The organism is Streptomyces sp. NPDC051104 (assembly GCF_040682835.1).
Classification (GTDB): Bacteria; Actinomycetota; Actinomycetes; order Streptomycetales; family Streptomycetaceae; genus Streptomyces; species Streptomyces cynarae.
The window spans coordinates 1-56,396 of the sequence record NZ_JBFBBS010000001.1 but is presented as its reverse complement, the minus strand read 5'-3'; the positions used below and the strand labels follow the sequence as shown (position 1 = coordinate 56,396).

Genomic DNA, 56,396 nt, shown 5'->3' with positions numbered 1-56,396 from the left:
AGTGGGAGAGCACGTCCAGCCAGCCGGGGGCCAGGGACATCGGCAGCATCAGGCCCGAAAGGAGCATGGACGGCATGGTCGTCGCGTTGATGAGGGGCCCGAACTCCTGCGGCGTGCGGACGTTCATCGCCAGCGCGTACGACAGCGAGGCGCGGTGTGGATCGGGGCATTGTCAATTTCGCCACCACGTCGGACGGCACCAACTACCAGGGCCACCGTCTGTGCCGTTACCGGCGTTGGCAGGCTCGCAAACGCGCCGAACTACAGAAGAAGAACACCCGCTCGGCCACGCGCCGTCTCGCACGCCGCGCGCAGAAGGAGAAACGCCATGCCACCCAGGTGAACCACCGCATCAGCAAGGAGATCGTGTCCGTCGCGCAACGCACCGGTCGGGGCATCGCCGTCGAGCAACTCGGCGGGATCCGCGAGCGGGTACGGCTTCGCCGCGACCAGCGGGGCACCCTCTCCTCCTGGCCTTTCCACCAGCTTGGACAGCACCTGGCTTACAAGGCACGCAAGGCCGGGGTGCCCTTCCTCGAGGTGGACGCGGCCTACACCTCGCGGCGCTGCCCGCGCTGCGGCCATACCGAGCGGGCCAACCGGCCCACGCGGGACCATTTCTGTTGTCGTCGGTGCGGTCTCGCTGGTCCGGCCGACGTCGTCGCCGGGGTCAACGTGCGCCAGCGCGCACGCTCGGCGTGGGTGTTCGTCACCGCACCCGCACCCACCCCCTGAAACAGAAGGGAGCTGGGTGGATCGACCCGTGACCGTCCTGTCGTAGGGGGCAGTCGGGAGCGCGACGAGGTGTGCACGACCGAGTGCACAAGCTCGGCCGTTCACGGCCGAGAAGGTGACGCGAGGTGCTCCTGCTTCTCGACGAGATGGAGGAGCTGTTGAGCGAGAAGGTGCTCAAGTACGCCGTCCGTGCCCCGGAATGACCCGTGCCCGTGTGATGTCCGTCATGTGAGACGTGACGCGCGTTACTAACCGGTCACACCGGCCCTCACGAGCGCTAGTGTCCGCCCGAGAGGCATACACGGACAGCGCGTCAGGGGAGTCGCACAGTGGCACGGAAGCTTGCCGTCATCGGGGCCGGACTCATGGGTTCCGGTATTGCCCAGGTATCGGCCCAGGCCGGCTGGGACGTCGTCCTCAGGGACGTCACGGACGAGGCGCTGAACCGTGGCACGGACGCCATCAAGGCGTCGTACGACAAGTTCGTGAGCAAGGGCAAGCTGGAGGCGCACGACGCCGACGCGGCGCTCGCCCGCATCACGGCGACCACCGACCTCGACGCCGCCGCCGACGCGGACGTCGTCATCGAGGCCGTCTTCGAGAAGCTCGAGGTCAAGCACGAGATCTTCCGGACGCTCGACAAGCTCGTACGCGAGGACACCGTGCTCGCGTCCAACACCTCCGCCATCCCGATCACCAAGATCGCGGCGGCCACCGAGCACCCGGAGCGCGTCGTCGGCGTGCACTTCTTCTCGCCGGTTCCGATGATGCAGCTCGTCGAACTCGTCCGCGGCTACAAGACGAGCGACCAAGCCCTGGCCACCGCCCGCGAGTTCGCGGAGTCCGTCGGCAAGACCTGTATCGTCGTCAACCGTGACGTCGCCGGTTTCGTGACGACCCGTCTCATCTCGGCACTCGTCGTCGAGGCCACCAAGCTGTACGAATCGGGCGTGGCCACCGCCGAGGACATCGACCTCGCCTGCAAGCTGGGCTTCGGCCACGCCATGGGACCCCTGGCCACCGCCGACCTCACCGGCGTCGACATCCTGCTGCACGCCACCAGCAACATCTACACCGAGACCCAGGACGAGAAGTTCGCTCCGCCCGAGCTGATGCGCCGGATGGTTGACGCGGGTGACATCGGCCGCAAGAGCGGGCAGGGCTTCTACACGTACTGACACCACGGGCCCCCTCGGGGACCACCCTCCCGGGTGAATTCGGTATCGGTTCGCCAACGATCGGCAACCTGGCCGCTCTCCAGGCAGTCAGACGTTGCACAACCACAACGCGGAGTACACAGCGACGCACTCTCGGGGAGCGCATATGCACATCAGGGGCGACCACGCCGGGCTGGTCGTCGGGGGCCGCCTCGACGTCCACAGCGCGGCGGACGCCCGTACGGTCCTGCACTCGGCCGTCGACGACGGCGTCGGCGACCTGGTGCTCGACCTGTCCGAACTGGACTCCTGGGACGCCACCGGACTCGGGGTGATCATGGGGGCCCACCGGCGGGCCGGGCGGTGCGGCCGGCGGCTGGTGCTGCGCGGTGTACCGCCACAGATGCAGCGCCTGCTGGTGGCCACCCGGCTGCACCGGATCCTGGCCATCGAGGGCGGCATCGGGGTGGAGTCACTGCCCCGGGTCTGACCGGGCGGTGACGGACGGCACGGGTTTCGCCGGCGCTACGCGGGTGACCCGGAAATCAGCCCCCAGGGGTGAACGCCGACGAAACGTGCGTCGCGCGCAATCCTCACGAGACTGTGATGTCTCGGACGGCGCGGTACCCCGCCCTGTCGGAGATACTGACCGAAGGTTTAGGGTTCGGCTGCCCGCCGCCCTCAGGCCCTCGAGCGGGCACCGGACCAGAAGCGACAGCGCAGTGTGCGGCAAGGCCGGGAGGGGCTCAGGCACACGACGCTTTTGGGGGGCTTGGACCTATGGACCCGAACAACGCGGGACCCGAGCAGTACGGCCGGGACGGCGCTGGCGACGCGCCGGGCCGACGACCGCCGCGGGACCCCATCACACCCGACTTCGGACAGCCGGCACCGGCACTCGCCCGTACCGTCCAGCTCGTGACGGGCGACTTCCTGCTCACCGTCAACCCGGTCGACGGCAGCGAGATCGAGGTCTGCCCGCCCGGGGAGCGCCCCGCGCGCCCGGCCAAGTACACCGCCGACGAGCGCAGCGGCCGCGAGCGCGCCGCCAGGCCGCCCGTACCGCCCGGGCCCTCGCAGGCACGGCTGCCGCTGCTCGAGCGCCAGGAGGAACGCGAACGGCTGGTGCGGCTGCTCGCCCGCGGCCGCTCGGTCCGGCTCACCGGACCCTCCGGCTCCGGCCGCACCACGCTCCTCGACGTCGTCGCCGAGGACTGCGCGGATCTCGCGCCCGACGGCGTGGTACGCCTGACCGGCTACCGGCGCACCACCGGCGACCTGCTGTACGACCTCTTCGCCGCCGTCCACAAGGCGCCCCGGCACCGGCCCGACCGGGAGGAGCTGCTCGAGTACGTCCGCGGGATCGGCGCCGTCGTCGTCCTGGACGACCTGGAGTTCGGCGGCAGTGCGCTCGACGAGCTGCTGGACGCCACACCCGAGTGCGCTTTCCTGCTCTCCGCCACGCCCGACGTGCCCGCGCCCTCCGCCGACTCGCACGTGGAGGAGGTCTTCCTGGGCGGACTCGCCCGCGCGGGAGGCCTGGAACTCCTCGAACGCGCCGTCGGCCGCGACCTCACCGAGGAGGAGGCGAACTGGGCGGGCGACCTGTGGTTCGAGTCCGAGGGACTGCCGCTGCGCTTCGTGCAGGCCGGGGCGCTGCTCAGGCAGCGCGACCGGCAGCGGGCCGACGAGGGCGCCGTCGACGAGTTCGGCGTCTTCCAGGACGTCGACGTCCCCATCGACGCGCCCTTCGACGCCGGGGACGGCCGTGACGTGCCGCTGCCGTCGCTCGCCGAAGCGGCCGCGCCCGCCCCGCTGCTCGCCTCCCGGCTCAGCGCCTCGGCGCGCGAGACGCTGAAGTTCGCGGTCGCGCTCGGCGGAGAGGTGCCGCACCAGACGCACCTGCCGGCCCTCGTCGACGACACCCACGCGGACGCGGCGCTCGCCGAACTCGTCGGCTGCGCCCTGGTCTCCCCGGTCGGCTCCCGCTACCGGCTCGCGGCCGGAGTGCTGACCCAGTTGGAGGCCGCCGGATACGCGACCGGCGCGGAGGAGTACGCGCTCAAGGCCGCCCAGCACTACTCCTGGTGGGCCGGGCACCCTTCGGTCACGCCCGAGAGGGTCTCCGCGGAGGCCGACGCCATACTGGCCGCGCTGACCGCCCTGGTGCCGGTCACCTCCCCCAAGCTCTCGCCTTCGCTCGAGCAGGAGGGACCCCCATCGCCCGCCGAGGGCGAGGACAGCGCGGCGGTACGACTGGCCCGGCAGGCGGCGCCCGCGCTGGCCGCGGGGCTGCACTGGGGCGCCTGGGAGCGGGCACTGCGCTCCGGCGCGGAGGCGTCCCGGCTGGCCGGTGAGGTCGGGGAGCAGGCCTACTTCCACCACGAGCTGGGCATCCTCGCGCTCTGCGGCGGACAGCTCGACCGGGCCCGGGCCGAGTTGGAGGCGTCCATCGGGCTGCGCGGCGCCCTCGCCGACAAGCGCGGCACGGTCGCGGGGCGGCGTGCCCTCGCGCTCGTCGCCGACCGGTCCGGTGAGACGCCGCCCGGTGTGGAGCCGCCCGCCGAACCGACGCCGCCGACCGGCTTCCTGGTGCCCACGCCCTCCGGTGACATGGGGGCCCTGCTCACCCAGCAGGCGCCGGTCCGCTCGTCCGGCGGCCTGCGAGGCGTGGCCAAGGGCACCCGGCGCAACCTGGTGGCCGCGGGCGCGGGCGCGGCGCTGGTCGCGGTGCTCGGCACGGTGGTCACGCTCGGCATGACGTCCAACAACGACGGCAAGTCCCCGGCGGACCAGGTCCGCGTGGGCCCTTCGGCAAGCCAGGGCACGGAAGGCGGGAGCTTGGGCGCGGACAAGGCGGGCGACGACTCGGGCGGCAAGGCCGGTTCGGGCTCGGTGGGCGCGGCGACGGCGAAGGCTCCCGGCGAGGCCGGCACGCCCGGTACTACGGGCAGTCCGACGCCGGGCACCTCGGATCAGCCGTCGAGCGATCCGACGGGTACGCAGGGGGCGACTCCGCCGAAGTCGACCTCGAAGCCGCCGTCGAAGCCGACTCCGCCGAAGTCGTCCATGCCGACGCCCTCCAAGTCGTCGTCGAGTCCCCCGTCGCAGGGTCCGACGCAGGCACCCACGCCCACCTCACCGACACCGACGACCTCGGCCCCGCCTAGCACGTCCACGTCCGCGAGCGGCCCCGCCTCCAGCGCCCCTGCCACGTCAAGCAGTTCCGCAAGCGCCCCCACCACCGGCTCCGGCACCCCGAGCAGCACCGGCACGGTGATATAGCGCCCCGGCGACGTAAGAGGGCCGAGTCCGCCTCCCGGACCCGGCCCTCCGTCGCCGTACCGTCCCTCGGGACGAACCCCCTCAGAACAACCGGAGCTTGTCGTCCTCGATGCCCCTCAGGGCGTCGTAGTCCAGCACCGCACAGCTGATCCCGCGGTCCGTGGCCAGCACGCGGGCCTGCGGCTTGATCTCCTGGGCCGCGAAGATGCCGCGCACCGGCGCGAGGTGCGGGTCGCGGTTCAGGAGCTCCAGGTAGCGCGTGAGCTGTTCCACGCCGTCGATCTCGCCGCGCCGTTTGATCTCCACCGCCACGGTCTGCCCCTCGGCGTCCCGGCACAGGATGTCCACCGGCCCGATCGCCGTCATGTACTCGCGGCGGATCAGCGTGTAGCCCTCACCGAGGGTCTCGATGCGGTCGGCGAGCAGTTCCTGAAGGTGTGCTTCCACGCCGTCCTTGATCAGCCCCGGGTCGACGCCGAGTTCGTGCGAGGAGTCGTGGAGGATCTCCTCCATCGTGATGATCAGTTTCTCGCCCGACTTGTTGATCACGGTCCACACGCCCTCCTCGTCGCTCGAACCCTCCTTCAGCGTGCAGGGCGGCGACATCCAGTTGAGGGGCTTGTAGGCACGGTCGTCCGCGTGGATCGAGACGCTTCCGTCCGCCTTCACCAGGATCAGGCGGGGAGCGGAGGGGAGGTGGGCGGTGAGACGGCCCGCGTAGTCGACGGAGCACCGGGCAATGACGAGACGCATGGTCGGCAACGCTACTCGACGCCCCCGTCCGCACGCGATTCGACCATGTGCGGGCCGGCCCCCGGGGCTCCTCCCTTTTTCCCGAGTTGCCCCCGTTCGGCAATGGCTTGTTGTGTGCCCAGTGGGATTTCGCTGTGTTCGCATTTTCCTGGTGCCGTCATCGGCGGTTGCCTACCGTAGTAAACGGGAGGTCGCGAAGTGTGTACACAACGTGTTCGATATCGCGAACTCCCTTACCTGTCCATCAACCCCTGTTGTCTCGGGGTGCGAGAGGAGAACCCATGTCGCTCGACGTCTCACCGGCCCTGCTCGAACAGGCCGAGCGAGGCGAGGTCGACGAAGCCGATTTCGTCGACTGCGTCCGGACCTCCCTGCCCTACGCGTGGGAGATGATCAGCTCCCTGGTGGCCCAGCTGAAGGTGGACGGCGGTGACTTCGCCGACAACCAGACGCCCCCGCCGGACGAGCAGGCACGTGGACAGCTGCTGCGCGCGCTCGCGAGCGACGCGATACGCGGTGCGTTGCAGCGGCACTTCGGAGTGCGCCTGGCGTTCCAGAACTGCCACCGAGTGGCGGCGTTCCCGCTGGACTCCTCGGTGGACGACACGCTGGCCCGCTTCACCTCGGTCCGCAGTCAGCTCCTCAACCAGTCACCGGAGCTGCGCGACTGCTGAGACCCGCAGAGTCGTACGGCTTGCCGCTCCGTACGCGGGAAGTGCATCGGTTTCGGAGCGGCAAGCTCCCGCGTAGGTAGCAAGGCGGCAAGCTCCCGCATCCGTGACCCGCCCGGTGGGTTCAGCGGAGGTGGGGGAGTACCTCGGCGCCCAGCCTGCGGACGTTCTCCACCGTCGCCGCAAGGTCGCCGGAGCCCTCGACGAGCAGCGCGAAGCGTGTGATGCCGGTCCGCTCGGAGGTCGCCGCGAGCCGGTCGGCGCACAGCCGCGGGGTGCCCACCGGGTGCAGCCCGCAGAGCAGTTCGGTGTACGCGAGCGGGTCCCGCATCGCGCGGGCCCGCCCGTCCACCGTCACATGCGCGTCGAGCCCCTGTTTCAGCCAGCCTGGCATCGCCTTCGTCAGCGCCTCGACGGCGTCGGTGCGCCGGTCGGCGATCTGGCAGACACCGGCCGAGACATGGGCGGCGCCGGCGATCGTGTCGCCGGCGACTCCTGCCGCCTGCGCGTGACTCCGCCACAGCGCGACCATGTCCGCCTTCTCCTCGTCCCCGACATGCATGCCGAGCAGCATCGGCAGCCCCCGCTCGGCAGCCAGCCGTACGCTCGCCGGTGAGGTGCAGGCGACGACGACCTCCGGGCCCTCGGCGTCCGTGAGCGACTCCGATGGGCGCGGGACGACCGGGACTTCACGGAAGGTGAATCGTTCCCCCGCGGCGGCGACGGACGGTTCGCGCAGCCAGCGCACCAGCAGATCGAGTGATTCCGGGAAGCCCGTCTCGTACGCCTTCAGCCCCGCGCCGAACACCTCCAGGTCCACCCACGGTCCGCCGCGCCCCACCCCGAGCGAGAACCGCCCACCGGAGGTGATGTGCAGCAGGGCGGCCTGCTCGCCGAGCGCCACCGGGTGCGCGGTGGACAGGACGCTCACCGCCGTGCCGACCCGGAGGCGGCGGGTGCGGCCCAGCAGGAGGGCCGCCAGCGTGATCGCCGACGGGCAGGTCCCGTACGGCACGAAGTGGTGCTCGGCCAGCCACACCGTGTCCAGGCCCGCCTCCTCGGCGGCTTCGGCCGACCGCACCGCGCGGTGCAGCGCCTCCCCCTGGCCCTGTCCCGGAAACTGGGCCGCCAGTACAAAACTTCCAACGCGCATCGCACTTCCTGCTTTCCTGGCCCCGACGCGGAGCTCCCCCATGCGGCATAACTGCCTGACATGTGCCCAAGTCACGGGTCGGCGGGGAGATTTGCGGATTGTCTGCCGAATGGGCCGATGGAAGGGGGGATCCGTGGAGTTGGTGACGTACGCCTACCCCTGTCGGCGCCGCGTAGGCTGGATAGGGCCGCTGCTCCCTGTATAGCCCTGTGAGGTGTCCCGTGTCCCCGCGTCGCAACCGACCCAAGGGCCCAGGCTCGTCCGGCCGGAGCGCGGACGACGACAGGGAGCGGTACGGCGGCTGGCAGTCCACCGAGAGCTGGCAGGGCGAGGAGTGGAGCGTGCGCCATGTGGCGGGCGCGAGCGCCGAGGGCAAGACCTACCGGTGCCCCGGCTGCGACCAGGTGATCTCCTCGGGGCTCCCGCACGTGGTGGCCTGGCCCGAGTTCGCGGGGGTGGACGAACGCCGGCACTGGCACAAGTCCTGCTGGAACGCGAAGGACCGCCGCACCACGCGGGTGCAGCGGTCCCGTAACGCGCCGAAGTACTGAGGCCCGGGGCCCGGGGCCTACACGTCCCGCCGCTCCAGCAGCAGCCAGGCGCCGGCGAAGGCGACGGCCGCGAGGCCGAGGACGATCCACACCGGCTCCCAGCCCGTGGGGCCCGAGCCGCCCAGGGAGTCCCCGTACAGGGCGCTGAGCTGGCTCGGGATCGAGTACTCCAGCAGGAACCTCTGCAGGCCCCGCATCGACTCCGAGAACAGGAACATCGCGATGACCAGCGGGGCGAGCACCAGGCCGATCATGATGGTGATGGCACCCGCCGAGTGCCGGATGACGGAGCCCACGAACAGCGAGAGCAGGCCGAGCAGCGCCACGTACAAGCCGATGCCGACCGTCCCCTTCAGCCATTCCGTGCCGGAGGGCTGGGCCAGGCCGTGGCTCCTCAGCATGGCGGTCTGGAGGATGCCGACGAGCAGGGCGGACACCGTCGTGATCACGAACGCCACGGCGGAGAAGACGATCGCCTTCGCCAGCAGCACCCTGGTCCGGCTCGGGCACGCGGTCATGGTCGTCCGGATCATCCCGGTGCCGTACTCGGAGGCGGTGGTCAGCACGCCGAGCGTGATGATGCAGATGCTGCCGGTGAGGACTCCGCCGATGCCGAGGCCCAGCGGTGAGCTGCCCTCCAGGTGCGCGTCCGAGGCGGCGGCGATGGCGGCGAACAGCGTCCCGATGCCGATCATCAGGACGAGGAACACACCCAGCGTCCACATCGTGGAGCGCACCGACCTGATCTTCGTCCACTCCGAGGCGAGCGCGTGTCCGAGGTGGGTGCGCACGACCGGGATCGGCGAGGTGTAGGTGGGGTACGCGGAACCGGGCGCCGCCTGCCAGGTGGGCGCGGCCTGCGACATGGGGGGCTGGGGCGTGCTCATCGGGCGTCCTCGGACTTGGTCGGGTCGGCAGCGGCGGTGGCGTCGGCGGCGGGCGCCTGCGCGGGCGGGGCGGCGGGGGCCGGTGCCTGGTTCTGGGGCGCCGGCTGGGCGTAGGGGTTCGGCTGCTGCCCGGCGGACGGTGCGGCCGGGGCGGCGTACGGCCCCGTGGGCGGCTGCCCGGGCTGCCCAGGCATGGAGAACGGCTGTCCGCCCTGCTGCGGCGGCGGTGGCGCGTACCAGCCGGGCTGGCCCTGGCCCGGCACCGGCACCGGGACCGGCGGCTGGACGCCGGGCGGCACCGGCTGCATCAGGCCCGCCTTCTGGTCGATGCTCGAGCGGTAGTCGACGGCTCCCTGCGTCATCCGCATGTACGCCTCCTCGAGCGAGGCCTGGTGCGGCGACAGTTCCCACAGGCGTACGTCGGTGTCGTGCGCGATGTCGCTGATGCGGGGCAGCGGCAGCCCGGTGACCCGCAGCGCGCCGTCCTGCTCGGGCAGCACGTGCCCGCCCGCCTCGGTGAGCGCGGCCGTCAGCTTCTCCCGCTGCTGAGGCTCGGTGTCGGGGGTGCGGACACGGGCGAAGTCGGCGGAGTTGGCGGAGATGAAGTCCTTGACGCTCATGTCGGCGAGCAGCTGCCCGCGCCCGATCACGATCAGGTGGTCGGCGGTGAGCGCCATCTCGCTCATCAGGTGCGAGGAGACGAAGACCGTACGGCCCTCCGCCGCGAGCGACTTCATCAGGTTGCGGACCCACAGGATGCCCTCGGGGTCGAGGCCGTTGACCGGTTCGTCGAACAGCAGCACCTGAGGGTCGCCGAGGAGCGCGGCGGCGATGCCGAGCCGCTGCCCCATGCCGAGCGAGAAGCCCTTGGACCGCTTCCCGGCCACCTCCTGCAGGCCCACGACGGCCAGCACCTCGTCCACGCGGCGGGCCGGGATGCCGGAGAGCTGGGCGAGGGACAGCAGATGGTTGCGGGCGGCCCGGCCGCCGTGCACGGCCTTGGCGTCGAGCAGGGCGCCGACCTGGCGGGGCGCGTTGGGCAGCTTGCGGTACGGGTAGCCGCCGATCGTCACCGTCCCCGAGGTCGGGTTGTCCAGGCCGAGGATCATCCGCATGGTCGTCGACTTGCCCGAGCCGTTCGGCCCGAGGAAGCCGGTGACGGCTCCCGGCCGCACCTGGAAGGAGAGGTTGTACACAGCGGTCTTGTCGCCGTAGCGCTTGGTCAGGCCGACTGCCTCGATCATGCTCCGCACCCATCGCAAGGTTCAGCACAGCGGGGCGCACGCCCCCCGTAAGGGTTAGGAGGATATCGGGGCGCTGACGGTTCCGCCCAAGGGCAGGTAAAAACCACCCGCGGTCAGGCGTCGCGTCGTTTCAGCAGGACACAGCCGCCGGCGAGCGCCGCGATCACCCACAGCGCCATGATCCCGAGGCCGCCCCAGGGCCCGTACGGGGTGTCGTCTCCGGCCGTGGGGACGACCTGCAGGATCCTGCTGCCCGCCTGGTCCGGCAGGAAGCGGCCGATCTTCTTCGTCGCGGAGACATGGCCCAGGATGTTCGAGATCAGGAAGAAGAACGGCATCAGGATGCCGAGCGACAGCATGGGCGAGCGCAGCATCGTGGCGACCCCCATCGAGAACACCGCGATGAGCGTCATGTACAGCCCGGCGCCGATGACCGCTCGCAGCACCCCGGGGTCGGCGATCGACGCCCGGTGCGGGCCGAGCATCGCCTGGCCGAGGAAGAAGGCGACGAAACCGGTGACCAGGCCGACGACGAGGGCGAGCGCGGTCGCCACCGCGATCTTGCCGGACAGGAAGGTGCCGCGCTGGGGGACCGCGGCCAGCGAGGTGCGGATCATGCCGGTGCTGTACTCGTTCGACACGACCAGCACTCCGAACACGATCATCGCGAGCTGACCGAGGCTCATCCCGGCGAAGCTGATGAACGTCGGGTCGAAGGTGAGCCGCTCCCGCGGGCTCATGCTGTCGAACTCGTTCCGGGTCAGCGCCGAGATCAGCATCCCGAGGGCGACGGTGACGACCAGCGCGACGGAAAGCGTCCACACCGTGGACGCCACCGACCGGATCTTGGTCCACTCGGACCTGAGGACCTGCACGCGGACCTGGACCTGGGTGGCCGCCATGGTCAGGCTCCCCTCTTCCAGTCGGCGCCCCACTCCCCGGCGGGCGCGTCCGCGCGGGCGTGGTACTCCACCGACGCGGCCGTCAGTTGCATGAACGCCTCCTCCAGCGACGCCTGCCGGGTGCTCAACTCGTGCAGCACGATGTGGTGCCGGGCCGCCAGTTCGCCGATCAACTCGGCCTTGCCGCCGTCCACCTCCAGCGCCCCGCTGCCCGTCTCGACGACCGTGATGCCCGCCTCGCGCAGGACGTCGAGCAGCCGCTCGCGCTGCGGGGAACGAATGCGCACATACGCGCGCGAGTTGCGCCGGATGAAGTCGGCCATGGAGGTGTCGGCGAGCAGCCGGCCCTGTCCGATGACCACCAGATGGTCGGTGGTCAGCGCCATCTCGCTCATCAGGTGGCTGGAGACGAACACCGTCCGCCCCTGTGCCGCCAGCGATTTCATCAGGGTCCGGATCCAGTGGATGCCCTCGGGGTCGAGGCCGTTGACCGGCTCGTCGAACATCAGGATCCGGGGATCGCCGAGCAGCGCCGCCGCGATGCCGAGCCGCTGGGCCATGCCGAGCGAGAAGCCCTTGGCCTTCTTGCGGGCCACGGAGGTCAGCCCCACCGTGTCCAGGACCTCGTGCACCCGGGAGGTGGGGATGCCGTTGCTCTGCGCCAGGCACAGCAGATGGTTCCAGGCGCTGCGCCCGCCGTGCACGGCCTTCGCGTCGAGCAGGGCGCCGATGGACCGCAGCGGGTTCTTGAGCTGGTCGTAGTGCCTGCCGTCGATACGGACGTCGCCGGCGGTGGGGTGGTCGAGCCCGAGCACCATCCGCATGGTGGTGGACTTCCCGGCGCCGTTCGGACCGAGGAAGCCCGTGACGACGCCCGGTCTGACGGTGAACGTGAGGCCGTCGACCGCCACTTTGTCGCCGTACCGCTTGGTCAGCCCCTCGAGCTCGATCATGCGGCCCACGCTAAAACGGCGCAAAGCCCCCCGCCACTTGAGTGGCGGAGGGCTTCGCGGATGTTCAGACGCCGTACGGCCCGATGTTACCGGGACTGCTGCGCCGGGACCCCGCGGGAGATCGGCTCGTCCTCGGCCGGCGTGCCGGTCGCGGCGACCGCGGCGCCCGTGAGCGTCGCCAGCATCTCGCGGACGTTGGTGAGCTGGGCGTTGATGGAGTCGCGACGGTTCGTCAGCGCCGCCAGCTCGCGCTCGGATTCCGAACGGATGCGGTCGGCCTTGGCGTTCGCGTCCGCGACGATGTCCTCGGCCTGGCGCTGGGCCGTCTCCACCGTCTGGCGGGCGCGGCGCTCGGCGTCCGTGCGCAGCTTCTCCGCCTCCAGGCGCAGCTGCTCGGCGCGGTGCTCGATCTCCGCGAGGCGCTTCTCCGCCTTGGCCTGACGGGACGCCAGGTCCCGCTCGGACTGCTCACGCCGCTTGGCGAGGTTCGTCTCGAAGTCCGCGGCGGCCTGCGCGGCCTTGGCGCGGGTCTCCTCGAAGAGGGCGTCCGCCTCCTCGCGCTTGGACTGCGCGTCCTTCTGCGCCTCGGCACGCAGCTGAGAGGCCTCGCTCTTGGCCTTCTCGACGATCCGGACGCCCTCGTCCTCGGCCTTGGCCTTGCGGTCCGTGGCGAACGACTCCGCGTCGTTGCGCACCTGCTGGGCGGCCGACTCCGCGAGTTCGCGGTGCTGCTCGGCGGCGCGGCGGGCCTCCTCGCGCAGGTCCTTGGCCTCTTCCTCGGCGAGGCGGAGGATCTTCTCGACGCGCGCGCCGAGACCCGCGTAGGACGGCTCCGCGTCGCTGACGGCGGCCTGGGCGTTCTGCGTCTCGAGGTGGAGCTCCTCGATGCGCTTCTCCAGGGCGGTGATGCGGGCGAGAGCACTGTCACGGTCGGAGACGAGCTTGGAGATCCGTTCGTCCACCTGAGCGCGGTCGTACCCACGCCGCACAAGCTCGAAGCCGTAGGGGGAAGTGTCGCTCATGGGGTTCCTGTCGAATGAGACCGGTGAGGTGATAGGGGAATCCTAGGGCGCAAAGCGGCGTGTCATCGAGCGGATGCGTGTTTGATCTGGAGAATGACACTCCTTTTGAGTGGCTGAGATGTCGGGGGGCTTGCCAGGAGCTGTACGAAGCCCCCCGTCAAGCATAGAACGGCGCTTCTGGCTAGCCTTCTGACGTCTTGCCACCCGAACGGGGTGCACCCACGGTGGCGCCCGCCTTGACCCCCGAGTCCTTGCCGGCGGACGGCGCCTCGAAGGACTCGAGGGCCTCCAGGACGTCCTGGACACGGGAGATCTCCGCGTTGATGTCCTCCCGCCGGCGCACCAGGATCTCCAGCTCCCGCTTGCCCTCCTCGACGGCCTTGCGGGCCTCGCGGATCGCCTCGGCCTTGATCTGCTCGGCCTCGGCGACCAGCGTGGCCTTCTTCTGCTCGGCCTCCTTCAGCAGCCCCTCGGCCTTCTTCACGGCCGCGATACGGACCTTGCCCGCCTCGGAGTCGGCCTCCGACAGCAGCTCCTTCGCCTGCGCCTTGGCCTTCTCCAGCTGCTCCTCGGCGGCCTTGACCAGTGCGTCGCACCGCTCGCCCGCCGACTTCATCGCCTCGGCCGACTCGCGCCGCGCCCGCTCGTGCAGCTCCTCGATCTCGGTGGTGATGCGCTCGCGCAGCTCCTCCGCGCGCTCCCGGATCTGGGTGGCGTCCCGGCGCGCGCCGACGAGCAGTTCGTCCGCGTCCGCCCGCGCCCGCTCCACCAGGGTGTTGCCCTCGACCGTCGCCTCGGCGACCAGACGGTCGGCCTCCGTGCGGGCGGCACCCACCATCGTGTCGGCCTGCGCCTCGGCGTCCGCGGTCGTCTTGCGAGCCGTCTGCTGGGCCTCCGTGAGGAGCTTTTCGGCCTCGGCGGCGGTCTCCGTGATGAGCTTGTCCACCTGCTCGGCCGCCTCGGAACGCCGCTTGTTGGCGTCCTTGCGGGCCTCGTCCAGGGTGCGCTCGGCCTCCTCGCGGGCCGCCGTCGTGATCCGCTCGGCCTCCGCCTCCGCGTCGGCCTTGACCCGCTCCGACTCGGTGCGGATCCGCTCGGCGTGCGCCTGCGCGGAGCCGACCGTCTCGGCGGCCTCGGCGCGCAGCCGCTCCGCCTCGTCGGTGGCGTCCGACAGCAGCTTCTCCGCCTTGGCCACGGACTCCGAGCGCACCCGCTCGGCCTCGGCGGCGGTGTGAGTGGTGAGCCGCTCGGCCTCCGCGCGCGCCTCGGTGATGAGGGTGTCCGCCTGCGTGGCCGCGTCCGACCGGATCCGGTTGGCGTCCTCGCGCGCCTCCGCACGGGCGCGAGCCGCCGCCTGGTCGGCCTCGGCGAGAGTGTCCGATGCCTCGGTCCGCACGCGCTGCGCGTGCTCGGCGGCGTCCGTACGGAGCCGCTCCGCCTCGGCGATCGCCTCCGTAACCGTCCGCTCCGCCAGCGCCTTGGCGGCCTCCGACTCCTCGGTGGCCTGCCGCCGGATGCGGTTCGCGTCCTCGGTGGCCCGCTCGCGCTCCGCGTAGGCGTCGGAGCGGACCCGGTCGGCCTCCTCCTGCGCCTCGGTGCGCGTACGCTCCGCCGCGTGCTCGGCGGCCGAGCGCAGGCCGCTGATCTCCTCCTGCGCCTGCTCGTGCAGCCCGGCCACGGAGTCCCGCACCTGCTGGGCGTGCTGTTCGGCCGCCGACACCATCTCCGTGGCGCGCCGGTCGGCCTCCTCCACCAGCCGTACGGCCTCGGCCTGGGCCTCCTCGACCCGGGCGCGCGCCACCGCGAGCAGCTCCTCGCTCTGCTCCCGGGCGCGCTCGCGCTCCTGGTCGGCCTCCTGGCGGGCGGCGCCGAGGAGTTCCTCGGCCTCCCGGCGGCGCCGGGCGGCCTCCTCCTGGGCGGCAGCCAGCGTCTCCGAGGCCTCCGTGCTCAGCCGCTCGGCCGCGGCCTGCGCCTCAGCGCGGACCCGGTCGGCGGTGTCCTGCGCCTCCGTCTTCAGCCGCTCGGCCTCGGCCGCCGCCTCCGAGCGCAGGCGGACGGAGATGGCCTCGCCCTCCGCGCGCGAGGCCGACGCGTCCGAGGCGGCCTCCGTGCGCAGCCGCTCGGCCTCGGCCTCGGCCTGCGCCTGCAGCGTACGAATGCGCTCGGAGGCCTCCGTGCGCAGCCGGTCGGTCTCCTCGGCGGCCTCCCGGCGGATCCGCTCCGCCTCCGCACGGGCGTCGGAGAGGGCCTGCTCGGCCGAGGCGAGCCGCTGCTCGGCCTCCGACTGCAGGCGGCCCAGCTCCTCCGCGGCCTCCGTGCGGCGGGCCTCCACGGCCCGCTCGGTCTCCTCGCGCAGGGCGCGCGCGACCTTCTCGGCCTCCTCCTTGATCGCGTCCGCCAGCTCGACGGCCTCGGCGCGCTGGGTCTCGACCTCCCTCCGGGTGCGCTCCAGGGCCTCCTCGGCCTGGCGGCGCAGCATCGAGGCGCGCTCGATGGCCTCGGTGCGGACCTTCTCGCTGTCGGCGGTGGCGGTGGTGCGCAGCTCGTCCGCGTCGGCCTTCGCCTTGGCGAGCAGCTCCTCGGCGGTCTTGGCCGCCTCCTCGATCTGCTGGACGGCCTCGCGGCGCGCCTCGGCGCGGATCTTCTCGCCCTCGGCGACCGCCTCGGCGCGCAGATGCTCGGCCTCACCGCGCAGTCGGCGGGCCTCCTCCTGCAGCTCGACGGTCTTGGCGCGGTACTCCTTGGTGTCGTCCTTGGCGGCGCCCTTGAGCTGCTCCGCGATGTCGTGCGCCTCGGCGCGCAGCCGGTCCGCCTCGGCCTCGGCCTCCTTGCGGATCCGGTCGGCCTCCTCGGCGGCGGCCTTGGTGGTCGCCGCAGCGTCCTGAGACGCCTTGTTGAGGACCTCCTCGGCCGTACGGGCCGCCTTGCCGAGCTGGGAGGCGGTCTCCTCGGCCGTGATCGTGCGGGCCTTCTCGGCGGCCTCCGCGACGATCTTCTCGGCCTCGGCGCGCGCGTCCGCGACGACCTGCTCGGCCTCGGCCTTCGTGGCCTCGGCCTCCTTGGTGGCCTCGCTGACGAGCCGGGCGACCTGCTCCTTGGCGGTACGGGTGCGCTGCTCGCCCTCCGTCTCGGCGCTCGAGAGCGCCTTGGCGGCGGCCTCCTTGGCCTCCGTGACGACCTTGTCGGCCTGGGCGCGGGCCTCGCGCAGCGCGGCCTCCGCCTCGGCCATCCGCTGCTCGGCGGCCCGGCTCAGCTCTGACGCCTGACGGCGGGCGGCCTCGGACTCGCTGGCGGAGCTGGAGCGCAGCTGCTCGGCGTGGTCGGTGGCCTCCTGCGCCTGGGTGGAGGCGGCGTTCAGCAGCCGCTCGGCGTCCGCGCGGGCGCGGCGCAGGATCTGGTCGGCCTCCGCGCGGGCGGACTCGGCGTCGCTCTGCAGCCGCTGCCGGGCCTCGGTGACCAGCCGCTCGGCCTCGGCGCGGGCGGCGGCGAGGGCCTGCTCGGCCTCGGCGCGGGACTCCTCGACCAGGCGGCGGGCCTGGGCCTCGGAGCGGGCGCGCAGCTGCTCCGCCCAGGCCACGTTCTCGTTGACGTGCGACTCGACGGTCGCCCGGCGCTCGGCCAGCTCCTGGTCGAGCTGCTGGCGGCGGGCGACCGCCTCCGCGTGCAGCTCCGCCTGGAGACGGGCGGCCTGCTCGGCGTGCTCCTGGAGGATGCGCTGGGTCTGCGCACGGGCCTGGCTCAGCTCGCGCTCGGCGTCCGCCCGCAGCTGGTCCGCCTGCATCTGGGCGGTGCGCAGCATCTGCTCGGCCTGGTAGCCGATGTCGGCCCCGTCGTACGCGGGACGGGACATGAGGGTGCGGCGCGCCTCGTGCAGCTTGGCGCGCAGCACCTCGACCTGGTAGCCGAGGTCCTCGGCGTGCTGGATCGCCTTTTCCCGCTCGGTCTTCAGCCGCTCCATCTCGGCCTCGAACCGAGAGAGGTGGTCGACGTCAGCCGCCGGCTCTCGCTCCTGGCGTTCGTAGCCCCGCACTGCGCGGTCCCATCCGTCCCCTGGTCGCAAGTCTCTCCAAACGAGCTCCGTCCATCCGCCGAACGGGGCCCCCGGGGAATGGTGTCAGATCAACGGCGGAGCATGGGCTGCTGCCCCGGCGCTCGTCCCCCGAAACCCGGACCCCGGCACGTCCCGCCGGTGTCACGGCGGGACCCGGTCGCCCTGGTGGAGCGGCGACCGCCCCCAACCCTACCGGCCCCTATGTACGGGAGTCAGTGCTCAGGTGTCTCAACGGCCGCCGATGTGACCAGTTCTGTGAGAACGCCGTGGCAGTCCTTGGGATGCAGGAAGGTGATCCGCGAGCCCATGGAACCGCGTCGCGGCTCCTCGTACAGCACCCGCACGCCCTTGTCCCTGATCTCGGCGGAGTCGCCGTCCACGTCCGCCGTGCCGAAGGCGATGTGGTGCACGCCCTCGCCGTTCTTCGCGAGCCACTTGGCGACGGTGGAGTCCTCGCGGATGGGTTCGAGCAGCTGCAGGTAGGAGGCGCCTCCGTCGTCCGTGTCGTTGATCTTCAGCATGGCTTCGCGGACACCCTGCTCCTCGTTGACCTCGGTGTGGAACACGGAGAAGCCGTACGTCGAGGTGTAGAACTCGACGGTCTTCTCGAGGTCGAAACAGGCGATTCCGATGTGGTCGATACGCGTCAGCATGGATTCAGTGCAGCGCTCCTCGGGTGGTTACGCAACGTGCGCGCGATCACACTGACAGCCCGGTGACGGTTTGCCCTACCGCTCAGTACATTCGAAGTAAACCCTCGTTCACTCCTCGGCTGTGCAGGCCGGTAAGGGGATCGCAGCTCATGTCTGGAACGAACAGCACGACCAGCGTCATCGTCGCGGGTGCGCGCACCCCGATGGGGCGGCTGCTCGGCTCGCTGAAGTCCTTCTCCGGAGCCGACCTCGGCGGCTTCGCGATCAAGGCCGCCCTCGACCGTGCGGGGATCGGTGGCGACCAGGTGCAGTACGTCATCATGGGCCAGGTGCTGCAGGCCGGGGCTGGGCAGATCCCGGCACGTCAGGCCGCGGTCAAGGCGGGCATCCCGATGAGCGTCCCGGCCCTGACGATCAACAAGGTGTGTCTGTCGGGCCTCGACGCGATCGCCCTTGCGGACCAGTTGATCCGTGCGGGTGAGTTCGACGTGGTGGTCGCGGGCGGCCAGGAGTCCATGACCAACGCCCCCCACCTGCTGCCGAAGTCCCGCGAGGGCTTCAAGTACGGTGCGGTCCAGATGCTGGACGCGATGGCGTACGACGGGTTGACCGACTCCTTCGAGGGCGTCGCCATGGGCGAGTCGACCGAGAAGCACAACACCCGTCTCGGCATCGCCCGCCAGGAGCAGGACGAGATCGCGGCCCTCTCCCACCAGCGGGCCGCCGCCGCCCAGAAGAACGGCGTCTTCGAGGCGGAGATCACCCCGATCGAGATCCCGCAGCGAAAGGGCGAGCCGGTCGTCTTCGCCAAGGACGAGGGGATCCGCGGCGACACGACGGTGGAGTCGCTGGGCAAGCTGCGGCCGGCGTTCAGCAAGGACGGCACGATCACGGCCGGCTCCTCCTCACAGATCTCGGACGGTGCGGCGGCCGTGGTCGTGATGAGCAAGGCCAAGGCGCAGGAGCTGGGCCTGGACTGGATCGCGGAGATCGGCGCCCACGGCAACGTGGCGGGGCCGGACAACTCCCTGCAGTCGCAGCCGTCGAACGCGGTCCTGCACGCCCTGAAGAAGGAGGGCCTGGAGGTCGCCGACCTCGACCTGATCGAGATCAACGAGGCCTTCGCGGCGGTGGCCGTGCAGTCAATGAAGGACCTTGGGGTTTCCACCGAAAAGGTGAATGTCAATGGCGGTGCCATTGCCCTGGGTCACCCGATCGGGATGTCCGGCGCCCGGCTCGTCCTGCACCTCGCCCTGGAGCTGAAGCGGCGCGGTGGCGGCGTGGGCGCGGCGGCGCTGTGCGGGGGCGGCGGCCAGGGTGACGCGCTGATCGTGCGGGTACCCAAGGCCTGAGCACCCTCGAACCGACCTCTTTGCGTGAACGCGTGAACGGAGCTGTGATGCAGGACGTCTCCTCGCTGGTGGCCCAGGCCAGGGAAGGCCGGCCGCGGGCCGTGGCCCGGCTGATCTCCCTGGTGGAGGGGGCGTCCCCGCAGCTCAGGGAGGTCATGGCGGCGCTGGCCCCGCTGACGGGCAACGCATACGTGGTGGGCCTCACGGGGTCGCCGGGCGTCGGCAAGTCCACGTCCACGTCGGCGCTCGTGACCGCGTACCGCAAGCAGGGCAAGCGGGTCGGCGTGCTCGCCGTCGACCCGTCCTCGCCCTTCTCGGGCGGCGCGCTGCTCGGCGACCGGGTCCGGATGTCGGAGCACGCCTCCGACCCCGGCGTGTACATCCGCTCGATGGCCACGCGCGGCCACCTGGGCGGCCTGGCGTGGGCCGCTCCGCAGGCGATCCGGGTCCTGGACGCGGCGGGCTGCGACGTGATTTTGGTGGAGACGGTCGGTGTCGGCCAGTCGGAGGTCGAGATCGCCTCCCAGGCGGACACCTCGGTCGTCCTGCTGGCCCCCGGGATGGGGGACGGCATCCAGGCCGCGAAGGCGGGCATCCTCGAGATCGGTGACGTGTACGTCGTCAACAAGGCCGACCGGGACGGCGCGGACGCCACCGCGCGCGAGCTGAACCACATGCTGGGCCTGGGCGAGTCGCGGGCCCCCGGCGACTGGCGCCCGCCGATCGTGAAGACGGTCGCGGCCCGCGCCGAGGGCGTCGACGAGGTCGTGGAGGCACTGGAGAAGCACCGGGCGTGGATGGAGGAGCGGGGCGTCCTGGCGGAGCGCCGGCTGTCCCGCGCGGCCCACGAGGTCGAGACGATCGCCGTGACGGCCCTGAGGGAACGCATCGGCGACCTCCACGGCGACCGCCGCCTGAGCGCCCTGGCGGAACGGATCGTGGCGGGGCAGCTGGACCCGTACCGGGCGGCGGACGAACTGGTGGCGGGGCTTACGCAGGGCTGACGGAAAAGTGTGTGGTCCGCACTCGGGTGCGTTGATACCTTGATCCGCATGTTCCGCCTCTTGGCCTAGGACCCGCCCAGGACCGCGATCGACGAGCAGCAGTCGCTCTGGTCGTCGCGGCATTCCGGCGTTGCTTCATCGCCTCGAGCCGAGGAACTTCCGCGTGTCTGCGCCTCCTTCCGCTGCTTCCGTGCGGCCCTCCTACGCCGCCGTTCTCCGTGCCCCGCACGTCCGCCGCACCCTCGCCCTGGTGGCACGGCTGTCGTACGGGACGGCTCCCCTCTCCGTGATGCTCGCCGTGACCCGGGCGAGCGGGTCGTACGGCGTGGCCGGGACGGTCCTGGCGCTGTTCGGGGCCACGACGGTCCTGCGTCACCGCTGAGGGCGGCGTTCGTCGACCGCTACGGGCCCCGGCGGGCGCTCCTGTCGATGGCCCTGCTGTACGCCTGCGTCCTGAGCCTGCTCGCGGCGGCCGGCGGCCCGGTGCCCCGGCGCTGCTGCTGGGCGCCCTGGGCACCGCCGCCGGGGTCTTTCCGCCTCCGCTCGGGCCCACCGTGCGGGCCGTGTGGAGCGCCCTCTTCGACGACAGCCGGCTGGTGCAGCGGGCGTACGGACTGGATGCCGTGGTCGAGGAGCTGACGTTCGTCGCGGGCCCGCTGCTGGTCGGCACGGCGGTCCGGTATGCGCCACTGGCGGCCGGAGTGGCGCTGAGCGCGCTGTTGGTGACGGCCGGGACGATCGCCTTCGTCACCTCCCCGGGGATGGCGCGTGCGCGGCCGCCCGCGGGGACACCGGCGCGCCCGATGCACGGGCAGCTGCGGGGTGTGCGGGGACTGGCGCAGCCGGTGCTCGTGGCCGCTGGCGCCGGACTGGCCGTCGGTGCGCTGGACCTCCTGGTCATGGCGTTCGCCGAGCAGCGTGGGTATGGCGACGACGTGGTGGCCTGGGTGCTCGCGGCACTGTCCGCGGGCAGCGCGGTCGGCGGGCTGCTGAACGGGGCGGTCGAGTGGCGGGGGAGCGCTCGGGTGCGCCTGCCGCTGCTGGGCGCGGGTCTGGGCCTGGCGGTGGCGGCGGCGGGGCTCGCACCGTGCCTCGGCGCCCTCACGGTGACGGTGATCTGCGCGGGCCTGTTCATCGCCCCGGCCCTGACGACGTCGTACCTGCTCGCGGACGAGTCGTCCCCTCCGGGGTTCCGCACCCAGGCGGGTGCCCGGGTGAACATGGCCGTGAACGGCGGCATCTCGGCCGGCTCCGCAGCGGTGGGGGCGTTGTTGGGGCATCTGCCGCTCGGGTGGTGCTTCGCGGTGCCGGGGGCGGTCACAGTGGCTGCTGCGGGCTTGGCCGGCGGTGGCTGTCCCCGCGCCCGAAGGGGCGCGGGGAACTGCGCGACCAGCCAGAACGGGCCCGCAGACGAGCACTGACGCGCGCCCCCTACGGCTCCACCCAGCGCAGCGCTACGGCTTGCCCCGCTGCCCCCGCAGATGTTCCGCGACGGGTCGCAGGGACTTGTGGAGGTGTTCCAGGTCGTCCGGGGGCAGCAGGTCGATGAAGTGGCGCCGCACGGACGCCACGTGGTGTGGCGCGACCTTCTTCATCGTCTCCATGCCGTGGTCCGTCAGGACCGCGTACAGACCCCGGCGGTCGGACTCGCAGTTCTCCCGGCGTACCAGGTCTGCGTTCTCCATACGGGTGATCTGGTGCGAGAGGCGGCTCTTGGACTGGAGGGTGGCGGCCGCGAGGTCGCTCATCCGCATTCGCAGGCCCTCCGACTCCGAGAGGTTCACCAGGATCTCGTAGTCGTTCATCGTCAGGCCGAACGGCTGCAGATCCCTTTCCAGCTGGTAGGTCAGCAGCTTGTTGACCTCCAGGTGGGTGCGCCAGGCGCACTGTTCCGCATCCGTCAGCCAGCGCGTGGCCGTCTCGGTCTCCATGAATGAAGTCTACCTAAAAAGTTGAAAGGCGAACTAGTGAGGGTGGTGTGACTGTGCGCACGCGTTCGACGTCACACTCCGCAGACTACCGCTCACAGCCCGAAGCGACGCTGGAGGTCCCCCAGCTGTCCGGGAAGACGCGGTGTCCCCGGCTGCCCCTGGTGGCCGGGTACCCCACCGCCGCCCGGCACGCCGGGCTCCTGCGGGACCACCCCCGTGTCCTGCTCGGCCATCAGCGTCTCCGAGGACTGCAGCAGCACCGTGCCCGCCCCGACGAACTCGAACTGGTGCTCCTCGCCGGAGGCCCCGCCGAGCCCCGTCATCGCACGTAGACCGCCCCATACGCCCCTGAGATACCCATGGTCGTAGTGGTGGCACGGCGACGGGCAGTCGGCCCAGCCGACCAGAGCCTGCGGGTCCACCCGGATCGGGGGTTCCATGAACACCACCGGACCGTTGGACGCGGCCACGAACTTCCCGGTTCCGATGAGCGTGAGGAACCCCGGAATGATCGACTGCTTCAGCGACAGACTTGGCTGAAAAGCGAGCAGGTTGCCCGAGCGAATGGTCAGATTGCCATCCTCGAGGTCGAACGAATTCACGTCGAAGGCCCGGTCCGCGAGCAGCATCTTGCCCGAGCCCTCCGCCACCACCCAGTCGCTGGCGTGCAGTGGCGAATGGAACGACGTACGGACGAGACGGTCCAGACGGCCGTGCCCGATGCCGTTGAACTCCATCGAGCCGTAGTAGGCGATCATCTTGCCCTTCTGCAGGAACCACTGGCTCCCCTTGAGCTCCACGCAGAAGGTGTACTTGTTGACGTTGTCGTCGGCCGGCAGCGTCATCGGGTCGTACACGACGGGCCCCGCGCCCGGGTAGGTGGTCACAGCTTCTCCTCCGACGCCTGCACGTACACCACACCACTGCCGCTCAGCTCCAGTTGGAACGCCTCGCCGGAGCCGCGGCCCACCATGTCGCGCCAGCCGAGCGCGGTGGACAGCTTGTTCCGCACGTCACCGTGGTGCGCGACATACGCCTGGGGGTCGACGTGGACCGGGCGCTGCGGGGTGACCGGCACCTCGAAGACGCCGCCGTGCGCCATGACGGCGACCGCGCCGTGCCCCGTCAGGGTGGTCGTGAACAGGCCCTGGCCGGTGACCTGGCCCCGCACCAGCCCCATGACACCGCCCTGGGAGCCCATGAACATCGTGCCCTGCTGGAGGGTGCCCTCGAAGGCGAGCAGCCGGTCCGCCTCGACGTACAGCGTGTCGCCGGTCAGGTTGATCACCTGGATGTGGTGGCCGCCGTGCCCGAACAGCACCGTGCCGCTGCCCTCGACCGTCATCAGCGGCGTCGCCTCGTTGGCGATGCGGCGGCCGATCATCGACATGACCCCGCCCTGGCCACCCTGGATGTTGGGGGTGAAGGAGACGTCGCCCTTGTAGGCGAGCATCGCGCCGCGCTGGCTGAACAGCCGCTGCCCGGGGATCACCGTCGCCTCGATCATCTTGGAGTTCACTTCGCGGAAGGCCATGTCAGAGGTCCCCCGCGATCGTGTTGCGCTCGCTGGGCTGCACGTACACCAGTCCGTCCCCCTCGAAGCGGATCTGGAAGGCCTCACCGCCGCCCTCGCCGAGGAATGTGCGGAACGTCACGCCCGACTGGAACGACTGCCGCAGGTTCCCCTGGTGCGCGACGTACGCGCCCGGGTCGACGGTCAGCGGGTACTGCGCGCTGACCCGCAGCACCACCGCCGGGCCGTCCGACATGATCGCCGCCTGGCCGTGGCCCTCGACCGTCGTCGTGAAGAGGCCGTTGCCCTGCGAGGCGCCGCGCAGGCCGGTGAACGTCGTGCCCGTGCGCAGGCCGGCGTCCGTCGCGAGGAGGTTGCTCGACTCGACGAACAGCTTGTCCCCCTGGAGGCTGACGAGGTTGATCTCGGAGGCCCGGTCCGCGAACCAGCACGTCCCGTGCCCCTTCACCTCCATCACGGTCATCTGCTCGCCGGTGAGCCGCCGGGTCACCATCCCCCGGATCCCCTCACCGCCGCCGGTGAGCTTCTTGAAGGTCATCTGGCCGTCGTACGCGACCATGGAGCCGTTCTTCGCCTTCACGCCGTCCCCGGTCATGTCGACGGCCAGCACCTTGCTGCCTTGGAGTCGGAACATCGCCACGGAGCGAAAGGTAACGGCCGGGTGGGTGCGGCGGACAGAGCCCGAAGGTGGATCCGCACCCTGAGCCCACCCCTAGGGGTATCCGGCGGTCGGGTAAGGGATGAGTCGGCGTGTCGCCGACACCCCGTACCCCCGTGCCCGGCCCGCCGCGTCCCGGATGTCACAATGGGCGGGCGCTTGTGCGTGCGTTCACAAAGCGCCCGCCCCTTCCGGACGAACCTCCCACCGAAGGTGACCCGTGGACATAAAGACCGCCACCGCCCTCCGCCGGCTCCGCCTGGTCTCGGCCCCCGAGGCCGTCTCCTTCCTGCTGCTGCTCGTCTGCTCGGTACTGAAGCGCACCACCGACTTCAACGCCGTGCCCGTGATGGGCTCGATCCACGGAGTCCTGTTCATCCTGTACGTGATCTTCTGGGCGGACGCCTGGAACCGCACCAAGTGGCCGCTGAAGACCGCCGCCGTCTACTTCGTCCTCTCGGTGCTGCCGACCGGCGGCTTCTTCGCCGAGCGCAAGCTGCGCCGCGAGGCCGAGGACGCCGTCATCGCGGCCCGCGCCCGCAAGGAAGGGGTCGTGAACGCGTGATCGTCGCCTTCTCCGTGACGCCGCTGGGCGTCGGCGAGGACGTGGGGGAGTACGTCGCCGACGCCGTCCGGGTCGTACGGGAATCCGGTCTGCCGAACCGCACCGACGCCATGTTCACCTCGATCGAGGGGGAGTGGGACGAGGTGATGGACGTGGTGAAGCGCGCCGTCGCGGTGGTCCAGGAGCGGGCGCCGCGTGTCTCCCTGGTCCTCAAGGCGGACGTCCGTCCGGGCGTGACGGGCGGCCTCACCTCCAAGGTGGAGACGGTGGAGCGGCATCTGGCCGGCGGGTGAGGCGCCGCCGCCCGACGACGGAAAGCGCAACCCCGGCCCCAGGGCCGGGGTTTTCTTCACGCCCGCACTGCGGGACCGAGCCGGCGGCTCTCCGCTCAGCTCTCCTGCTCCACGTATTCCTTGAAGTGCTCCAGATCGCTGCGCACCAGCCGTTCGATGGCGCTCGCCTGGGCGAAGCCCCTCGGGCCGCCGAACGTCTCCCTGACCGCACCCGGGTCGTATGCGAGCCGCGCCTGTACCCGGGTGTGGTCCCTGTCGATCGACTGCAGTGAGAAGGAGCCCTTCAGCTCGGGCTCGCCCTTGGTGCGCCACTCCATCACGCGTTCCCCGCCGCGGTCGGAGACCTCCGCCTCGATCTCCCGGGCCCGGCCGCCCGCCTCGACGTCCAGATGCGCCCGGCCGCCCGCCTCCGTACGGGCGTCCCGCAGTCCGTCCACGAAGCGCGGATAATTCTCCACCCGGTGCAGGCTCTCCCAGGCCGTGTCGATCGGGACTCCCACATCCACGTGTTCTTCGAGGGTGCTCATGGCTGACCTCCGCGTTCGGTTCGTCCCCCCTCCTGCCTCCTGCTTCCAGTGTGCGCCCGGCGACAGCCCGTGGACCGAAAAGCGAGACGGGGCTGACCAGCATGTGACCGGCCGGTAAGGTCGATGGCGTGCCGAAGCCCCTCAGTCTGTCCTTCGACCCCATCGCCCGCGCCGACGAGCACTGGAAGCAGCGGTGGGGAAACGTGCCGTCCATGGCCGCGATCACCTCGATCATGAGGGCGCAGCAGATCCTGCTGGCCGAGGTCGACGCGGTGGTGAAACCGTACGGACTGACCTTCGCGCGCTACGAGGCGCTGGTACTGCTCACCTTCTCCAAGGCGGGCGAGCTGCCCATGTCCAAGATCGGCGAGCGGCTCATGGTGCACCCCACGTCGGTCACCAACACCGTGGACCGCCTGCTCAGGTCGGGCCTGGTCGCCAAGCGGCCCAACCCCAACGACGGCCGCGGCACCCTCGCCTCCATCACGGACAAGGGCCGCGAGGTCTGCGACGCGGCCACCCGGGACCTGATGGCGATGGACTTCGGGCTCGGCTGCTACGACGCGGAGGAGTGCGCCGAGATCTTCGCGATGCTGCGTCCGCTTCGCATGGCCGCCGGGGACTTCAAGGAGGGCTGACCGGCGGTCGTACGGCGCCGGGGGTGCCGGAAGATCGACGCAAACCGGCAGTTACGCTCGTAGCCATGAAAAAGAGCGTGCTGACCCGCTACCGCGTGATGGCCTACGTCACCGGTGTGCTGCTGGTCCTGCTGACCCTCGGTGTCATCGCCAAGTACATCCTCGACGTGAACGGCGCCGCCGACTTCACCCGCGTCATCGGCATCGCCCACGGCTGGCTGTACGTCATCTACCTGGTCTTCGCCTTCGACCTGGGCTCGAAGGCCAAGTGGCCGGTCGGCAAGCAGCTGTGGGTCCTGCTCGCGGGGACGATCCCGACGGCCGCCTTCTTCGTGGAGCGCAAGGTCACCCACGAGCTCGAGTCGAGGATCGCGGAGGACGCTCCCGCGGTCGCGAAGGCGTAGCGGACACCGCCGTACGGAGCCGTGCGGCGGTCTGCCGTCGACATTTACTTGGACGTCCTAGTAAATTCGAGGGTATGGACGCTGACGCCATCGAGGAGGGCCGCCGACGCTGGCAGGCCCGGTACGACGCCTCACGCAAGCGCGAGGCCGATTTCACGACGCTCTCCGGCGATCCCGTGGAGCCTGTGTACGGACCACGGTCCGGAGACACGTACGAGGGTTTCGAGCGGATCGGCTGGCCCGGTGAGTACCCCTTCACCCGCGGCCTGTACCCGACCGGTTACCGGGGGCGGACCTGGACCATCCGCCAGTTCGCCGGGTTCGGCAACGCCGAGCAGACCAACGAGCGCTACAAGATGATCCTGGACGCCGGCGGCGGAGGCCTGAGCGTCGCCTTCGACATGCCGACCCTCATGGGCCGCGACTCCGACGACCCGCGTTCGCTCGGCGAAGTCGGGCACTGCGGCGTCGCTATCGACTCGGCCGCGGACATGGAGGTCCTGTTCAAGGACATCCCCCTCGGTGACGTCACCACCTCGATGACGATCAGCGGGCCGGCGGTCCCCGTCTTCTGCATGTACCTGGTCGCCGCCGAGCGCCAGGGCGTGGACCCCTCCCTGCTCAACGGCACGCTCCAGACCGACATCTTCAAGGAGTACATCGCCCAGAAGGAGTGGCTCTTCCAGCCCGAGCCGCATCTGCGCCTCATCGGCGACCTGATGGAGCACTGCGCGTCCCGCATCCCCGCCTACAAGCCGCTGTCCGTCTCCGGCTACCACATCCGGGAGGCGGGCGCGACGGCCGCGCAGGAGCTGGCGTACACGCTCGCCGACGGGTTCGGGTACGTGGAGCTGGGGCTCAGCCGCGGGCTGGATGTGAACGTGTTCGCGCCGGGGCTGTCCTTCTTCTTCGACGCGCACGTCGATTTCTTCGAGGAGATCGCCAAGTTCCGCGCGGCGCGGCGCATCTGGGCGCGCTGGATGCGGGACGTGTACGGGGCGACGAGCGAGAAGGCGCAGTGGCTGCGCTTCCACACGCAGACGGCCGGGGTCTCGCTGACCGCGCAGCAGCCGTACAACAACGTGGTGCGTACGGCGGTGGAGGCGCTGGCGGCGGTGCTCGGCGGCACCAACTCGCTGCACACCAACGCCCTGGACGAGACGCTGGCGCTGCCGTCGGAGCAGGCGGCGGAGATCGCACTGCGGACCCAGCAGGTGCTGATGGAGGAGACCGGGGTCGCCAACGTGGCCGATCCGCTGGGCGGTTCGTGGTTCGTGGAGCAGCTGACGGACCGGATCGAGGCGGACGCGGAGAAGATCTTCGAGCAGATCAAGGAGCGGGGGCTGCGGGCGCACCCCGACGGGCAGCACCCGATCGGGCCGATGACGTCCGGGATCCTGCGGGGCATCGAGGACGGGTGGTTCACCGGGGAGATCGCGGAGTCCGCGTTCCGGTACCAGCAGGCGCTGGAGAAGGGCGACAAGAAGGTGGTGGGCGTGAACGTCCACACCGGGTCGGTCACCGGGGACCTGGAGATCCTGCGGGTCAGCCATGAGGTGGAGCGGGAGCAGGTGCGGGTGCTGGGCGCCCGGCGGGCGGCGCGGGACGAGGCGGCGGTCCGTTCCGCTCTGGACGGGATGCTGGCTGCGGCGCGCGACGGCTCCAACATGATCGAGCCGATGCTGAACGCCGTACGCGCGGAGGCGACGCTCGGCGAGATCTGCGGGGCGCTGCGGGACGAGTGGGGGGTGTACACGGAGCCGGCCGGGTTCTAGTGCCGCAACAGGCAACGTTCGCCCCGTCGCGACGCCCGGCACTCCCCCAAGCTCTCGGCTTCGCTCGAGCAGGGGGACCCCCACCCCCAAGCTCTTCGAGCAGGGGGGACCCCCACTCGCCGCACCGGCCGAAAGCCCAAGCACATCCAGTACGAGGGCTTCCGGCCGGCACTCCCCCAAGCTCTTCGAGCAGGGGGTACCCCCAGAGCACGCACCGGACGCCGCTCCTTGACGGGCGAACGTTGCCTGCCGGGGCACTAGGCGCGGTGGGCGGGGGTGGCGCCTGCTCGGTTTCGGCCCCGCCCCTACCCTTCCCCTCCCCTGGGGCTCCGCCCCCGGACCCCCGTGTCGGCCTGAAGGGCCTCGTCCTCGAACTCCCCCGAGTTCTTCGAGCGGGGGGGACCTCCGGACGGGCTGTTGGCGGTCAGCCCCAGCAACAGGACTCGGGTGAAGCTCCGCACCCACTCCTCGTCCGCCGGGCGGGCGCTCACCAGGGTGCGGTGGACCACCGCGCCCGCCACCATGTCGAAGATCAGGTCGGCCGTGCGGGCCGCCTCCTCCGGGTGGGTCTCGGGGGGCAGCTCGCCGCGGGCCGTCGCGCGGGCGCGGCCCGCCAGGACCAGGCGTTTCTGGCGGTCGACGATGGAGGCGCGGATGCGTTCGCGCAGGGCGTCGTCCCGGGTGGACTCCGCCACCACCGCCATCAGGCCGCTCTTGGCCTCCGGGCGGTCCAGGATCGCCGCGAACTGCAGCACCACACCCTCGATGTCCGCGGCCAGGCTGCCCCGGTCCGGCAGCTCGAGCTCGTCGAAGAGTTCGGCCACCGCGTCGACCACGAGTTCGTTCTTGCCCGCCCAGCGGCGGTAGAGGGTCGTCTTCGCAACCCCCGCCCGTGTCGCCACGTCTCCCAGCGTGAGCTTCGACCAGCCCAGCTCGACCAGCGCCTCGCGCGTCGCCTGCAGGATCGCGGCGTCCGCGGCGGCGCTGCGGGGGCGCCCCGGTCGGGCGGCGGACGGGCTGCTCTGCATGTCAGTGACCATATCCGGCCCCGTCGATGGCGATATCTGTGCGTCGTGAGAAGTGGTGAGGGAGATCACCGGCGGACTGGTCACAGCCACCCCCGGAGGCAGTTACGCTACGACTCGTAGCGAAAGCGTCCGCGCGCACCGCGCGTGCCGTGTTCGCGAGCGACGACCACTGGCGCCGGGTGGGGACCCGGCCGCGGAGCACGACCCGCCGGGCACTGTCCCGGGCACGGCTTTGACCATGCTTTTCACAGCGGCGTACGGAAGGGGGAGGATGTACTCATGCAGCCACGGAACATGTCCATGAGCGGAGTCGTCGACCTCGCCGCGGTGAAGGCAGCCCAGGAGGCGAAGGCGAAGGCGGAGCAGGCGCGCGCCGAAGCCGCCCGGCAGGGCGGGGGAGGGGCGGTCTCCCCGGCCGACCTCGTCATCGACGTCGATGAGGCGGGGTTCGAGAGCGACGTCCTGCAGCGGTCCACCGAGGTGCCCGTCGTCATCGACTTCTGGGCCGAGTGGTGCCAGCCCTGCAAGCAGCTGAGCCCGGTCCTGGAGCGGCTGGCCGTCGAGTACAACGGCCGGTTCGTGCTCGCCAAGATCGACGTCGACGCCAACCAGATGCTGATGCAGCAGTTCGGCATCCAGGGGATCCCGGCCGTCTTCGCCGTCGTCGCCGGGCAGGCGCTGCCCCTCTTCCAGGGTGCCGCCCCCGAACAGCAGATCCGCGCGACCCTCGACCAGCTCGTCCAGGTCGCCGAGCAGCGCTTCGGCCTGACCGGTCTGACCGTCGACCCCGACGCCGAGCCGGGCGGCGCCCAGCAGGCCCCTCAGGCCCCTCAGGCCCCGGCGGGCCCTTACGACGCGGCGCTCGAAGCGGCCGTAGAGGCGCTGGACGCGGGCGACTTGGGCGGCGCGATCCAGGCGTACAAGAACGTGCTGAGCGACGACCCGGGCAACACGGAGGCCAAACTGGGCCTTTCCCAGGCCGAGTTGCTGCAGCGGGTGCAGGGGGCCGACCCGCAGCAGGTGCGCAAGGAGGCCGCGGAGAAGCCCGGTGATGTGGCGGCACAGATCGCCGCGGCCGACCTGGATCTGGTGGGCGGACACGTGGAGGACGCGTTCGGGCGGCTCATCGAGACGGTGCGGCGCACGGCGGGGGACGACCGGGACGCCGCACGGCTGCGGCTGCTGGAACTCTTCGAGGTGGTGGGCGCCGACGACCCGCGTGTGACGGCGGCGCGGAGGGCGCTCGCGAGGGCCTTGTTCTGACCAGTCGCTAAACGCCCGGAGTTGTGATGCCCGGGTGAAAGATTTACCGACAGAGGTTGACGGCGGTCGCGCTTTACCAAATCTTGGTAATCGCGACCGCTGTTACTGCGAGTAAGGCGGGCCCGTTGTTCTGTCGGGTTCTGTCCGCTCTTCAACCGTTTCATCATCTCCCTTTGCGCCACGAAGAGTTGCCGGGCGATGCCGGGCGGTCGTCGGGCGGTTATCCGGCCGTTACTAGTGAGTAACGAACCCCCTTGCGGGGGCGGCGAGAATGCACCACGATCGGCCACGCTCGGTCCATCGCCGTACCCGACACCCAGCCGGGGCAACGGTTTTTCGTGGGTCCCCACCGGGCAGGAGCCGGCGGCAGTGGCGTCGGCTCCTGGACAGGGGGGTCTCCGCCGCGGCGGAGCCTGTCCGGAGGTTGTGCGTGATGCGTGTCAGGCGCGACCAGTGGTTGTCGCTCGGGGGTGATCGCCGGTGATTGGGGCGCGGTTCGCGCCTCCGAGCGCGGGCGCTCTCCTTCCCGAGGACGTAGCACTTCTCCCATCCCTGCCCGGCCAAGCCGCCGACCGGCAGCGAGCCGGGATCAGGAGATGTACGTCCGAGAAGGAGGAAATATGGAGTCCCAGGTGCGTGGCGGGACCAGATGGAAGCGGTTCGCTGTGGTCATGGTGCCCAGCGTGGCCGCGACAGCAGCAATAGGTGTCGCCCTCGCGCAGGGCGCTCTCGCCGCGTCGTTCAGCGTGTCGGGGCAGGACTTCAAGGTGAGCGCGGGCCAGCTGGTCGGCACCGGCTTCACCCAGTACGGCGCGCTCGACACCGGCAAGGGCCTCGACGGCAAGGACCAGGCACACCCGGTGGCGATCTCGGCGTTCAACCACGCCACCATCACCAAGATGTGCCAGTCCGTGGTCACCCCGATCCCGTTCTTGAACAAGTCGGTCACCCTGAAGCTGACCGCGGGTGACAAGGGCAAGGACGTCGAGGCGGAACAGCTCTACATCGACGTCGCCGACCTCGACTCGACTCAGGCCGAGTTCAGCAACATCGACATCGGCGTCGCGGCCGGGAGCGTCACCAAGGGCCCGAAGCCCAAGGCCGACGAGGTCCAGCAGCAGAGGACGAGCCCCTACGGGTTCGCCCAGCAGGCCGACAAGGCCGTGCTGACCGACGTGCACCAGACGGCGTGGGCGACCACCGCCGGCACGTTCAAGCTCGCCAACCTGCACATGGGACTGCAGTGGGGCAGCGGCGAGGGAATCGAGTGCTACTAGGCAGTCGGTGACGGGCGAGGGAGCCACCGGTCTCCCCCGCCCGTCGTCTCTCTGCCCTCGTCCCCCGGCCCACCCCCACCGCAGCACCTCCCCTCACCACAGCAACACCGCTCCAGGGAGCTATTCGATGAACGCCGAGTCGCCCGCGCAGAACGAGCACTATCTCCGCGTCTTCCGGCAGCGCTTCCGCGACTGGCGGGGCGCCCGTCCGTTCTGGGCCGGACTCTTCGTCCTGTTCGGCGGCTTCCCGATCATGTACTTCCCGTATGCGCACATAAAGATCGGTGCGCTGACGGTGGCGATGGCGACCACCGCGGGAGCCGGGTCCCTGATCATCGGCGTGCTCCTCGTCGTCCTGGGCTTGACCCTGTGGTTCCAGCAGCACGTACGGGTCTTCGCGGGTGTCGCGGCGATCCTGCTGGCGCTGGTGTCCATCCCGGTGTCCAACTTCGGCGGCTTCGTCGTCGGCTTCCTGTTCGCCCTCATCGGCGGGGCGATGGCCGTGGCGTGGGCGCCGGGCGCGCCGCCCGAGGCGCAGGCGCAGGAGGTCGGCATGGGCGAGGGGGGCGCCCCCCAGGCCCTCGACGGTGCGGGTCTGCCGAACGATCTGTCAGGAACGAGCCCGGCCAACGGGGCGAACAGGAGGCACAGTGCCGGCTGACGAGGTGACTCACGGGGCTGACGCGGACGCGTCCCGTGTGAGACCCGGGCCGCGCCACGCGGCCCCCAGGAAGCCGCTGTTCACCAGGTTCCACATGCCGGCCGGAAAAGCGATAGCCCTGGCGGCGATGCCGACGGCGGTCCTCATGGGGATGGGGCTCACGCCGACGCTCGCCCGTGCCGCCGACCACACGCCGTCGTCCAAGAGCCTGACGGTCGACGAGTACCAGAAGTGCGTGGAGGCCCTGGACGACTCCAAGGACGCCTCGTCCTCGCCGTCGCCGTCGTCATCCGCTTCGGCGAGCCCCTCGAAGTCCGCCGACACGCCGGAGCCGACGTCCTCGGCGTCCCCGCAGGGGAGTTCGGGGAAGGCGTCGGACACCACGTCGGGCAAGACCTCTTCGTCGGATTCAGGTTCCGACGACAAGGCCGAGCCCACGCCGTCCAAGAGCACGTCCGGTACGTCCTCCGGCGGCGGTGCGTCCACGCCGAGCCCGTCGGCCTCCGCGAGCGGCGGGAACCTGCTGGAGACGATCGGCGACGCCATCACGGGCGTCCTCACCGGCGGCTCCGGATCCGGTTCCGGCTCGTCCGCGAGCCCCTCCGCCACGCCGTCCCCCTCGGCCTCGGCGTCCGCCACGAAGGGCACCGACGCGCCGAAGGACCTGTCCGACACCGTCAAGGACACGACCGGGAAGGTCACCGGCACGGTCAAGGGCACCGTGAAGGGCGCGACGGACACGGCGACGAAGGCGGCCTCCGAGGCGACCAAGGCGGCGGGCGACACCGTGAGGGCGGCCGAGTCCGCGGCGGCGAGCCCGTCCCCGAGCTCCAGCACGTCCGCCGAGGACTGCCCGGCGGCGACCGGCGACGAGGGCGGCCTCGAGAAGATCTTGGCCCTGCCGGACAAGCCGTGGCACCTGGAAGCCAGCTCGCTGCTGCTCAAGGGCGCCGACTACCAGGGCGTCGTCAAGGTGCGCACCGCGAGCGGCACCGTCAAGAGGGTCCTGAAGTACGTCATCTCCGACGGCACCGAGATCGGCGACCTGCACCAGCTGGTCGACGGCCCCAACGGCGTGACGTACCACGTTCAGGCCGCCAAGGGATCGAAGTCCACCATCACCGGCGGCAAGACGGTGATGTACACGGAGAGCATCTCCGGCAACCTGCTCGGCCTGATCCCGGTCACGTTCAGCCCGGACAACCCGCCGCCGCTGAACATCCCGCTGATCTACTTCACCAACGTGAAGGTGACCCAGGCGGGCCAGTTCGGTGGAACGCTGACCGTCCCGGGTATGCGTCAGTACGTCACCGGCGCGAACTGAGCGCCGCTCGAGACCCGTTCGGGAGCCGCACACAGAGGGCGCCCCCCGCCGCAACGGCAGGGGGCGCCCTCGTCGTGGGTCAGTTGCGCTCGCCCAGGTGGTGGACGCGGACCATGTTCGTGGTGCCGGGGACGCCGGGCGGGGAGCCGGCGGTGATGACCACGATGTCCCCGTCGTTGAACCGCTTGAGCCTGACCATCTCCTGGTCCACCAGGTCGACCATCTCGTCGGTGCTGTTCACGAACGGCACGACGTGCGACTCCACACCCCAGCTGAGCGACAGCTGGTTGCGGGTCGACTCGTCCGTGGTGAACGCCAGGATCGGCTGGGCCGCGCGGTAGCGGGACAGCCGGCGGGCGGTGTCACCGGACTGGGTGAAGGCCACCAGGCCCTTGCCGCCGAGGAAGTCCGCGATCTCGGCCGCGGCGCGCGCCACCGAACCGCCCTGCGTGCGCGGCTTCTTGCCCGGGACCAGCGGCTGAAGGCCCTTGGAGAGCAGCTCCTCCTCGGCCGCCTGGACGATCTTCGACATCGTCTTGACCGTCTCGATCGGGTACGCGCCCACGCTGGACTCGGCGGAGAGCATGACCGCGTCGGCGCCGTCCAGGATGGCGTTGGCGACGTCGGAGGCCTCGGCGCGGGTCGGGCGGGAGTTGGTGATCATCGACTCCATCATCTGGGTCGCCACGATCACCGGCTTGGCGTTGCGGCGGCACAGCTCGATGAGCCGCTTCTGCACCATCGGGACCTTCTCGAGGGGGTACTCGACGGCCAGGTCGCCGCGGGCGACCATCACGCCGTCGAACGCCATCACGACGTCCTCCATGTTCGCCACCGCCTGCGGCTTCTCCACCTTGGCGATGATCGGGACGCGGCGGCCCTCCTCGTCCATGACGCGGTGGACGTCCTTGACGTCGTTGGCGTCCCGCACGAAGGACAGCGCGACCATGTCGCAGCCCATGCGCAGCGCGAACCGCAGGTCCTCGATGTCCTTCTCGGACAGCGCCGGCACGTTCACCGCGGCACCGGGCAGGTTGATGCCCTTGTGGTCGGAGATGACACCGCCCTCGATGACGATCGACCTCACCCGGGGACCCTCGACGTCCAGGACCTTCAGCTCGACGTTGCCGTCGTTGATCAGGATCTGGTCGCCCTTGGAGACGTCCCCCGGCAGGCCCTTGTACGTCGTTCCGCAGATCGACTTGTCGCCCGGCACGTCCTCGGTGGTGATGGTGAACTCGTCACCGCGCACCAGCTCGACCGGACCCTCGGCGAAGGTCTCGAGGCGAATCTTCGGGCCCTGCAGGTCGGCGAGGACACCGACGGCCTTGCCGGTCTCGGCGGACGCGGCGCGGACCCGGACGTACCGGCCCTCGTGATCTTCGTGCGTGCCGTGGCTGAAGTTGAAGCGGGCCACATTCATGCCGGCTTCGATCAGCGAGACGAGCATGTCGTGGGAGTCGACCGCGGGGCCGAGAGTACAGACGATTTTCGAACGGCGCATGGGGCGATCCTATCGGTTTGTTTCGCTACGGAATATTCCGTCTGGCGGAAAATACAAATGGGCGGGTTCGCGCTCAGGCGAGAGTCGTCGAATTTCTTCAGTTGCCCTTTCCGGTGCCCTCGCCGACCAGTGCGTAGGTCTGCGTGGCGATCTCCAGTTCCTCGTCGGTCGGCACCACCGCGACCGCCACCCGCGCGGACACGGGCGAGATCAGCCGCGGCTGGTCGCCGCGCACGGCGTTGAGGTCGCCGTCCACCGCAAGGCCCAGCCCCTCCAGGCCCGCGACGGCGGCCTGACGCACCGCGGCGGCGTTCTCGCCCACACCCGCCGTGAAGGCGACCGCGTCCACCCGGCCGAGTACCGCGTAATAGGCGCCGATGTACTTCTTCAGCCGATGGATGTAGATGTCGAAGGCGAGCCGCGCCTCCTCGTCGCCCTCGTCGATCCGCCGGCCGATCTCCCGCATGTCGTTGTCGCCGCACAGACCGAACAGACCGCTCCTCTTGTTGAGAAGAGTGTCGATCTCGTCCATGGACATTCCGCCAACACGCTGCAAATGGAAGATGGCGGCCGGGTCCAGGTCGCCGGAGCGCGTCCCCATCACCAGACCCTCAAGGGGGGTGAGCCCCATGGAGGTGTCCACGCACTTCCCGCCCCTGACCGCCGAGGCGGACGCCCCGTTGCCCAGGTGCAGCACGATGACGTTGACGTCCTCGGGCGCCTTGCCCAGCAGCTTCGCGGTCGCCCGGGACACATACGCGTGCGAGGTCCCGTGGAACCCGTACCGCCGGATCCGGTGCCGGTCCGCGATCTTCGTGTCGATCGCGTAGCGCGCCGCGGACTCAGGCATCGTCGTGTGGAAGGCCGTGTCGAAGACGGCGACCTGCGGCAGGTCGGGGCGCAGCGCCATGGCCGTGCGGATGCCGGTGAGGTTGGCCGGGTTGTGCAGCGGCGCGACCGGGATCAGCCGCTCGATCTCGGTGAGCACGGCGTCGTCGATGACGGTGGGCTCGGTGAAGAACATGCCGCCGTGGACCACCCGGTGGCCGATGGCGGCCAGCTCGGGCGAGTCGACGCCCAGCCCGTCCCTGCCCAGCTCCTCGGCGACCGCCTTCAGGGCGGCCTGGTGGTCGGTGATCGGCCCGTTCTGCTCCCGGGTGTCGCCCGTGGTGAGCGCCGTGTGCTTGGTCCGCGAGGTCTGCTCGCCGATGCGCTCGACGAGGCCCACGGCCAGCCTGCTGCCGTCACGCATGTCCAGCAGCTGGTATTTCACCGAGGAGGAGCCGGAGTTGAGGACGAGGACACGGGTTGGGCTCACTGGGCGGTTGCCTTCTGCTCGGAGGTCTGGGCCTGGATCGCCGTGATGGCGACGGTGTTGACGATGTCGGAGACGAGGGCGCCCCGGGACAGGTCGTTGACGGGCTTGCGCAGGCCCTGCAGGACCGGTCCGACGGCGATCGCGCCGGCCGAGCGCTGCACGGCCTTGTAGGTGTTGTTGCCGGTGTTCAGGTCCGGGAAGATCAGCACCGACGCCTGCCCGGCGACCTCCGAGCCCGGCAGCTTGGTGGCCGCGACGCTCGGCTCGACGGCGGCGTCGTACTGGATCGGACCCTCGATCTTCAGATCGCTGCGGCGCTGCCGCACCAGTTCGGTGGCCTCGCGCACCTTGTCGACATCGGCGCCGAAGCCGGAGCTGCCCGTGGAGTACGACAGCATCGCGATCCGCGGCTCCACCCCGAACTGCTCGGCGGTGGCCGCCGACTGGATGGCGATGTCGGCGAGCTGCTCGGCGTTCGGGTCCGGGTTCACGGCGCAGTCGCCGTAGACGAGGACCTTGTCGGCGAGGCACATGAAGAAGACCGAGCTGACGATCTTCGCGTCCGGCTTGGCCCGCCCGTCTCCCGCCATCGCCCCATCCGACGCGCTTCGCGCGGCCCCCTTGGTCTTGATGATCTCGAAGGCGGGCCGGATGGTGGCGGCCGTGGAGTGCACGGACCCGGACACCATGCCGTCGGCGAGCCCCTCCTGGACCATCAGGGTGCCGAAGTAGTTCACGTCGGAGACGACGTCGTACGCCAGCTCGACCGTGACCCCCTTGTGGGCGCGCAGCGCCGCGTACTTCTCGGCGAAGGCGTCGCGCAACTCCGAGGTGGCCGGGTCGATCAGCTGCGAGTCGCCGAGGTCGATGCCGAGGTCGGCGGCCTTCTTGCGGATCTGGTCGACGGGCCCGAGCAGTGTGAGGTCGCACACCCCGCGGCGCAGCAGCACCTCGGCGGCATGCAGCACCCGCTCCTCGGTGCCCTCCGGGAGGACCACCCGGCGCTTGTCGGCGCGGGCCTGCTCCAGCAGCTTGTGCTCGAACATCATCGGCGTGAGCCGGTCGCTGCTCGGTGCGGACACCCGCTTGTTCAGGTCCACGGTGTCGACGTACCGCTCGAAGAGCCCGAGCGCCCGCTCCGCCTTGCGCGGGGTGGCCGCGTTCAGCTTGCCCTCCATGGAGAAGAGCTGCTCGGCGGTGGGGAAGCTGGTGCCGGACACCGAGAGCACCGGGGTGCCCGGGGCGAGGCGCGCGGCGAGGGCGAGGACCTCGTCGCGGGGCACCTCGTTCAGTGTCAGCAGCACGCCCGCGATCGGCGGGGTCCCGGCGCTGTGCGCGGCCAGCGAGCCCACGACGAGGTCGGCACGGTCGCCCGGGGTGACCACCAGGCAGCCCGGGGTCAGGGCGGCGAGGAAGTTCGGCAGCATGGCACCGCCGAAGACGAAGCCGAGGGCGTCGCGCGCGAGGCCCGAGTCGTCGCCGAGCAGCACCTTGGCGCCGAGGGCGTGGGCGATCTGGGCCACGGTCGGCGCCGAGAGGGCGGGCTCGTCGGGGAGCACGTAACAGGGCACCGGGAGGCGGGAGTCGAGCCCTTCGGTGATCTCGTCGCGGTCCTCGCGGGCCACCCGGTTGACGACCATGGCGAGAACGTCGCAGCCCAGCCCCTCGTAGGCGCGGTAGGCGTTCGCCGTCTCGGCGCGCACCGACTCCGCGGTCTGCCGGCGCCCGCCCACGACCGGGATCACCGACGCCCCGAACTCGTTGGCGAGCCGGGCGTTCAGGGACAGCTCGTCCGGGAGCTGGGTGTCGGCGAAGTCGGTGCCGAGGACGAGGACGACCTCGTAGTCGCGGGCCACCGCGTGGAACCGGTCGACCAGTGTGGACACCAGCTCGTCCGTGCCGCGCTCGGCCTGGAGCGCGGCCGCCTCCTGGTAGCCCATGCCGTACACGGTCGCCGGGTCCTGGGACAGCCGGTACCGGGCGCGCAGCAGCTCGAAGAGGCGGTCGGGGCCGTCGTGGACGAGCGGACGGAAGACGCCGACCCGGTCGACCTGCCGGGTCAGGAGCTCCATGACTCCCAGCTCGACGACCTGGCGGCCGTCGCCGCGGTCGATCCCGGTCACGTACACGCAGCGCGTCACGCGTGCTCTCCGTTTCGTCTCTGGAGGGGGGTGGTCTTGACCGATTCCGAATGCTTTTGTGGGGTTCTGCGGAGGCTGAAAAAAATCCTCCATGCGAGTGAGCAGAACCCTCTTGACAATACCCCTGGGCGCGGATAAGGCGCCCCCCAGGTACCAGGGATCAAGGGTGGACATGCGCGATCGGCACCCGCCTGTGAGCCGTGAAACAATCGGACTGGCTCACCGGTATCGACAGCGAGCAGGAGACACAGCACGATGCGCATCGGAGTACTCACCGCAGGCGGCGACTGCCCGGGCCTGAACGCAGTGATCCGGTCGGTCGTGCACCGAGCGGTAGCGCAGTACGGCGACGAGGTCATCGGCTTCGAGGACGGCTACCGGGGCCTTCTGGACGGTCACTACCGCACCCTCGACCTCGACGCCGTGAGCGGCATCCTCGCCCGTGGCGGCACCATTCTCGGCTCCTCCCGGCTGGAGCGCGACCGGCTCCGCGAGGCCTGTGAGAACGCCTCGGACATGATCCGCGACTTCGGCATCGACGCCCTGATCCCGATCGGCGGCGAGGGCACCCTGACGGCCGCGCGCATGCTCTCGGACGCGGGCCTGCCGGTCGTCGGCGTGCCCAAGACGATCGACAACGACATCTCCTCCACTGACCGCACCTTCGGCTTCGACACCGCGGTCACCGTGGCCACCGAGGCCATGGACCGCCTGAAGACGACGGCCGAGTCCCACCAGCGGGTGATGGTCGTGGAGGTCATGGGCCGACACGCCGGATGGATCGCCCTGGAGTCGGGCATGGCGGCCGGCGCGCACGGCATCTGCCTGCCGGAGCGCCCCTTCGACCCGGCCGACCTGGTCAAGATGGTCGAGGAGCGCTTCGCCCGCGGCAAGAAGTTCGCGGTGATCTGCGTCGCCGAGGGCGCCCACCCCGGCGAGGGCACCATGGACTACGGCAAGGGCGCGATCGACCAGTACGGCCACGAGCGCTTCCAGGGCATCGGCACGGCCCTCGCGTACGAGCTGGAGCGGCGGCTCGGCAAGGAGGCCAAGCCGGTCATCCTCGGCCACGTCCAGCGCGGTGGCGTACCGACCGCCTACGACCGGGTGCTCGCCACCCGCTTCGGCTGGCACGCGGTCGAGGCGGCGCACCGCGGGGAGTTCGGCAGGATGACGGCGCTGCGCGGCACCGACGTGGTGATGGTGCCGCTGGCGGAGGCGGTGACCGAGCTGAAGACGGTGCCGAAGGACCGGATGGACGAGGCGGAATCGGTGTTCTAAGAACACCGACTCCGCTGCTGGGAGTTCCTCTCGACCGTCTCCCAGAAGATCTCCACCACGCGGTCGAGGCAGTCGCGGCCGGCCTCACCGGCGTCGGCCGCGGCGGACCCCGCGCCCCAGTTCGGCGTGGCGGTCATCCGCCCCTGGTGGTCGGCGTGCATCTCCTCGAGGACGTCCTCGACGAGCGGCCGCTCCAGGAGCAGCAGTTTGCCGACCTGGCGGACGTACGCCTGCCAGCGGGTGGTGACCGCGCCGCGCAGCAGCTGGGCGAGCCGGCCCTCGCGCCCGGTCACGGTGACGAAGTCGGGCAGGGACAGCTGGAGCACCTCGGCGAGGGCGGCGGACTGCCGGTCGTTGCCCCGCCAGGCGTCCGCGTCCTCCATCCGCACGTAGGCGAGGAGCCCGAGGCCCACGGCGTGCGCCACGTCCTCCTGCGCGAGCCCGCGCGCGAGACGGTGCTCGCGCAGGGTGCGGGGGGCGCCGACGAGTTCGCCGGGCGCACACCACAACACGCCCGCGAGCGCGGTCAGTTCGTGCGGCCTCGGAGTGGCGGCCCCGCCCTCCCAGTCGATCACGAGGTCGGGCGTGACATGGGGGAGCCCGTACGAGGAGCGCATGGTGTGGGCGACGTGCTCGGGTTCCATGCCCAGGGCCACCCGGAGGCGGCGGGCGGCGGCGGCATCGAAGGGCGGGATGGGCGGGGGCGGTTGCTGGGCCTGCGGTGGGTGGGCACAAGCTAGAGCGCCGGGACTGGAGGTGACTACGGACTGTTCAGCCATACTCACGCATCGTAGGAACGTACGGCCTCCGTCCCCTGCCCGGCCGGAGAAGCTACCGCCCCCGCTCCGCCGCCGTGACCCACCGGTACACCAACTCCGGCCGCCCCACCTGCCCGTACAACGGACTCCGCCCCGCCCGCCCCGCGTCCACCAGGTGCTCCAGATACCGCCGGGCCGTGATCCGCGAGATCCCCACGGCTTCGGCGACCCCCGCCGCCGTGAGCCCCTCCTCCGCGTCCCGCAGCACCCCCGTCACCCGCTCCAGTGTCGGCGCGCTGAGCCCCTTGGGCAGCGCCGCCGGGCCCGGCGCCCGCAGGGTGGCCAGGGCGCGGTCCACCTCGTCCTGGCCGCTCGCCTCGCCCACCGCCTCACGGAACTCCGCGTACCGCACCAGCCGGTCCCGCAGCGTCGCGAACGTGAACGGCTTCAGTACGTACTGGACGACCCCCAGGGAGACGCCCTCCCGCACCACCGCCAGGTCCCGCGCCGAGGTCACCGCGATGACGTCCGCGTGGTACCCGGCCGCCCGCAGGGAGCGCGCCAGTTGCAGGCCGTGCACGTCGGGCAGGTGCAGGTCCAGCAGGAGGAGGTCCACCTGCGTGCGCTCCAGGGCGCGGCGCGCCTCCGCTCCCGTGGCCGCCTTGCCGACCGCCGTGAAGCCCGGGACCCGGCCCACGTACATCACGTGCGCGTCGGCGGCGACCGGGTCGTCCTCCACGACCAGGACGCGGATGGGCTCGGTCATGCGTCACCTCCGGACGCGGGCGCGGTGCGGGTGCGTCTCATGCGTCACCTCCGGGCAGGGCGGCCTCGGCGCCCGGTGACGTCCGCGGAGCCGCAATGGCCGCCCCCACGGTAGGCAACGGCACCCGGGCCTCGAACTCCGCCCCGCCTCCGGGCGCCTCCGACACCGTGAGGGTGCCGTCGTGGCGACGTACCGTCTGGCGGACCAGGGCGAGGCCCAGGCCGCGGCCGCCCGGGGCGGTGGCGGGCTTCGTCGACCAGCCGCGTTCGAACACCGCCTCCGCGTGCGCGGGGTCCACCCCGTCCCCGGTGTCCGACACCCGCAGGACCAGGTCCGGGCCCTCCGTGTACGCGGTCACCGTCACCCGGGCGCCCACCGAGCCCTGGGCGGCGTCCACCGCGTTGTCGATCAGGTTGCCGAGGATCGTCACCAGGTCCCGGGAGGGGAGGGAGGGCGGCAGCAGGCCGTCGTCGATGCTGCTGTCGTCGGACACCACCAGCTCCACGCCCCGCTCGTTCGCCTGCGCCGCCTTGCCGAGCAGCAGCGCCGCGAGCACCGGCTCGTTGACCGCGGCGACCACCTGGTCCGTGAGGGCCTGCGCCAGTTCCAGCTCGGCCGTGGCGAAGTCGACCGCCTCCTCGGCGCGGCCCAGCTCGATCAGCGACACCACCGTGTGCAGCCGGTTCGCCGCCTCGTGCGCCTGCGAGCGCAGCGCCTGGGTGAAGCCGCGCTCCGAGTTCAGCTCGCCCGTCAGCGCCTGCAGCTCGGTCACGTCGCGCAGGGTGACGACGGTGCCCCGGCGTTCGCCGCCGGAGACCGGGGAGGTGTTCACCACCAGGACCCGGGTCTCCGCCAGATGCACCTCGTCGACCCGGGGCTCGGAGGACAGCAGCGCGCCCGTCAGCGGGGCCGGCAGCCCGAGCTCCGCCACCGAGCGGCCCACCACCTCGCCGCTCACCCCGAGCAGCTCCCGGCCGCCGTCGTTGATCAGTGCCACCCGGAACTGGCCGTCCAGCATGAGCAGGCCCTCGCGCACGGCGTGCAGGGCGGCCTGGTGGTAGCCGTGCATACGGCTCAGCTCGGTGGCGTTCATGCCGTGGGTGGAGCGGCGCAGCCGGGCGTTGATCACGTAGGTGCCGATGCCGCCCAGGACCAGTGCACCGACCGCGACGCCGGCCATGGCGGTCACCTGGTCCTGGACCCGGGCCGTGACCGTCTCGATCTTGATGCCCGCGCTCACCAGGCCGACGATGCGGCCGCCGTCCCAGATGGGGGTGACCGCGCGCTCGGACGGGCCGAGCGTGCCGGTGTACCTCTCGGTGAAGGTCTCGCCCTTCAGTGCGCGCTCGATATGGCCGCGGAAGTGCTCGCCGATGCGCTCGGGGTTGGGGTGGGTCCAGCGGATGCCCTGCGGGTTCATGATCGTGACGAAGTCCACGCCCGTGTGCCGCTGCACCTGGAGCGCGTAGGGCTGGAGCGACTTCGTCGGGTGGGTGGTGCGGATCGCCGCCCGGACCGACGGGGAGTCCGCGACCGAGCGGGCCACCGCCGTCGCCTGCCGGTCGGCCGCCTGGCGGGCCTGGCTGTGGTCGCTGAGGTAGGTGAAGAGCGCGTACCCGGCGACGAGCACCGCGATCAGCACGGCCTGCATGGCGAAGAGCTGACCTGCGAGGCTGCGGGGTCTCGGTATGGGGGGCACGCGCATGGGTTCAGTCTGCCTCGCCGTTCCCGCTGTCCGTATAAGCGTGAACTAAATGAACGGAAGGGTGACCGCCCTCACACGGGCGGGAGATAGTCACCGCATCCCCCGGGAGCGTGCGCCGCCTCCCGGACCCCGGGAGTGCACCTCCCGGATCACGGGAGCACGTCTCCCGGAATCCTGGGAGTACGCCTCCCGGACCCCGGGAGTACGCCTCCCGGACCCCGGGAGTACGCCTCCCGCCATCCCCCGGACGTGAGCCGCACGCCGGATCAACCGACGACGTCGTCGAGGAGGGCAGCCGTGGCCAGCACAGCCCGAACGGCACCTGCCGCGCCCGCAGCCAAGCGGGACCGCACCCACTATCTGTACATCGCCGTGATCGTCGCGGTGGCGCTCGGCATCGCCGTGGGCCTGGCCGCCCCCGATGCCGCGGTCCAGCTCAAGCCCCTCGGCACGGGCTTCGTGAACCTGATCAAGATGATGATCTCGCCGATCATCTTCTGCACGATCGTGCTGGGCATCGGTTCGGTACGGAAGGCCGCCAAGGTCGGGGCCGTCGGAGGTATAGCCCTCGGCTACTTCCTGGTGATGTCCCTGGTGGCGCTCGCCATCGGCCTGGTGGTGGGGAACGTCCTGCACCCGGGTGAGGGCCTGCACCTGACGAACGCGATCAAGCAGGCGGGCCACGCGCAGGTGTCGTCCGACGCGCTGCCGCCGGTCGACTTCGCGCTCTCGATCATCCCGACGACGTTCGTCTCCGCCTTCACCGAGGGCCAGGTCCTGCAGACCCTGCTCGTCGCGCTCCTCGCCGGGTTCGCGCTGCAGGCGATGGGCTCCGTCGGCACGCCGGTGCTGCGCGGCATCGAGCACATCCAGCGGCTCGTCTTCCGCATCCTCGCCATGGTGATGTGGGCCGCGCCGATCGGCGCCTTCGGTGCCATCGCGGCCGTCGTCGGCTCCGCCGGCCTGGACGCGCTCAAGAGCCTCGCCGTGCTGATGCTCGGCTTCTACGTGACCTGTGTCCTGTTCGTCTTCGTCGTGCTCGGCGCGGTGCTGCGGATCGTCTCGGGCCTCAACATCTTCTCGCTGCTGAAGTACCTCGGCCGCGAGTTCCTGCTGATCCTGTCCACGTCCTCCTCCGAGTCCGCCCTTCCGCGGCTCATCGCCAAGATGGAGCACCTGGGCGTCAGCAAGCCGGTGGTCGGCATCACCGTCCCGACCGGCTACTCCTTCAACCTCGACGGCACCATGATCTACATGACCATGGCGTCGCTGTACATCGCCGACGCGCTGGGCACGCCGATGTCCGTCGGCGAGCAGATCCCGCTGCTGCTCTTCCTCCTCGTCGCATCCAAGGGCGCGGCGGGCGTCAGCGGCGCCGGCCTCGCCACGCTGGCCGGCGGTCTGCAGTCCCACAAGCCCGCGCTGGTCGACGGCGTCGGACTGATCGTCGGCATCGACCGCTTCATGAGCGAGGCCCGCGCCCTGACGAACTTCGCGGGCAACGCCGTGGCCACCGTCCTGATCGGCACCTGGACGAAGGAGATCGACAAGGAGCGGGTCCGGCAGGTGCTCGCCGGACAGCTGCCCTTCGACGAGACCACGCTGCTGGACGAGGGCCGCTCGGCGGCCCCGGTCGACGAGGCCGAGGTGGCCGGGCAGGACGGCGACAAGGAGCTGGCCAAGGCGTAGGCGCTCGGCTGTGGCGGCGGTCCGGAGCCGCGGGCCGTCTGTGGCTGGTCCCCCCCAAGTTCTCGGCTTCGCTCGAACAGGAGATCCCCACCGCGGCGGAGCCGCATGAAGTCGCGCCCCGCGCCCCTTACGGTCGGGCCCCGCGCCCTTACGGTCGGGCCCCGCGTCCCTTGCGGGGCGCGTGAGCCCAGCCCTCCCGAAAGAACGCCGAGCGGTCGAGCCTCCCCCCGTGGGCCCGGCCGCTCGGTTCTTTCGTATGTCCGGACGCTTTCGGACCTCAGCCCCTCAGTGCCGCCACCAGCTCGCCGGCCCGCTCGGCGGGCACCCCCGCCGCGGTCAGCAGCGTGACCGCGGCCGAACCGCCCGCCTCCCGCGCTGCCAGCAGGCCGTCGTTCACCGCCTCCATCAGCGCGAACAGCATCTGCTCGTGCACATACGCCAGCGCCTGCGGCGGCAGCGGTGATGCGAAGACGCCCTGCTCCAGACCGCGCGCCAGGATCTCCGCGCACGCCCTGCGGACCGGTGCCAGCCGGTCGCGGATGCCCTGCACGGTGACGCTGCGCTGGGCCAGCGCCACCAGGATCCGGTAGCGGTCGGCGACCTCCCACACCGCGAGCGCAGAGCGGGCCAGCGCCTCGGCCGGGTCCGTGACGCCCTCGCGGCCCGCCGCGTGCGCCGCCGCCACCGCCTCCACCGCGCCGTCGACGAGGGTGCTGATCAGCGCCTCACGGCTCGGGAAGTGCCCGTACACCGTGCGCCGTACGACGCCCGCGGCGCGGGCGATCTGGTCCATGGACGCATCCGGGTCGCGCAGCAGCTCGGCCAGCGCGACATCCAGGATGCGGCGGCGGTTTACATCGGCCCGGCTGGCGTTACCCGTGGTCATGGCTGCCATTGTGCACGGCCCAGCGTGGTGTCCGTACGCCTCCGCATGGCCTCCATCTCCTCTATTTGCACACCGCTGTGCAATGCCGTATCTTGCACAGCATTGTGCAGTTGCACGTTGATGTGCAAGTTGCTGTGCACGTCATAGGGCGATGGAGGAGAGGAAGGCCCGCACTCATGCGTCTCGTCATGAACGAACCGGTCGAGAGGACGGACCGGCCCTACCCCCGGCGGTGGTGGGCGCTGCTCGTGCTCTGCCTGAGCCTGCTGGTCATCGTGATGGCGAACACCGCCCTCACCGTCGCCGCCCCCGACATGACCCGCGACCTCGGCCTGTCCAGCGCCGACCTGCAGTGGGTCATCGACGGCTACACCGTCCCGTACGCGGCGCTGATGCTGCTGCTCGGCGCGATCGGCGACAAGTACAGCCGACGCGGGGCGCTGGTCCTCGGTCTCGTCGTCTTCGGCGGCGGCGCCGTCTTCGGCTACCTCGCCGACAGCGCCGCCACCGTGATCGCCGCACGCGCCGTGATGGGAGTCGGCGCCGCGCTGATCATGCCCGCCACGCTCTCCCTGCTCGCCGCGACCTTCCCGCGCGCCGAACGCGCCAAGGTGATCACCCTGTGGACCGCGACCGCGGGCCTCGCCATCGCGGCCGGACCGGTCGTCGCCGGAGCGCTGCTCAAGGACCACGGCTGGTCCTCGACCTTCCTGATCAACGTGCCGATCGCCGCCGTCGCCCTGGTCGCCGCCTTCGTCCTGGTCCCGCCGTCCAAGGCCGCCCACCACGACCGGATCGACGTCGTCGGCGGACTGCTGTCGGTGGTCTGGATCGGCTCGCTCGTCTACATGATCATCGAGGGACCGCACTTCGGCTGGGGCACCAGGGCCGTCACGGCCGCCGTGGTCGCGGGCGTCGGACTCGCGCTGTTCGTCGCCTGGGAGCTGCGCCACCCGCGCCCGGTCCTGGACGTGCGCCGCTTCGCCCACCGCCGCTTCGCCGGCTCCAACCTCGCCGTCGCGCTGTTCTTCCTGGCGGTCTTCGGCGCCTTCTACTACCTCACCCAGCACCTGCAGTTCGTCCTCGGCTACGACGCCCTGCAGACCGGTGTGCGCATGCTGCCGCTCGCCGGAGCCGTGTTCGTGGGCTCGGCGCTGACCGGGTTCCTCACCCCGCGCGTCGGTATGAGGATCACCGTCACCGCGGGCATGGTCGGCGGCACGGCGGCGCTCGCGCTGCTCACCCGCGTCGACGCCGGATCCACCTACGGCGACTTCGTGCTGCCCCTGGTGATCCTGGGCCTCGCGATCGGCCTCGCGCTCTCGCCCTGCACCGACGCGATCATGGGGGCGTTCCCGGAGTCCGAGCTGGGCGTCGGCGGCGCCGTCAACGACACCTCCCTCGAACTCGGCGGCTCGCTCGGCATCGCCCTCCTCGGTTCGGTGCTCGCCAACTCCTACTCCTCGCACCTGGCCGACGCCACCGCGGGCAGCCGGCTCCCGGCGAACACGCTGGACACCGCGCAGGACTCCGTCGGCGCCGGATACGCGGTGGCGCAGGGCATCGGCGACAAGGCCCGGCAGCTCGCCGAGCAGGCCGCCCACGCGGGCAGCGCCCAGCAGGCCGCACAGCTCAAGGCGCAGGCCGGCCGGCTCGCGGACGGCGCCCGGCAGATGGCCGACGCGGTCGGCTCGTCCTTCGCGGACGCCGTCGCCCACACCAGCCTGGTCGGCGCGGTGATCCTGGGGGTCGGCACCGTCCTGGTCGCCGCGCTGCTGCCGCGCAAGAGCCGCCCCGCGCAGCCCGCTGAGGAGCAGGCCGAGGAGCGGGAACTCGTCACCGCCGAACGCCACTGACCTCGGCGGGAACCCCGCGCCCTGCCCCCACGTCTCGTAGGACATGCACTACCGTGCCGTGCCGGAACGACCGGCACGGCACCTTCATGCGGGAGGCACGGGGGCAATGAAGATCGACTGGGACCGGCGCACCTGTGCGCGCCGCGGGCATGTGACCTACGCGCCGGACGACCCCCGGCTGCGGATCCGGCTGCACGCCCAGACCGCACTCGGGGACGTGTGGCGCTGCCTGCGCTGCGGGGACTTCGTGCTCGGCGAGCCGCACGGCTCGGGGCCGGCCGGCGACGCCCCGCTCGTGCCGCGCGGCAAGGTGCTGCGCGACCTGTTCATCCTGCGCTTCCTGGCGATCGAGCGGGCCGTTCGCGGGGTGTTCATCGTGCTGGTCGCGGTGGCGGTGTGGAGGTTCAGCAACAGCCAGGACGCGGTGCGGCGGCTGTTCAACGAGTACCTGGAGGTCTTCCGGCCGGTCTTCCGGCACTTCCACTACGACCTCGACCACTCGCCCGTGGTCGGCACCATCCAGAAGTCCTTCGGCTACCGGCACTCCACGCTGATCCTGGTGTCCGGGCTGCTGCTGGCGTACGCGCTGATCGAGCTGGTCGAGGCGGTCGGTCTCTGGTACGCCAAGCGCTGGGCGGAGTACCTGACGGTCGTCGCCACCGCGGCCTTCCTGCCGCTGGAGGTGTACGAACTCACCGAGTACATCAGCGGCCTGAAGATCGCGACACTGGTCCTCAACATCCTCGCGGTCCTCTACATCGCGTTCGCCAAGCGCCTGTTCGGGCTGCGCGGCGGCCGCAAGGCGTTCGAGGAGGAGCGGCGGAGCGCCTCTCTGCTGGAGGTGGAGGAGTCGGCGGGGGTCCTGCTCGCCCCCTGAACCGTCCCGGTCGGCCCCCAGCGGCCCCGCCGCCACCGGCCCTGCCCGGGCGCCTCATGACGTCCCGGCCGCGTACCGCCAGAAGTCGCGCATCAGGGCGGGCGGGGTCGGGCTCTCCATCGCGCGCTGGGTGAGCAGGATCGCGACCGTCCCGGTGGCCGGCACGACGTGGGCGCTGGTGCCGGTGCCGCCGACCCAGCCGTAGCGGCCGGGGACGGTCCATGGATCGGAGGCCGCGATGTCCACCGAGCCGCCGTAGCCCCAGCCCTGTCCCTCGAGGAAGAGGGCGGCCCTCGCGCGCTGCACCGGGGTGAGGTGGTCGGTGGTCATCCGGCGCACCGACTCCGTGGCCAGAACACGCCGGCCGTCGGGCGTGGTCCCGCCGGCCAGCAGCATGCGGGCGAAGGCCAGCCAGTCGGCGGCCGTACCGGCGAGGCCGCCCCCGCCGGACGGGAACGCGGGCAGGCCGCTCCAGGCGCCGTCCGGGGTGTCGGCGACCTCCAGGCCGCCCGTGCCGGCGCGGCGGTAGGCGGTGGTGAGGCGGTGTCGCTCGGTGGCCGGCACCTCGAAGGCTGTGTCGGACATGCCCAGCGGCTCGAGGATCCGCTCGGCCAGCACCTCGGGCAGCGGACGGCCGGTCGCCCGGGCGATCAGCACGCCCTGGAGGTCGGAGCAGGTGTGATAGAGCCAGGCCTCGCCCGGCTGGTACAGCAGCGGGAGGCGGGCCAGCTCGGCGACCCAGGTGTCCGGGTCGGGGAGGGCGCGCGGATCCGCGCCGGGCCTCTGCACCTCGAACAGGGCCTTGACCTGGGGCAGGGAGAAGTCCGACGGGAAGCCGTACCCCGCGCGGAAGGTCAGCAGGTCCTGGACGGTGATCTGCCGGGAGGCGGGCACCACGTCGTCGAGCGGACCGGCGGGGGTGCGCACCACGGTGGGGTGCGCCAGCTCCGGGATCCATACGGCGACCGGGGCGTCGAGCGCGAGGGTGCCGTCCTCCACGAGGGTCATCACGGCGGCGGCCACGAGGGGCTTGGTGATCGAGGCGAAGCGGAAGATCGCGTCGGGCGGCATCGGCTGCGCGCCGGTGGCGTCGAGGGAGCCGACCGCCGCGGTCTCCGTACGGCCGTGCCGCTCCACCAGGGCCACGGCGCCCGGCGCCCAGCCCTTGTCGAGGTACGTCTTCAGAAGGTGGTGCAGGGTGGTCATGGGTCCGTCCGTCCGCCGTCGCCGGGTCCTGTCACAGATGAGACCGCCGGGGCGGGCCGGAGTCATCGGTGCGCGCCGGGGGAGTGGCGGGATCTTTCCCGGGGCCCGCGTGACCGTCGGCGGCGTCGCCGTGCCTGCGGCCTTGCCCTGACGTCGGCGTCAAGGACTACCGTCACGGACATGCGAATCGGCGAGCTGGCGGCGCGGGCCGGGACCACCACGCGGACCCTGCGGTACTACGAGTCGCGGGGGCTGCTGCCCGCGCGGCGCGGCGACAACGGATACCGCACCTACGACGAGCGCGATCTGCGGCTGCTCCAGCAGATCCGCACCCTGCAGGACGTCGGGTTCGACCTGGAGGAGACACGGCCCTTCGTGGAATGTCTGCGGGCCGGGCACCCGGAGGGCGACTCCTGCCCGGCGTCGCTAGCGGTCTACCGGCGCAAGCTGGACGAACTGGACGCGCTGATCGGGGAGCTGCGGTCGGTGCGGGAGAAGGTCGCCGGACAGCTCGCGCGCGCCGAGCAGGCCCGCGACGGACTGGCCGCCGAGGCGCTGGTTCCGGGAGGTCCGGAACCGCTGTGCGAGCTGGGAGGGCAGGAGCGGTGATCAAGGCGAATGGTGTGGCCGAGGTGACGGACGCGGACTTCGGGGCGGAGGTGCTCGCATCGGATCTGCCGGTGCTGGTGGAGTTCACCGCCGACTGGTGTCCACCGTGCCGGCAGATGGGGCCGGTGCTCAGCTCCCTGGCTTTCGAGGAGGGTGACCGGCTCAAGGTGGTCCAACTGGATGTGGACACCAACCCGGAGACCACGAACGCCTACAAGGTGCTGTCGATGCCGACCTTCATGGTCTTCAGGAACGGCGAGCCCGTGAAGGCGATGGTGGGGGCGCGGCCCAAGCGGCGGCTGCTGGAGGAGCTGTCCGACGTGCTGTGATGGTGCCCCGCAGAGCCGAAATCCCCCGAGCGCAATTGCGCTCGGGGGATTTCTGTGCGTATATTCAATGATTCGCGACTTCAATTGAAGAGGATCGCGGGAGAACTTCAGTGAGCACAGTATATCCGGGCGGGAGCTGAATTGTCAAACACCGAATTTCCGGACGATGAATTGCGGCACGAACAGGAATTCATCGACGGGTTGTACGCGCGCGTGGACGCGCTGCGCGGCGACACCGAGGGTTCCGTCGCGGACGCGCTCGCCCAGGGCGACAAGCCCATGCAGGCCCGCCTGGAACGGGACATCCTCGTCGCCGAACGCTCGGGCCTGCTGGCCGCGCTGAACGCCGTGGACGGCTCGCTGTGCTTCGGCCGTATCGACCTCACCTCCGGGACGAGCCACCACATCGGCCGTATCGGACTGCGCGCCGACGACGCCGAGCGCACGCCGATCCTGATCGACTGGCGGGCCGAGGTCGCCCGCCCCTTCTACCTGGCCACCGGGCACACCCCGATGGGCCTGCGCCGACGGCGGCACATCTCCACCGAGGGCCGCCGGGTCACGGCCCTGCACGACGAGCACCTCGACGTCGCCGACCGCGAACGCACCGGCCACGAGGACCCCGCCGGGGACGACGTTCTGCTCGCCGCGCTCAACGCGGCCCGCACCGGCCGGATGAGCGACATCGTCCGGACCATCCAGGCCGACCAGGACCGCATCATCCGCGCACCCCATCGGGGAGTGCTGGTGGTGGAGGGCGGCCCGGGCACCGGCAAGACGGCCGTCGCGCTGCACCGCGCGGCCTACCTCCTCTACGAGCACCGGGAGCTGCTCGCCCGCCGCGCCGTCCTCATCGTCGGCCCGAACCCGGCGTTCCTCGGCTACATCGGCGAGGTGCTGCCCTCCCTCGGCGAGACCGGCGTGCTGCTCGCCACGGTCGGCGAGCTCTTCCCCGGCGTGAAGGCCACCGCCGCCGACACACCGCGGGCCGCCGCCGTGAAGGGCCGCGCCGAGATGGCCGACGTGCTCGCACGGGTCGTCGCCGACCGGCAGGCGCTGCCCGACCCGGTCGTCGCCATCGAGCACGACCGGGACGTCCTCCTGCTCGACGACGGGCTCGTGAACGTGGCCCGCGAACGCACCCGCGCCGCGAAGCTGCCGCACAACGTGGCGCGCGAGCACTTCGAGGGCCACATCCTCAACACGCTGACGGACATGGTCGCCGAACGGATCGGCACCGACCCGTACGACGGCTCGAACCTCCTCGACGCGAGCGACATCACCCAGATCCGCGACGAACTGGCCGAGAACCCGGAAGTCTGGGCCGCGATCGACCAGTTGTGGCCGCGCCTGACCCCGCAGCGGCTGGTCGCCGACTTCCTCGCCGAACCGGAGGGCCATGTGTCCGACGAGGACGCGGCCGCCATCCGCCGCCCGGTCACCCGCGCCTGGACGACGGCCGACATCCCGCTGCTCGACGAGGCGGCAGAACTCCTCGGCGAGGACGACCGTTCGGCCCGCGCCCGCGCCGAACGCGAGCGCGAGGCGCAGGTGTCGTACGCTCAGGGCGTTCTGGACGTGTCGTACGCCTCCCGGACGTACGAGTTCGAGGACAAGGAGGACAGTGACCCGGAAGCGTCGGAAGTCCTGTCCGCGCACGACATCATCGACGCCGAACGGTTCGCGGAGCGGCAGGAGGAGGCCGACCACCGCAGCGCCGCCGAACGCGCCGCGGCCGACCGCACCTGGGCGTTCGGGCACATCATCGTCGACGAGGCGCAGGAGCTGTCGCCCATGGCCTGGCGGCTGCTGATGCGGCGCTGCCCGACCCGCTCGATGACCCTGGTCGGGGACCCGGCACAGACGTCCGAGGCCGGCGGGGTCGGCTCCTGGTCGAAGATCCTCGCGCCCTACGTCGAGGACCGCTGGGAGCACACCCGGCTCTGCGTCAACTACCGCACGCCCGCCGAGATCATGGAGGTCGCGGCGGCCGTGGTCCGGGCGGAGCACCCCGGCTTCGAACCGCCGAGCTCGGTCCGTTCCACGGGCGTACGGCCGTGGGCGCGCCGCGCGGTGGACGATCTGCCCGGCACGGTGGCGAAGGCGGTCGCCGAACTCACCCCTGCCGAGGGCCGGCTGGCGGTGATCGCCCCGCGCGAGCTGCACCGGGCGCTGGCCGCGCGGTTCGACGGGGTGACCGCGGGCGGCGAACCGGACCTGACCCGGACCGTGGTCCTGCTCGACCCGCGCCAGGCCAAGGGCTTGGAGTTCGACTCCGTCCTGGTGGTCGAGCCGGGACGTTACGGCACGAGCGACCTCTATGTGGCGCTGACCCGGGCGACGCAGCGGCTGGGCGTGGTGCACAGCGGGGAGCTGCCGAAGCCACTGGCGGCGGCACTGCGGGACTCGGACGACGCGCGACCGAACGCAACGGAAACGGAGATCACCGGGGCATAACAGTTCACGCTGTGATCACCGGCCGTGCACGTCCGGTGCGGTATGCGTGTCGGTATGGACGCCCAACCGTGCGCGACCGCGCCGGCCGACAGCCCGTCGCTCGCCTCGCTGCCGGTACCACCGCTGCTCACCTCGGAGTTCGACGCCGATCCCGGGGGCGTGTACGAGCGGCTGCGGCGCACCTACGGCCCGGTCGCGCCGGTCGGGCTGATGGGGGTGCCCGTGTGGCTGGTGCTCGGCTACCGCGAGGTCCTTCAGGTGCTGCGGGACGAGAGCGTGTGGCGGCGGGACGTACGTTACTGGCGGGCCCGGGCGCAGGGGTGGCTCCCGGCGGACTGGCCGCTGCTCGCGGGCTACGAAGTGCGGCAGACGATGTTCATGGACGGCGACGAACACCGGGCGGCCCGCCGCACCCACCACTCGGCGCTGCGTCCCTTCCAGGACGGGCACACGCCGCAGGGCTGGGAGCTGCGGGCCGCCGTCGCCCGCTACACGGACGAACTGATCGGCGTGCTGGCCGCCGAGTCGGGGCCGACGGGGTTCGCGGACCTCGGGGCGCAGTACACACGGCCGTTGCTGCTGATGGTGACGACGCGGCTGTTCGGCTGCCCGGTGGAGCTGGGCGATGAGCTGGTCATGGACCTGTGGCGGATGCTCGACGGCGGGCCGGACGCGGGGGCGGCGACGGGCAGGGCGCTCGCGGCCATGACCCGACTGGCGGCGCACCGCAGGGCGCGGCCTGGTGACGACCTGACCTCGTACATGCTGCTGGCCGACCCGGACCTGTCGGACGAACAGCTGGGCCGGGAGCTGTTCATGAACGCGGTCTACCTCAACGACGTCACCGGGAACATGGTGCTGAACACACTCCTGGAGGTGCTGCGGGGCAACGCCACGGTGCGGCTGAGTCTGTCGGCCGGGCAGCTGGGGGAGACCGTGAACCGGGCGGCGCTGGTCAATCCGCCGGTGGCCAACATGTGCTTCCGCTTCGCGGCGCGGGACGTGCGGCTGGGCAACTTCTGGATCCGTGCGGGCGACGCGGTGTCGCCGTCGGCGGCGGCCGCGCACCGGGACCTGCTGGTGCTCGACTCGTCCTCGTCGGTGGACTCGACGATCAGTACGCGGGCGCATCTGGGGTGGGGGGCCGGGCAGCACCAGTGCCCGAGTGCGGCGCGGGAGCTGGGCGGGATGATAGTGACGACGGCGGTGGGGCGCGTCTTCGAGCACTTCGCCCAGGCGGAACTGACGTTGCCGCCCGATCAGTTGCCGTGGCGGTCGGGGCCGGTGGTGCGGGGGCTGCGGCTGCTGCCGATCCGCTACGAGTTGCACGGGGACGTGCCGCTGCCGGGTGCGCGTGGCTCCTCCGGGGGAGCCCCGGAACCCCCGGAGGGGCCGCGCGCAGTGGAGCGGGAGGCGAGGGGGTTGCTGGCGGGGCTGCGGCGGCTGATGTTCGGCGGTCGCTGAGCCGACCGCGAGGGTGTCTCGCCCCCGCAGCCCCTGCCCTTCCCGTCCCTGGGGGCTGCGCCCCCAGACCCCCGCTCGGCCTGAGCGGCCTCGTCCTCGAACTCCCCCAAGCTGTTCGAGCAGGGGGGACCCCCAGACGGGCTGAATGATGCCGACCGGCGCTGACAGATCAGGCCTCCGGCGGAAAATCAGCCCCTCCGGCGTTTGAGGAGCGGGGGGTCCGGGGGCCGACCCCCGAACGGAGTGTGGCGCGGAGCCCCACCGGGGTCTGGGGTGGAGCCCCCGGTGGGGTCTGGGGTGGAGCCCCCGGTGGGGTCTGGGGTGGAGCCCCGGCGGGGTTGAAGGGGTGGAGCCTCTGGGGATGGGACGGGTAGGGGCGGCGGGGGCGAGAAACCTAGGCCGGGCGGAGCCAGAGCGTTGACAGCGGCGGCAGCGTCAGGCGCAGGCTGGCCGCGCGGCCGTGCCACGGCGTGGGTTCCGGTTTCACGGGGCCCGGGTTGCGCACGTCGCTGCCTCCGTACGCCGCCGCGTCCGTGTTCAGCACCTCGTGCCAGGCCGGGACGTCGTCGGGCACGCCCAGGCGGTAGTCGTGGCGGACGACAGGGGCGAAGTTGGAAACCGCCAGCAGCGGGCTCCCCTCCGCGTCGTGGCGCAGGAAGGCCAACACGTTGTCGTCCGCCGCGTCGCCCACGACCCAGCTGAAACCGGACGGTTCGGTGTCCCGCTCCCACAGCGCCGGCGTGCCGCGGTACACGGTGTTGAGGTCGCGGACCAGGTCGCGCACCCCCCGGTGGTCCGCCTCCGCCCCGTACTCCGGGTCCAGCAGCCACCAGTCCGGCCCGTGCGCCTCCGACCACTCCGCGCCCTGCGCGAACTCCTGTCCCATGAAGAGGAGTTGCTTGCCCGGGTGCGCCCACATGAAGCCCAGGTACGCACGGAGGTTCGCCCGCTGCTGCCACCAGTCGCCCGGCATCTTCGACACCAGCGACCGCTTCCCGTGCACCACCTCGTCGTGCGAGATCGGCAGCACGTAGTTCTCGCTGTAGGCGTACACCATCGAGAACGTCATCTCGTTGTGGTGGTACGCGCGGTGGATCGGGTCGTGGGCCATGTATTCCAGCGAGTCGTGCATCCAGCCCATGTTCCACTTCAGCCCGAAGCCGAGGCCCCCGAAGCCGCTCGGCCCCCGGTGGTGCGTCGCCCGGGTGACGCCGTCCCAGGCGGTGGACTCCTCCGCGATCGTCACCACGCCCGGGCAGCGGCGGTAGACGGTGGCGTTCATCTCCTGCAGGAACGCGA

General features: G+C 71.2%; 51 protein-coding genes and 2 pseudogenes (1 of these 53 running past the window's edge). 28 read left to right on the top strand and 25 right to left on the bottom strand.

Going from position 1 to position 56,396, the window contains the following annotated elements; translation table 11 throughout:
* Positions 1-151, bottom strand: a pseudogene (locus AB0N14_RS00265) (ABC transporter permease); its annotated part reaches 155 nt to the left of the window's first position; the annotation flags it as partial.
* A gap of 5 nt (positions 152-156) precedes the next feature.
* Here AB0N14_RS00265 and AB0N14_RS00260 point away from each other — a divergent pair.
* The 5 genes and pseudogenes from AB0N14_RS00260 to AB0N14_RS00240 all read left to right on the top strand — a co-directional run bounded on the left by AB0N14_RS00260 (position 157) and on the right by AB0N14_RS00240 (position 5,177).
* Positions 157-735 (top strand): transposase, encoded by a 579-nt coding sequence (locus AB0N14_RS00260; protein ID WP_366023503.1) that lies wholly within the window; start codon positions 157-159, stop codon positions 733-735.
* 119 nt (positions 736-854) lie between these two features.
* Positions 855-938 (top strand): annotated as a pseudogene (locus tag AB0N14_RS00255) (TetR/AcrR family transcriptional regulator); the annotation flags it as partial.
* A 126-nt stretch (positions 939-1,064) separates the two neighbouring features.
* Positions 1,065-1,913, top strand: coding sequence for a 3-hydroxyacyl-CoA dehydrogenase family protein (locus AB0N14_RS00250; RefSeq protein ID WP_366023502.1), 849 nt, complete (start codon positions 1,065-1,067; stop codon positions 1,911-1,913).
* A 145-nt stretch (positions 1,914-2,058) separates the two neighbouring features.
* Positions 2,059-2,382, top strand: coding sequence for an STAS domain-containing protein (locus AB0N14_RS00245; protein ID WP_366023501.1), 324 nt, complete (start codon positions 2,059-2,061; stop codon positions 2,380-2,382).
* A 290-nt stretch (positions 2,383-2,672) separates the two neighbouring features.
* On the top strand, positions 2,673-5,177 hold the full coding sequence (locus tag AB0N14_RS00240) for an ATP-binding protein (RefSeq protein ID WP_366023500.1): 2,505 nt from the start codon (positions 2,673-2,675) through the stop codon (positions 5,175-5,177).
* 81 nt (positions 5,178-5,258) lie between these two features.
* Here the strand turns inward: AB0N14_RS00240 and nucS are convergent, their stop codons facing one another.
* Positions 5,259-5,930 carry an endonuclease NucS gene (gene nucS, locus AB0N14_RS00235; RefSeq protein WP_366023499.1) on the bottom strand — a complete coding sequence of 224 codons (672 nt, stop codon included), beginning with the start codon at positions 5,928-5,930 and terminating at the stop codon, positions 5,259-5,261.
* A gap of 281 nt (positions 5,931-6,211) precedes the next feature.
* Between nucS and AB0N14_RS00230 the strand changes: the two genes are divergently transcribed.
* Positions 6,212-6,604: an SCO5389 family protein gene (locus AB0N14_RS00230; RefSeq protein ID WP_366023498.1), complete on the top strand. Its 393-nt coding sequence runs from the start codon at positions 6,212-6,214 to the stop codon at positions 6,602-6,604.
* Positions 6,605-6,725: 121 nt separating this feature from the next.
* Here AB0N14_RS00230 and AB0N14_RS00225 read toward each other — a convergent pair whose 3' ends face one another.
* Positions 6,726-7,754: an LLM class flavin-dependent oxidoreductase gene (locus AB0N14_RS00225; protein WP_366023497.1), complete on the bottom strand. Its 1,029-nt coding sequence runs from the start codon at positions 7,752-7,754 to the stop codon at positions 6,726-6,728.
* Between the two features lie 221 nt (positions 7,755-7,975).
* Here AB0N14_RS00225 and AB0N14_RS00220 point away from each other — a divergent pair, with 221 nt between their 5' ends.
* Entirely contained in the window at positions 7,976-8,305 is a 330-nt protein-coding gene (locus tag AB0N14_RS00220; protein WP_366023496.1) for an ATP/GTP-binding protein, read from the top strand.
* A gap of 17 nt (positions 8,306-8,322) precedes the next feature.
* Here AB0N14_RS00220 and AB0N14_RS00215 read toward each other — a convergent pair whose 3' ends face one another.
* The 7 genes from AB0N14_RS00215 to mce form a co-directional block, all read right to left on the bottom strand.
* On the bottom strand, positions 8,323-9,192 hold the full coding sequence (locus AB0N14_RS00215; protein WP_366023495.1) for an ABC transporter permease subunit: 870 nt from the start codon (positions 9,190-9,192) through the stop codon (positions 8,323-8,325).
* Complete coding sequence (locus tag AB0N14_RS00210; protein WP_366023494.1) at positions 9,189-10,436, bottom strand: ABC transporter ATP-binding protein; 1,248 nt, start codon at positions 10,434-10,436, stop codon at positions 9,189-9,191. Before AB0N14_RS00210 ends, AB0N14_RS00215 begins: the two co-directional genes overlap by 4 nt.
* A 113-nt stretch (positions 10,437-10,549) precedes the next feature.
* Positions 10,550-11,338, bottom strand: coding sequence for an ABC transporter permease subunit (locus AB0N14_RS00205; RefSeq protein WP_366023493.1), 789 nt, complete (start codon positions 11,336-11,338; stop codon positions 10,550-10,552).
* 2 nt (positions 11,339-11,340) lie between these two features.
* Positions 11,341-12,291, bottom strand: a complete 951-nt coding sequence (locus AB0N14_RS00200) for an ATP-binding cassette domain-containing protein (protein ID WP_366023492.1) — start codon at positions 12,289-12,291, stop codon at positions 11,341-11,343.
* Between the two features lie 86 nt (positions 12,292-12,377).
* Entirely contained in the window at positions 12,378-13,313 is a 936-nt protein-coding gene (locus tag AB0N14_RS00195) for a cellulose-binding protein (protein WP_366023491.1), read from the bottom strand.
* Between the two features lie 181 nt (positions 13,314-13,494).
* A complete protein-coding gene (gene scy, locus AB0N14_RS00190) occupies positions 13,495-17,343 on the bottom strand; it encodes a polarized growth protein Scy (RefSeq protein WP_366023490.1) in 3,849 nt (1,282 codons plus the stop codon).
* 233 nt (positions 17,344-17,576) lie between these two features.
* Positions 17,577-18,017, bottom strand: a complete 441-nt coding sequence (gene mce, locus AB0N14_RS00185) for a methylmalonyl-CoA epimerase (RefSeq protein ID WP_366023489.1) — start codon at positions 18,015-18,017, stop codon at positions 17,577-17,579.
* Positions 18,018-18,166: 149 nt separating this feature from the next.
* Here mce and AB0N14_RS00180 point away from each other — a divergent pair, with 149 nt between their 5' ends.
* From AB0N14_RS00180 to AB0N14_RS00165, 4 genes are all read left to right on the top strand, one after another.
* Complete coding sequence (locus AB0N14_RS00180; RefSeq protein WP_366023488.1) at positions 18,167-19,369, top strand: acetyl-CoA C-acetyltransferase; 1,203 nt, start codon at positions 18,167-18,169, stop codon at positions 19,367-19,369.
* A 47-nt stretch (positions 19,370-19,416) separates the two neighbouring features.
* Positions 19,417-20,373, top strand: coding sequence for a methylmalonyl Co-A mutase-associated GTPase MeaB (gene meaB / locus AB0N14_RS00175; protein WP_366024217.1), 957 nt, complete (start codon positions 19,417-19,419; stop codon positions 20,371-20,373).
* 163 nt (positions 20,374-20,536) lie between these two features.
* Positions 20,537-20,755, top strand: a complete 219-nt coding sequence (locus tag AB0N14_RS00170) for a hypothetical protein (RefSeq protein WP_366023487.1) — start codon at positions 20,537-20,539, stop codon at positions 20,753-20,755.
* Positions 20,756-20,936: 181 nt separating this feature from the next.
* A complete protein-coding gene (locus AB0N14_RS00165; protein WP_366023486.1) occupies positions 20,937-21,794 on the top strand; it encodes a hypothetical protein in 858 nt (285 codons plus the stop codon).
* Positions 21,795-21,827: 33 nt separating this feature from the next.
* Here AB0N14_RS00165 and AB0N14_RS00160 read toward each other — a convergent pair whose 3' ends face one another.
* The 4 genes from AB0N14_RS00160 to AB0N14_RS00145 form a co-directional block, all read right to left on the bottom strand.
* Positions 21,828-22,304, bottom strand: coding sequence for a MarR family transcriptional regulator (locus AB0N14_RS00160; protein WP_366023485.1), 477 nt, complete (start codon positions 22,302-22,304; stop codon positions 21,828-21,830).
* A 92-nt stretch (positions 22,305-22,396) separates the two neighbouring features.
* On the bottom strand, positions 22,397-23,191 hold the full coding sequence (locus AB0N14_RS00155) for an AIM24 family protein (protein WP_366023484.1): 795 nt from the start codon (positions 23,189-23,191) through the stop codon (positions 22,397-22,399).
* Positions 23,188-23,838: an AIM24 family protein gene (locus AB0N14_RS00150; protein ID WP_366023483.1), complete on the bottom strand. Its 651-nt coding sequence runs from the start codon at positions 23,836-23,838 to the stop codon at positions 23,188-23,190. Before AB0N14_RS00150 ends, AB0N14_RS00155 begins: the two co-directional genes overlap by 4 nt.
* Position 23,839: 1 nt before the next feature.
* Positions 23,840-24,472 carry an AIM24 family protein gene (locus AB0N14_RS00145; protein ID WP_200419462.1) on the bottom strand — a complete coding sequence of 211 codons (633 nt, stop codon included), beginning with the start codon at positions 24,470-24,472 and terminating at the stop codon, positions 23,840-23,842.
* A gap of 244 nt (positions 24,473-24,716) precedes the next feature.
* On the opposite strand from AB0N14_RS00145, the gene AB0N14_RS00140 reads away from it, so the two are divergent.
* Both AB0N14_RS00140 and AB0N14_RS00135 read left to right on the top strand, forming a co-directional pair.
* Positions 24,717-25,061 carry a DUF3817 domain-containing protein gene (locus AB0N14_RS00140; protein WP_103838634.1) on the top strand — a complete coding sequence of 115 codons (345 nt, stop codon included), beginning with the start codon at positions 24,717-24,719 and terminating at the stop codon, positions 25,059-25,061.
* Entirely contained in the window at positions 25,058-25,354 is a 297-nt protein-coding gene (locus AB0N14_RS00135) for an MTH1187 family thiamine-binding protein (protein ID WP_366023482.1), read from the top strand. Before AB0N14_RS00140 ends, AB0N14_RS00135 begins: the two co-directional genes overlap by 4 nt.
* A gap of 95 nt (positions 25,355-25,449) precedes the next feature.
* Here AB0N14_RS00135 and AB0N14_RS00130 read toward each other — a convergent pair whose 3' ends face one another.
* Positions 25,450-25,881 (bottom strand): SRPBCC family protein, encoded by a 432-nt coding sequence (locus AB0N14_RS00130; RefSeq protein WP_366023481.1) that lies wholly within the window; start codon positions 25,879-25,881, stop codon positions 25,450-25,452.
* Between the two features lie 128 nt (positions 25,882-26,009).
* Between AB0N14_RS00130 and AB0N14_RS00125 the strand changes: the two genes are divergently transcribed.
* The 3 genes from AB0N14_RS00125 (at position 26,010) to AB0N14_RS00115 (ending at position 28,698) form a co-directional block, all read left to right on the top strand.
* Positions 26,010-26,519: a MarR family transcriptional regulator gene (locus AB0N14_RS00125; RefSeq protein WP_366023480.1), complete on the top strand. Its 510-nt coding sequence runs from the start codon at positions 26,010-26,012 to the stop codon at positions 26,517-26,519.
* A gap of 65 nt (positions 26,520-26,584) precedes the next feature.
* Positions 26,585-26,923, top strand: coding sequence for a DUF3817 domain-containing protein (locus tag AB0N14_RS00120; protein ID WP_366023479.1), 339 nt, complete (start codon positions 26,585-26,587; stop codon positions 26,921-26,923).
* Positions 26,924-26,997: 74 nt separating this feature from the next.
* Complete coding sequence (locus AB0N14_RS00115) at positions 26,998-28,698, top strand: methylmalonyl-CoA mutase family protein (RefSeq protein ID WP_366023478.1); 1,701 nt, start codon at positions 26,998-27,000, stop codon at positions 28,696-28,698.
* Positions 28,699-29,003: 305 nt separating this feature from the next.
* Here the strand turns inward: AB0N14_RS00115 and AB0N14_RS00110 are convergent, their stop codons facing one another.
* Positions 29,004-29,726, bottom strand: coding sequence for a TetR/AcrR family transcriptional regulator (locus AB0N14_RS00110; RefSeq protein WP_366023477.1), 723 nt, complete (start codon positions 29,724-29,726; stop codon positions 29,004-29,006).
* A 279-nt stretch (positions 29,727-30,005) separates the two neighbouring features.
* On the opposite strand from AB0N14_RS00110, the gene AB0N14_RS00105 reads away from it, so the two are divergent.
* From AB0N14_RS00105 to AB0N14_RS00090, 4 genes are all read left to right on the top strand, one after another.
* A complete protein-coding gene (locus AB0N14_RS00105; protein WP_366023476.1) occupies positions 30,006-30,989 on the top strand; it encodes a tetratricopeptide repeat protein in 984 nt (327 codons plus the stop codon).
* 620 nt (positions 30,990-31,609) lie between these two features.
* Positions 31,610-32,266, top strand: coding sequence for a DUF6230 family protein (locus AB0N14_RS00100; protein WP_366023475.1), 657 nt, complete (start codon positions 31,610-31,612; stop codon positions 32,264-32,266).
* A 127-nt stretch (positions 32,267-32,393) separates the two neighbouring features.
* Positions 32,394-32,927 carry a DUF6114 domain-containing protein gene (locus AB0N14_RS00095; protein WP_366023474.1) on the top strand — a complete coding sequence of 178 codons (534 nt, stop codon included), beginning with the start codon at positions 32,394-32,396 and terminating at the stop codon, positions 32,925-32,927.
* Entirely contained in the window at positions 32,917-34,251 is a 1,335-nt protein-coding gene (locus tag AB0N14_RS00090; RefSeq protein ID WP_366023473.1) for a hypothetical protein, read from the top strand. Before AB0N14_RS00095 ends, AB0N14_RS00090 begins: the two co-directional genes overlap by 11 nt.
* Positions 34,252-34,330: 79 nt before the next feature.
* Here the strand turns inward: AB0N14_RS00090 and pyk are convergent, their stop codons facing one another.
* From pyk to pta, 3 genes are all read right to left on the bottom strand, one after another.
* Positions 34,331-35,755, bottom strand: a complete 1,425-nt coding sequence (pyk, locus tag AB0N14_RS00085; RefSeq protein WP_366023472.1) for a pyruvate kinase — start codon at positions 35,753-35,755, stop codon at positions 34,331-34,333.
* Positions 35,756-35,852: 97 nt separating this feature from the next.
* Complete coding sequence (locus AB0N14_RS00080; protein WP_366023471.1) at positions 35,853-37,073, bottom strand: acetate kinase; 1,221 nt, start codon at positions 37,071-37,073, stop codon at positions 35,853-35,855.
* On the bottom strand, positions 37,070-39,214 hold the full coding sequence (gene pta / locus AB0N14_RS00075; protein ID WP_366023470.1) for a phosphate acetyltransferase: 2,145 nt from the start codon (positions 39,212-39,214) through the stop codon (positions 37,070-37,072). The genes AB0N14_RS00080 and pta overlap by 4 nt, the downstream gene beginning before the upstream one ends.
* Before the next feature lie 255 nt (positions 39,215-39,469).
* Between pta and AB0N14_RS00070 the strand changes: the two genes are divergently transcribed.
* Positions 39,470-40,495, top strand: a complete 1,026-nt coding sequence (locus AB0N14_RS00070) for an ATP-dependent 6-phosphofructokinase (protein ID WP_366023469.1) — start codon at positions 39,470-39,472, stop codon at positions 40,493-40,495.
* On the opposite strand, the gene AB0N14_RS00065 is transcribed toward AB0N14_RS00070, so the two are convergent.
* Genes AB0N14_RS00065 through AB0N14_RS00055 form a run of 3 tightly spaced genes read right to left on the bottom strand, consistent with a single transcriptional unit; the run spans position 40,492 to position 43,724 of the window.
* Positions 40,492-41,274 carry a helix-turn-helix transcriptional regulator gene (locus AB0N14_RS00065; protein ID WP_366023468.1) on the bottom strand — a complete coding sequence of 261 codons (783 nt, stop codon included), beginning with the start codon at positions 41,272-41,274 and terminating at the stop codon, positions 40,492-40,494. The genes AB0N14_RS00070 and AB0N14_RS00065 overlap by 4 nt on opposite strands.
* Before the next feature lie 52 nt (positions 41,275-41,326).
* Positions 41,327-42,019, bottom strand: a complete 693-nt coding sequence (locus AB0N14_RS00060; protein WP_366023467.1) for a response regulator — start codon at positions 42,017-42,019, stop codon at positions 41,327-41,329.
* Positions 42,020-42,056: 37 nt separating this feature from the next.
* Positions 42,057-43,724 (bottom strand): sensor histidine kinase, encoded by a 1,668-nt coding sequence (locus tag AB0N14_RS00055; protein ID WP_366023466.1) that lies wholly within the window; start codon positions 43,722-43,724, stop codon positions 42,057-42,059.
* Positions 43,725-44,021: 297 nt separating this feature from the next.
* Between AB0N14_RS00055 and AB0N14_RS00050 the strand changes: the two genes are divergently transcribed.
* On the top strand, positions 44,022-45,413 hold the full coding sequence (locus tag AB0N14_RS00050; RefSeq protein WP_366023465.1) for a cation:dicarboxylase symporter family transporter: 1,392 nt from the start codon (positions 44,022-44,024) through the stop codon (positions 45,411-45,413).
* Positions 45,414-45,690: 277 nt separating this feature from the next.
* On the opposite strand, the gene AB0N14_RS00045 is transcribed toward AB0N14_RS00050, so the two are convergent.
* The gene (locus AB0N14_RS00045; RefSeq protein WP_366023464.1) at positions 45,691-46,308 is read right to left on the bottom strand and encodes a TetR/AcrR family transcriptional regulator; all 618 of its coding nucleotides are present in this window, start codon (positions 46,306-46,308) and stop codon (positions 45,691-45,693) included.
* 167 nt (positions 46,309-46,475) lie between these two features.
* On the opposite strand from AB0N14_RS00045, the gene AB0N14_RS00040 reads away from it, so the two are divergent.
* Complete coding sequence (locus AB0N14_RS00040) at positions 46,476-48,155, top strand: MFS transporter (protein ID WP_366023463.1); 1,680 nt, start codon at positions 46,476-46,478, stop codon at positions 48,153-48,155.
* A gap of 106 nt (positions 48,156-48,261) precedes the next feature.
* On the top strand, positions 48,262-49,032 hold the full coding sequence (locus tag AB0N14_RS00035) for a DUF2127 domain-containing protein (RefSeq protein WP_366023462.1): 771 nt from the start codon (positions 48,262-48,264) through the stop codon (positions 49,030-49,032).
* Between the two features lie 54 nt (positions 49,033-49,086).
* On the opposite strand, the gene AB0N14_RS00030 is transcribed toward AB0N14_RS00035, so the two are convergent.
* Positions 49,087-50,238 carry a serine hydrolase domain-containing protein gene (locus tag AB0N14_RS00030; RefSeq protein ID WP_366023461.1) on the bottom strand — a complete coding sequence of 384 codons (1,152 nt, stop codon included), beginning with the start codon at positions 50,236-50,238 and terminating at the stop codon, positions 49,087-49,089.
* A 180-nt stretch (positions 50,239-50,418) separates the two neighbouring features.
* Here AB0N14_RS00030 and AB0N14_RS00025 point away from each other — a divergent pair, with 180 nt between their 5' ends.
* The 4 genes from AB0N14_RS00025 to AB0N14_RS00010 all read left to right on the top strand — a co-directional run bounded on the left by AB0N14_RS00025 (position 50,419) and on the right by AB0N14_RS00010 (position 55,097).
* A complete protein-coding gene (locus AB0N14_RS00025) occupies positions 50,419-50,847 on the top strand; it encodes a MerR family transcriptional regulator (protein ID WP_366023460.1) in 429 nt (142 codons plus the stop codon).
* Positions 50,844-51,176, top strand: coding sequence for a thioredoxin domain-containing protein (locus AB0N14_RS00020; RefSeq protein WP_366023459.1), 333 nt, complete (start codon positions 50,844-50,846; stop codon positions 51,174-51,176). Before AB0N14_RS00025 ends, AB0N14_RS00020 begins: the two co-directional genes overlap by 4 nt.
* 141 nt (positions 51,177-51,317) lie before the next feature.
* Complete coding sequence (locus AB0N14_RS00015; protein WP_366023458.1) at positions 51,318-53,633, top strand: ATP-dependent DNA helicase; 2,316 nt, start codon at positions 51,318-51,320, stop codon at positions 53,631-53,633.
* A gap of 54 nt (positions 53,634-53,687) precedes the next feature.
* The gene (locus AB0N14_RS00010; RefSeq protein WP_366023457.1) at positions 53,688-55,097 is read left to right on the top strand and encodes a cytochrome; all 1,410 of its coding nucleotides are present in this window, start codon (positions 53,688-53,690) and stop codon (positions 55,095-55,097) included.
* 394 nt (positions 55,098-55,491) lie between these two features.
* Here AB0N14_RS00010 and AB0N14_RS00005 read toward each other — a convergent pair.
* Positions 55,492-56,396, bottom strand: a 905-nt coding sequence (locus AB0N14_RS00005) for an alpha amylase C-terminal domain-containing protein (protein ID WP_366023456.1), incomplete at its 5' end; no start/stop codon positions are given.

Coding starts and splice junctions, on each gene's coding strand:
- AB0N14_RS00180 (WP_366023488.1), top strand. CDS start 18,167: ATGTCTGGAACGAACAGCACGACCAGCGTCATCGTCGCGGGTGCGCGC.
- AB0N14_RS00025 (WP_366023460.1), top strand. CDS start 50,419: ATGCGAATCGGCGAGCTGGCGGCGCGGGCCGGGACCACCACGCGGACC.
- AB0N14_RS00105 (WP_366023476.1), top strand. CDS start 30,006: ATGCAGCCACGGAACATGTCCATGAGCGGAGTCGTCGACCTCGCCGCG.
- AB0N14_RS00095 (WP_366023474.1), top strand. CDS start 32,394: ATGAACGCCGAGTCGCCCGCGCAGAACGAGCACTATCTCCGCGTCTTC.
- mce (WP_366023489.1), bottom strand. CDS start 18,017: ATGCTGACGCGTATCGACCACATCGGAATCGCCTGTTTCGACCTCGAG.
- AB0N14_RS00145 (WP_200419462.1), bottom strand. CDS start 24,472: ATGTTCCGACTCCAAGGCAGCAAGGTGCTGGCCGTCGACATGACCGGG.
- pyk (WP_366023472.1), bottom strand. CDS start 35,755: ATGCGCCGTTCGAAAATCGTCTGTACTCTCGGCCCCGCGGTCGACTCC.
- AB0N14_RS00205 (WP_366023493.1), bottom strand. CDS start 11,338: ATGGCGGCCACCCAGGTCCAGGTCCGCGTGCAGGTCCTCAGGTCCGAG.
- AB0N14_RS00230 (WP_366023498.1), top strand. CDS start 6,212: ATGTCGCTCGACGTCTCACCGGCCCTGCTCGAACAGGCCGAGCGAGGC.
- AB0N14_RS00110 (WP_366023477.1), bottom strand. CDS start 29,726: ATGCAGAGCAGCCCGTCCGCCGCCCGACCGGGGCGCCCCCGCAGCGCC.
- AB0N14_RS00160 (WP_366023485.1), bottom strand. CDS start 22,304: ATGGAGACCGAGACGGCCACGCGCTGGCTGACGGATGCGGAACAGTGC.
- AB0N14_RS00060 (WP_366023467.1), bottom strand. CDS start 42,019: ATGACCGAGCCCATCCGCGTCCTGGTCGTGGAGGACGACCCGGTCGCC.
- AB0N14_RS00010 (WP_366023457.1), top strand. CDS start 53,688: ATGGACGCCCAACCGTGCGCGACCGCGCCGGCCGACAGCCCGTCGCTC.
- meaB (WP_366024217.1), top strand. CDS start 19,417: ATGCAGGACGTCTCCTCGCTGGTGGCCCAGGCCAGGGAAGGCCGGCCG.
- AB0N14_RS00245 (WP_366023501.1), top strand. CDS start 2,059: ATGCACATCAGGGGCGACCACGCCGGGCTGGTCGTCGGGGGCCGCCTC.
- AB0N14_RS00070 (WP_366023469.1), top strand. CDS start 39,470: ATGCGCATCGGAGTACTCACCGCAGGCGGCGACTGCCCGGGCCTGAAC.
- AB0N14_RS00115 (WP_366023478.1), top strand. CDS start 26,998: ATGGACGCTGACGCCATCGAGGAGGGCCGCCGACGCTGGCAGGCCCGG.
- AB0N14_RS00055 (WP_366023466.1), bottom strand. CDS start 43,724: ATGCGCGTGCCCCCCATACCGAGACCCCGCAGCCTCGCAGGTCAGCTC.
- AB0N14_RS00200 (WP_366023492.1), bottom strand. CDS start 12,291: ATGATCGAGCTCGAGGGGCTGACCAAGCGGTACGGCGACAAAGTGGCG.
- nucS (WP_366023499.1), bottom strand. CDS start 5,930: ATGCGTCTCGTCATTGCCCGGTGCTCCGTCGACTACGCGGGCCGTCTC.
- AB0N14_RS00195 (WP_366023491.1), bottom strand. CDS start 13,313: ATGAGCGACACTTCCCCCTACGGCTTCGAGCTTGTGCGGCGTGGGTAC.
- AB0N14_RS00240 (WP_366023500.1), top strand. CDS start 2,673: ATGGACCCGAACAACGCGGGACCCGAGCAGTACGGCCGGGACGGCGCT.
- AB0N14_RS00130 (WP_366023481.1), bottom strand. CDS start 25,881: ATGAGCACCCTCGAAGAACACGTGGATGTGGGAGTCCCGATCGACACG.
- AB0N14_RS00065 (WP_366023468.1), bottom strand. CDS start 41,274: ATGGCTGAACAGTCCGTAGTCACCTCCAGTCCCGGCGCTCTAGCTTGT.
- AB0N14_RS00210 (WP_366023494.1), bottom strand. CDS start 10,436: ATGATCGAGGCAGTCGGCCTGACCAAGCGCTACGGCGACAAGACCGCT.
- AB0N14_RS00225 (WP_366023497.1), bottom strand. CDS start 7,754: ATGCGCGTTGGAAGTTTTGTACTGGCGGCCCAGTTTCCGGGACAGGGC.
- AB0N14_RS00040 (WP_366023463.1), top strand. CDS start 46,476: ATGCGTCTCGTCATGAACGAACCGGTCGAGAGGACGGACCGGCCCTAC.
- AB0N14_RS00030 (WP_366023461.1), bottom strand. CDS start 50,238: ATGACCACCCTGCACCACCTTCTGAAGACGTACCTCGACAAGGGCTGG.
- AB0N14_RS00150 (WP_366023483.1), bottom strand. CDS start 23,838: ATGGCCTTCCGCGAAGTGAACTCCAAGATGATCGAGGCGACGGTGATC.
- AB0N14_RS00035 (WP_366023462.1), top strand. CDS start 48,262: ATGAAGATCGACTGGGACCGGCGCACCTGTGCGCGCCGCGGGCATGTG.
- AB0N14_RS00100 (WP_366023475.1), top strand. CDS start 31,610: ATGGAGTCCCAGGTGCGTGGCGGGACCAGATGGAAGCGGTTCGCTGTG.
- AB0N14_RS00045 (WP_366023464.1), bottom strand. CDS start 46,308: ATGGCAGCCATGACCACGGGTAACGCCAGCCGGGCCGATGTAAACCGC.
- AB0N14_RS00120 (WP_366023479.1), top strand. CDS start 26,585: ATGAAAAAGAGCGTGCTGACCCGCTACCGCGTGATGGCCTACGTCACC.
- AB0N14_RS00215 (WP_366023495.1), bottom strand. CDS start 9,192: ATGAGCACGCCCCAGCCCCCCATGTCGCAGGCCGCGCCCACCTGGCAG.